The organism is Vallitalea sediminicola, assembly GCF_054408565.1.
In genome coordinates this window covers 57672-115342 of record NZ_BTPT01000031.1, presented here as the reverse complement: position 1 = coordinate 115342, position 57671 = coordinate 57672, and the positions used below count along the sequence as shown (strand labels likewise).

The following is a 57671-nucleotide window of genomic DNA, read 5'->3' as shown; positions in this document are numbered from 1 at the left end:
ATTCCATATAACATCAAAATTAACTGATGCGTTAGGAACCCCTTTCATTATTTCCATAAAATCATTAAAAAGTCTTGTTGTAGCCTTTCCCATTATTTTGGGTGCAAGAATAGTGAATATAGTACTGAAAATAGCCATTATGACTACGAAAATAAGACTTACTCTTCTAGGTTTCAGATACCCTAAAAGCCTTTTTAATGTTCCTTTAAAATCTTTTGCTTTCTCTACAGGCATACTCATGGCATGCCCCCTACCCGGTCCTCTTCCTACTTTACCTTTACTCATGCTAATTCCTCCTCTGAAAGCTGTGAAGATACAATCTGTCTATATACATCACTTGAGCTTAGCAATTCTTTATGTGTTCCCATTCCTACAATACGTCCTTCGTCTAGAACGATTATTCTATCTGCATTCATTACAGTAGTCACACGCTGTGCAACAATTATTACAGTATCATTTAATGTTTCTTTCTTTAGAGCTTGACGCAATTTTGCATCAGTCTTAAAATCCAAAGCAGAAAAACTATCATCAAAAATATATATTTCAGGTTTTCTAACTAATGCTCTTGCAATTGATAGACGCTGTTTTTGTCCACCTGATATATTAGTACCACCTTGAGAAATTTCAGAATCATATCCCTCTTTCATATCATTTATAAATTCAACCGCTTGAGCTGTCTCACAAGCATGAATTATATCTTCTTTACTTGCATCTTCTTTTCCAAATCTAATATTTTGGGTTATTGTTCCACTAAATAATACTGCTTTTTGAGGAACTAAACCAATTTTGCTACGTAAATATTCTTGTGACATTTTTCTAATATCAACATCATCAATTAATATGCTACCACCACTTACATCATAAAATCTTGATATCAAATTAACTAATGTGGATTTTCCTGAACCTGTTCCCCCTATAATAGCAGTAACTTCTCCAGGTTTTGCTTTAAATGTTATGTTTTCCAATGCTTCACCTTCAGCATTAGTATATCTAAAAGATACGTTTTCAAATTCAATATATCCTCTTTTTTCTGTACTTTCTACAGGAGCATTAGGATCATTTATTTCAGGCTCTACATTTAATACCTCGTTAATTCTTATAGCAGATGCTGATGCACGTGGTATCAAGATAAATATCATAGTTAACATAATTAATGAGAACATAATCTGAGATACATATTGGATAAATGCCATTAGGTCTCCAACCTGCATAGCGCCATTATTAATCTTAAAAGAACCGAACCATATAATGAATATAGTTGTAAAGTTAAATAATAGCATTAGTATTGGTGTTAAACATGACATTAATTTATTAACTTTTATAGCTGTATTAGTTAAATCTTTATTAGCATCATTAAATCTCTTTTTCTCATGATTAATCTTATTAAAGGCTCTTATGACCCTTATACCAGTTAATCTTTCTCTTAGTACTAGATTAAGTTTATCTATCTTTACTTGCATTGATTTGAACATAGGTATACTTTTACTAGCCACTAAACCTATGATAATTCCTAGTATAACAACAACTACTATAATAATTAACGAAAGATTAGGGTTTTTGTTAATAGCCATGATTATACCACCTACAGCCATTAGTGGAGCTCTAATAAACATCCTCAATAACATAATCACTAGATTCTGAATCTGAGTAATATCATTGGTAGTTCTAGTTATTAATGAAGCAGTACCTTTTTCATCAAATTCCTTCAAAGAATAATTTTCAATCTTATCAAAAACTTTAGCTCTTAGATTCCTAGCGAATGCACTCCCAGTCTTTGCGGATAACATACTTGTTAATATAGAACATAGCCCGCCTAAAGCAGCAATAAGCAACATAAAAGCTCCTATTTTTGCTATGTATCCTATATCTTGATTAACAATACCAATATCAACTATATCTGACATTAATGTTGGCAAAAACAACTCCGTTAATGTTCTTAAAAATGTAAATATAAGTATAATAATAATTGATAGACTAAAAGGTTTTAAACCTTTAAGTAATTTAACCATATTAAATCTCTCCCTTCATGTTGTCATCTTTTATAGCTTATCTAATATTGTTTCCATCTCTTCAAAACTTGCAATAAGCTTTTGGATGTCTTCATCATCTAGCTTTTCTAATTTTATCTTTAGATTTTCTTTCATCACTTTTTTATGTTTTTCTACAGCCTCTTTTCCTTTTTCAGTTATATATAAATTAATGATGCGTCTATCTTTTTCATCTGTTTTTCTTTCTATTAGTCCTTCTTCAATCAGCCTATTAGCTACCTTTGTCAAATTTGACTTTGGAATCATTAATTTTTCACAAAAGTATTTCATTGGTTTTCCATTCTCATGCTCTACCATTCCAATCAATCTCATTTGATGTATGGAATTCTTGTACTTTATATCTTTAAATAGTTTTTTATTAATAAGAGGGAAAAATTTTAATATACATTGTATTAATCTTTCTCTTTGAGTCATAAATAACTTCCTTTCAATAATTTTATAACCTTCATAGTATTATACAAACAAATTTTAGTAACATGATTATTATACTTGATAAAATAGTTATATAGTTCAATAGTTGTATAGTATAATAGTTATAACGTATAACTATTTTATATTAAATGAATATAAATGTCAATGCTTTTTATGTAAAGATAAAGTTATTTTTATTATGGGATTTAATAGAATTTAGAAAAAAATATCTATCCTATAAAATTATAACCAATATTTTATAAGATAGACCTTTATTATTTCTACTGTTCTAGACAGTTATCTTTAATTATGTTTTCAATAATCTTTAATTGTTTTTTGTTAATTGTTAATTTTATATACTGTTCTCCTGTATTAGCTTCGAATTGAACTTTCCCATTATTTAAATATATTAATTGATATTTTTTAATATCTGAGAAATTCAATACTCCTTGTATCGTTAGTATTTTGTTATGGAATATGTAACATCTCAGCCCATAAAAACCAAGCAATATTATTATAAGAAGCATTAGTACTATTATTATAATAAGTAACACATAAATCATATAAGAAGAAGATTTCTTAAAATAAGCTTCTGCTATACCTGACGTAAATGTAACTGAAAATGCTATAACTATTAAATAAACAATTAACCCATTATTTCTTTGGTTAAAATCTATATTCACACATGAAAACTTTATTTTATTATTTTCAAGCAGACAAATATTCTTATCTAGGTTTCTATTTAATTGTTTCATACCAAATATACTTATTAAACTCAATATCCCAAAGCAAATACTCTCGAAGCAAGGAATAATAATAGTTAATATCACTATTAGAGCAAAAAAACAAATACTCAATATATTTAAAATCAATCTTTTTTTAGCTATATTACCATAATTATTTACTTGAAACACCTATTCACACCCTCTCAGCAATAATACCTGAAACCATTTTATATTGATTTTTACTCACTTTTATTTTCCTAGTTATAGGAAATCCTGAGTTATCTAATAACTGAAATATATAATTAGTTTCATTTTTATAATAAGAATTTAACCATCTTACTTTATCTATAGCTGTCCATGAAATAAATTTCCCAAGAACAATCAACCCTTCATTAGTAATCATGTATTTCGGTATTCTAAGTTTATTAACTAAAAAAGCTAATACAATAGCAGCTGTGAATATTACTATTAATAATATTAATTTCCATAAAGTGTTATCTTCAATAGCTCCAAGTACCAATCCAGTACAAAATAAAATTAGTATAGGTGAAAAGATAATCCCACTAATTATATATTCTAGATATATATGTTTTTTTACAGGCCATATAATGAGTATTGGTATATCTTCACTATTGATTAAATACTTAGAATTTGTATGAGATGTAATAGAAGAGAAACCAACTATATTCAATATATTGATACTGTATATTATTGAACCTAAACTTTCTGTAGAATATTCTGTGAACACAAAAAGTATGCAGCACCCTAAAATAAGTAAGCCTATACTTATTATTCTAAACATCATAATAAGCTTATTCCTTCTTTTAATTACATCTCTATTAGTAAAAGAATATCCTATTTCATTAGGGTCACCCATCTGCATAAGAGCTTTTGATATAGCTTTATCACTACTATAACCCATATCTATGAATTCACTGATTAAACAGTCTATATGATCTACCAATTCATCTTTTATTCTTAATGCTTCTTCTTCTGTATTGATTTGATTACCAACTTTATCTAAAAAATCTTTTATTCTTTTATCCAATCCCTGACCCTCACTATTCATAACTTAAAACATCATTGATAGCTTGTTGAAACATTTCCCATTCATTACTTCTTTCTCCCAAAGTATTTATGCCGTCCTTAGTAATTCTATAATATTTTCTCTTTCTTTCTCCTGGATTTTGATTCCAAAATGACTCAATAAGTCCTTTTTTTTCTAAGCTGTGTAATATTGGATATAGGGTTCCTTCTTTGAACTTGAAAGTACCTTTTGATAAGATTGCAAAGTCCTTAATCATTCCATATCCATACATAGGTTCTTTTTTTAACAGATTCAATATCATGATATCTGTAGTTCCTTTTAATAACTCTTTGTTCATATGTAACACCACCTATTTTTTTTCATATTACATTACATCAAAATACCTAGTATAACAATGCCTTGTTATGCTAGGTATTTTACCATTAAATATATTTTTTGTCAAATTATCTCAATACCATTTAGCTATTACTGCCTTGATCGCATTATAACTGATGTTTTCAGGTAGTGCATCTTTAATGGGTCTTAACTTATCTAGTCCAATATTATCAATAGCATTTCTGATTGTATCTTCTTCACCATCTGGTATGAATCTTTCAATATCCACATCAACTCCATTAGTAAATGCTTCAAATATATGATTTTCTATGGTTCTTACTGTAAGTCCTCTTTCCTTAGCTACTTCTTTAATATCGTTTAATTCATTAAATAATTTTGCTGATATTACATATGATGGTTCATCATTTTTTTTCTTAGCCTTTTTAGCAATAGGTTCAGTATAATTAATGGTGTCTACTTGTATATTATTATCTTCTACGTATTGTCTTATAATTCCCATAAATATTTCACCATATTGCTCGTACTTTTTCTCACCAACACCTTTAATGTTCAGCATTGCGTATTTACTTGTAGGATACTTTGTACTTAATTCTTTTAGAGTATCATCACTGAAAATTATATAAGGTGGTAGATTCTCTTCACTAGCAATTTTACGCCTTAGCGCTCTTAAATTGTCAAATAGCTCTTGCTTAACTTGTAATTTTTCCGTTTTCATAATATTTCTAAATACTTTTTCATTATCTTTCAGCACTGGAACTGCTTTTTTATCTATCTTAACTACAGGATATTCATCCGTTGTCATTCTTAGGTAACCTTCTGCAATTAGTAGATTAATCATATCTTTTATGCTATCAATGGTGTATTCTGACAGAATTCCATACGTTGACAGATTGTTAAATCCAAGACTAAGAACTCTCTTGTTTTTCGAGCCCCTTAGTACTTCTGCAATTATCTTAGTTCCGAATCGCTCTTTCATCCTTATAACACATGATAGAATCTTCTGGGCTTCTATAGTCATATCTTCTTTTATGATATCTTCATTACAGTTGCTACAATTATCACATGTATCCTTAATGTCTTCTTCTCCAAAATACTCTAATATGTATTTTCTAAGACATGTAGTAACATGACAATACCTAGTCATCATTTGAAGTTTTTCATACCTGTATCTTTTTCTAGTATCATCTAATTCATCTGATTTATCAATTAAAAATCTTCTAAGTTGTACATCTCCAGCACTAAAGAGTAGTATACATTGTGAATTAAGTGAATCCCTGCCTGCACGTCCTGCTTCTTGATAATAAGCCTCTATGTTTTCTGGCATATTATAATGGATTACATATCTAACATTAGACTTATCTATACCCATTCCAAATGCATTAGTGGCTACCATAACATCAATATCATCAAAAAGAAATTCATCTTGATTTTCTTTTCTTTCTTGTGCATTCATACCGCCATGATACATACCAGCGTTTATGCCATGTTTTATTAATGATCTACATATATTCTCTGTATCTTTTCTTGTTCCAGCATATATAATTCCCGCTTCACCTTTATGTTTTGTAGTATAATCAAGAATAAAATTATTCTTATTAGCACCTTTTAATACAGTAAATGTAAGATTTTCTCTATCATATCCAGTCTTGAATACATTAGTGTCATTTAATCCCAATCTACCGATTATATCCTCTTCAACTTTTTTGGTTGCAGTAGCTGTTAGTGCTGCGATTATTGGTCTTTCTTCAAGACCATCTATGAATTTATTAATTGACATATAACTAGGTCTGAAATCATGTCCCCATTGTGATATACAATGAGCTTCATCCACAGCAATAAATGATATTTTATTTCTTCTTGTTATCCTATATATATTTTCAGTTTGCAATCTTTCTGGAGCAATATAGACAATCTTATATTTTCCATCTTCTATAGCTTGTAATCTATATTCAATATCTTGGTAAGAAAGTGTACTATTAATATAAGTAGATTCAATTCCTGTTGCCTTCAAACTATCTACTTGGTCTTTCATTAAAGATATAAGAGGAGATATTACTATTGTTATACCCTCAAATATAAGTGCAGGTATTTGATAACAAATAGATTTACCACCACCTGTCGGCATAATTATTACCGTATCGTTATTATTAAGTATACTATTTATGGCTTGTTCTTGCCCTTTTTTGTACTCATCATAACCATATAACTTTTTCAATATTTCTTTTGCTTTTACGTTCATATTCATAATATATTCATTCCTTTTGTACATTCTTCAAGTAATATTTTTAGATTATCTTCCTATACCCTAAAATCATTTCTTTTTCATTCATTACATTCATTAGTTCTTCTTCTATTATAATCCTTTGACGATGTAGTTCACTATTAATATTAATTACGTCCCATTTAGTTTCTGCAACCCTAGTTAATATCCCTAGAAACTTCTTGTTTCCCATCATATCTTCAAACATACCATTCAACCAATAATTAACATATTTTAATGATTTATTGGTTTTTATATCATCAGAAAACTCCATATTAATATTATCGAGTTCTCTATAATATTTTCTTAAGCAACACTGTATCTTATATAAATAATCTAGTGTCTGATCTATATCCATCTTAGCCTTGTCGTCCAATAATCCACCATTTCTAATCTGTACTACATCTAGACCATCTGCTTTTTCAAGTATTTTTTCAGTTTTCTTAAGAGTGAATCTAAGATTTTCTCCTGCTACATAAGCTTTCTTGATTTTACTATTATTTTCTTTTAATTCTTCTATTTTCTCATTTACACTGATTAATAGATTTGACTTTTTGTTACCCTGAGAAATTATAAGTTTTTCTTTTGTATTAACTACTTCCAGATATTCTTTAGTTATTAACTCATATTTATCCAGTTCATTTCGCATTGATTCTATTTTAATATTAATATCTTCTATAGCTTTTACATACTCATTATATTTTAATCTAGCAACTATAGCCTCTTTTTCTTCTTTAATCAGTTTTCTTTCTTTACTAAAAGATATGGTATGAACAAAATTTTTGAAAGTAAAACCATTCAATCTTTTTACATCATTTATTTCCATCTCTAATATTGTCTTTTGTCTATCACATTCATTAATTAATTTATGTCGTTCATCAAGAATAGAATTATAATGTTTATTTAACTCCTGTTGTTCTAGAACCTTATTCTCTAAATCCTGTATTTTTTTTTGTAAAAATTTCATAATTTCCCCCGCCTATTAATAGTTGCTTATCAATTATATCATATAACAATAAAACCATCTATTGTAATTTTCTAAAAAAATCTACAATTTCATCTATTTAATTATCATATTTATTCTTTGCTTTACTTATTGAAGGAATATAATCTGATATATCATCAAGTAAATCCACATTTCTAATTAGTTCTGCCTGGTCTTTAATAACTACTTTTGAACTTACACACATAGTTAGTTGTCTTTCATTAATACTCAATATCTTATTAATTAGATTAATGGGAGTATTAAAGTCCTTGTTTACAGTTATAGTAATCTTTTTCTTTAATATGGTATTAGTTACCTTTGTATGGATATTGATATTATCGTCTTTCAATATAAGATGCCTTTCTATTTGATTCGTAATATATTTCTTAACATTTTGACCTAAGCTATTATCATCAGTCAACCTCCAATATAATCCTCTATTCAATCTACCATCATTAGATAATGCTTTTCCTGTATCAAAATCTATTTTATTAGAATAAGCTAATTCATAACGATTAGCAGTTTCATTGACTATTGCTTTCATGCATGTAACATCATGAAGATAGATACCTATGTATATTAAACATAATACCGCAAAAAATACTATAGGAAATACTAAAGAGGCTTCTACAGTTAAACTTCCCTTGAGCTTATTATTCATAATTATATATCACCTTATTTCAAAAGATTATTTAATAGATTTCATCATAGAATGATTATTATCAAAAAAGCACATAGCATAAAAGGCACCATAGGCAGCTTGGTTTTTCTATTCACCCTACCAAATGCCATCAATCCTAACCCTATCAATCCACTAAACACTAATGAATATAACAAAACCGCTACTGCCATTTTATATCCTAGTATTAGACCAATAGTTCCAATTACAAGAGCATCCCCCATACCTATAGCTCCTTTTGTAATAACAGAAATTAGAGCTATTATTCCACCTATCCCAAAAAATCCTATAAGAGAATGAATCCATATTACATTAGGATTAAATAACATTGAAATCATTCCTAATATAAGTGTTATCATTACAACATCCATAGGTATCTGTTTATCTTTGCAATCACTTATGGTAGTGATTATCAAAAACCAAGTTATCAATTCCATTGCAATAAAATAATTGGTTAGTTGATAATAGTTGTATAATAGATAGGTTATCATAGTTACTGCCATAATCAGCAACAATTCTTTGATCCTATTTTCATTATTTTTCGAAAACATATTTCTTAGATTAGTATCAAAAGAATAGCTAGAAGTTAGTATCCCTACTGCTAAACCTAATAGAATAATTACCATACTCATTTCGAATCAATCCTTTTCTTTTTCTTTATACAGTTATTACACATTCTTCTACCCATATCTTTAGCTTGTTGTAAGGTCAACTCCATTATATTATCTGAATGTATCTGTGAACATAACGAATCTACATGATATACTTCCCCTTGTGAAGTGTAGTATACAATCTTAATATCATTCTTATCTATATCCTTAGCACATGTTTCACATAATTTTTCCCCATGCTTATTGGGGTCATATGTTTCCGGCATGGTTATATTGTTCAGACAAGTAATATATGTGTGGTATACTTCACTATTTTTTACACAATACACTATAATATCATCTTCGTCAGCCTCATATGCTTCAATATTATCTTCTTTTAAGCAAGAATTAAATCCATTACCATTACCTGTCCATCCCCTGACCTTAACTCTTTGTGTCATAGATATGTCTTTTATCCCTGGAAAAGGTATAGGAATTTCCAAGTTATATTTAACAATCAGGTCAATATCTTCATCCTCCAACATGAACTTGGAATGTTTGAAGTCCATTCCTTCTTTACCATTGACTATATACCACTTCTTATATTGTTCATCATCAATATAATCGTCAAAAATTCTTTCAGCCATCTTAGTACCAATAAAATTATTAGTAACAGCTAGACCATCATATAAACATTCACTAACCATTGTTCCCTTGATACTATGTAATATTGTATCTATAGAGTTAATTATATTATTAAGACTTCCATAAGCTGCATGGGCATCGCCAATAACTTGCTCTTTAATCTTAGCTATTGTATCTACGAAACCATCTATGTACTGGTTTAAATTACCGCTCCCATACATATCCACATAAGTAGAATCTACATTTGTATCACTACTATCTATATATGAATTACCACCCTCAATTATATTGAATAGATTTCCAAGATTATTATTAATGTTTCCTGCATTTTCATTGACAACTTCTACGTTCTCACTAGCTGTTTCGTAGATTTCTTGCTGTGCATCCAAGATTTCCGTCTTATCCATTATATATGAATAGGCAGCTAATTCATTTGCTGTTTCTGATAGACTATATTGAACACTTTCATGTATAAACATAATTTTGATTATATAAACAATTGATAGTATGGCCATTAAAAAAATAGGTAACACCATAGCCGCTTCTACTGTTAATGAACCTTTTAGTTTTTTCATGTTATACATGCCTCTTTTCCTTAATTAGTACCCCATGGAGGTATTAATCTTAAAGTTATATCCTTTATCTGCTAGATCTTTTGCTTCATCTGGCATAAAAGGTAAATCAAAAAACAAGAAATTAACTGATACCTCTGCTGTAACATCTAAACCGCATACATAATTCTTCAGCTTAAAATCACTTTCATTCCTACTTTTTTGCAAGTTGAATTGCATTAAATCTAATACTCTATATAACTTCACTTCATCGTTCACCCCTACCAATAACATTAATCGAAGATAATCATTATACGAGAAGGCTGGCATAAGAGATGTTATCTTAGAACCTTTCCCTTTACTCTTCAGCTTATCATCTATAGCAACATTCACCTTTTGTACTGTTGACTTTCTAACTTTTTCAGCAATGTTATTAATATGTTTTTTAGTGATATCTTTATACTTACATGATGTTTTTTTAACTACTTCATTTATTTCAGATTCAAATTCATTAGTAATCTGTCCTATTTCACTAAGAACTCCATTAATAATCTTTTGTTTAGCTTTTTCTATCTTTTCTCTAAACTTTTGTAATATCTCTTTTTTGATTGAAATAACCTCTGAATAAGACGCGTTAACTATCCGTTCAACATATTCATCATATATAGTATTGATGATTTCATTCACCAAATCATTACAGCCAATATTATTATAATCTTTTAGTAAGGGACGATTATTAACTCCTTCTCTTAAGTTATTAAAAGAATCATTTATAATAGTATCAATGGCATTATCAACTTCATCAATAGTATAGTTCAAGGATCTCTCTGCCTCACCAAGTACTTCTCCTAATTTATCCTCAGCGAATTTGGAAACGTCGCCCTCTAACCTATTTGTTATAAAAGATATATTATTTTGAACAGTTTTTGTAGCTGCATCAATTATAAGTATAGATTTATTAGTAACATATTCAGTCGCTTCGTCAATAATGCCATTAGCTAACCCTTCTAGACTCGTATACCAATCACCACTTGTTTTAATAAAAGCAACTTTTTTCCCTTGTAATAAATATCTTACATCAACACATGATTCAGCATAACTCCACGCAGCCATGATAAGTGCTGCCACAATATATGTGCCTAATCCAAATGTCCACCAACCTGCTATAGATGTCGCTATACCCATTACTAAAGTCCTCTTATTGGCATTCGTTAAAACATGAATATAATTCATAACAAACCTTATACCTAATATGGTATTAGATACATGTTTCAAGTTAATATTCTCATCCAAACTTCCTCTTAGAATATATTCAACTTCATTATTGAGATAATGGTCATTTTTTGAATAATTGCTTAGGGTTACTGGTAAAGCGTTTGGTAAATTATCTGTAGCTGATTTAAAATCTCCTAATATATATTCCCCTATATAGATTTCATCTCTAAGATTGTAAGTAATATTTTTTAATTTGTTACCTATATCTCCAAAAATATCAAGGGATTTATTAGTATAGCTATCATCTTTCTCATTTTCAAAATCCACATCTTCTTCAGTAATCAAGTTTATATAATCACTATTGGAACTAAGAATAGAAGGCATATTATCCTTATTTATCTCGTTATCAACATTTTGGTCTTTCTGGTTGAACTGAACACCTTTGGTAGCATCTTTCACTTCATCCCTAGGATCCATTTTGTCTTTCTCTTTATCCGATAAAGATTTCATATCTCCATAATTAAATACCATATTCTTTGTCGAATAATTATTATGTAAACCATTCTCCAATTGACTTAATGATTTCTTGAAATCACCTATATAATTATTATCATTGTAGTTGCTCATATAACTGTTTTGATTCGCAAACAAATTACTCGTTGTTTTTACTTCATTCATGAAGGCATGTAATATATCTCTTTCCGTATTAGTGTTGAATTCTCCACATATCATATGATTTATTAGATTATTCTTCATACTGCTTAGATTATCTACATAAGACAGATTATTTGACAACACTTCAATATTATTTTTTAATTCATCTTTTATTGCAAACAAATTATTTATCAGAGTATATGTTTTATCTTTATCGTCCTCTATAGCTAATTTGCCTTTTAAGCCTTTCAGTTCATCTTTTATAGCATTAGAAGCCTGTTCTATTATATCGTCTCTATTATTTATATCATTTTCTAGTTCATTGATGGACCCTTTTATTTTGTTACCTTCTATTTCTATTTTCTCAACCACTTCAATAGCTGACTTATTTTTTTCTAGATATATTGGGAGATTTGAAAGATTAGAAATATACCTTTCAATGTTTTCCTTATAACATTGAACAGTATCTAACTGATTATTAAAGGAACTATTAAGTTCATTTCTTCTTTCCATGCATTTTGATAGATAATCATATTCATCTTGGCTTTCAAACCCACTATCAGTTAAATCACTTATTTCCTGTCTTATGTAATATAGTTCTTTATATGTATCTATCATAGAAGTTTTACAGCTGTTAAAATGATCTATATCAGCTCTTATGTTATTAATCTCATCATAAATGTCAAATATAGTTCCTTGTAACCTACCTCTTATATTATCATTGGGTATCTCACTGAAACACCTGTCTCTAGATATGCCTTTTTTAGAAATTATTCCTTTTACATAATAGTCTTCATATCTAATATTACCCTTCTTACTAATATCAAGACCATCTATCAGCCTTTCAAGTTCCCTGTATTCATCATCTATTCGGGAAACTTTATTAGTTATCTGCATCTTCTTTTTCACATAATCCGTAGTTTTTGAAGACTTTGTTATTAGTTTGATTTTCTCTAGAATAGGTTCAATCACTAGCAAAGGAGCTCGATATTTCATATATTCCAAGATCTCCAATTTTACATAATCCGTGTCAGATTTTATTATATTATCGGTAGGCATAACACTAGTTACCTTAAGATTATAGTCATATAGATTAAAATTTTTTTTATTATCATCAGTATATAATTTTTTATATATACGATTTATTTCTGGGAGATTTTCATTAGGTTCAAGAGATGCATTAGCATATTCTTCAATTTTACTGATATAGTCTTCTTTTTCTAGCATGAACATTCCATATTCATCTGATATCTGGGAATCATAGCTGGCTAGAATTGAATTCGTAGCATTTCTAAGAGCTCTTAAGGATTGTAACCTAGCTACCCTAATTCTAGTAGAATCAATAACAGTACATGTAAATACAATTATTATCAATAATATACAGCTAAGAAAGACCGTTACTGCACCATCTGTTTTCTTATTCATAAAATTCACCCCATTTTCAATAAGTTCAATATATTTTCCTTAATTTTATAAGTTGAATCCTTATAAAAAAACAACACAAAAAATAAGCCTTTGCAAGCTTATCTATAATACATAACTTATATTAACAATAGCAAAAATAGCATTACAAAAAAATTACATATCCCCCCTAATATGCAGAAAACATAGCTTCATAATTAATTAATTATATTATAACAAAATATATTTTCTTTATACCTAGCATTATTATAAATTAAATTCAACTATTTGTCTACAATATTTTATATTTTTTGTAATAATATAAAATAAATAGGCGATTTATGTTGAATGTAAATATTTTAATTAGGGTTATAATTATTTCAAATTCATTATTATTTACCAAATATTCCATAAGCATTAGTAGTTAAATCCTTAAACAGATCAGTTCTTATGGGATAAAAAGTGAAGACAAAGAAAGGAATAATAAATAATATCACTAAAGATATATAAACTCGTTCATATTCTGAATGATTAACTTCAGATATTAATATTCTATAGCTGATAATTTGAGCAGTCAAAAAACCTGTAATTCCTGCAATAATATCTACTACATAAAAAGGCAAATTGATATTTGATAATACGTAAAATACTAAAAGTGTTGTTATAATTACCGTTAACAGACCTATCATCTTTCCATACCAAAAATTCTTACAATATCTAGAAATAAAAAATGTTTCTAAAACATATAATGCAAAAAGAGAAAAAAATGCTATTTTTACATGCTCCCATATACTTCCATTAACAGCTGAAAATAATGTTAAACTCATTATTCCTGTATCCCTATAAGAATTGTGGAGAACAGACCATAATATTAATACACCGATTAAACCTACAAACTCCCAAAGAAATATTTTCCTACTCATTATAGCACCTCGTTTCAAGTAATCATATTTTCTTTTATTATTTGTATTTATACTAATAACATACATAATATATGAAAAATATTTTATCTTTTTTGTGATTTTTTTTAGATGATTTTACTTATTTGTAATTTTTATATAGTATTTTGGTATCCTATTGACTTTTTATTATAATGGATTTACAATCAGACTTGAACGTTATGAAACCCTATTAATATTTATGGCAAATATAAAGGACGTATATTATGATTTTTAATAAGTCTAAAAACCAAAGTATTACAGATTATAACATAAAAGTCAATATATATAATGGTATTGCATTCTCTATGTCCATTAACCTAGTTAAACCGTATTTTGCAAAGTTCGCAGAAAGATTAGGCGGTAATGATTATCATTTTGCATTACTCAATTCTTTACCTGCATTATTAAGCGTTTTCGCTTTTCTACCTGGTGCTCTTATGATAGAATCAGCTAAAAGCAAAACAAAGATAACCAGCAAATTTTTATTGGCACAAAAATTTATATACTTGTTAATAGCTACTGTTCCTTTTCTGGGTAGTGTTAACAAGCCTTTTTTATTCGTTTTATTAATAGGTCTAATGAATTTCCCGGGTTCAATCGCAATCATGGGGTATCAATCTTCCATGGGAGATATTTTTATCCCTCGCAATAGAGGAAGGGCTATGAGCCTTCGAAATAGATATTCAGATTTTTCAAGGCTGATTATATCTTTCATATCAGGTCAAGCTCTAACACTAATACCTAAGACGCCTCAGCAAACCATTGTTCTATACCAGATTTTCTTTTTTATTGCCTTCGTTTTTGGTGTTATTGAATTTATTATGTTACTTAGATTTAAGAATCGACAGGACAAAGAAGTTGTTGTGAAGGAAAAATATTTCAACTTGTTCCTACAGACTTTCAAAGATATTCCAAAACAGAGGAAATTAATCTCTTTCATTATATGCTCACTCATGTTCCATTTTGGATGGCAAATGGGATGGCCCTTATTCAGTATATATTCAATCAAGATTTTAGGGGCTAACGAGTCATGGTTGAGTATAATGACAATTGTTAGTGGTGGTTGTTCAATTATTGCCTCTACGAGATGGGCAAAATTTGCAGATAAAAAAGGTAATAGCCTAGCATTAGCATTAGCAACTATGGGAATGTCAATTACTCCTATACTTTATGTGCTATCAAAAAGCCTTATGCAATTAGTTATATTCAATGTTATAGTAGGAATATCGACTGCAGGAACTATACTGATATTATTTAACCTGTTGTTAGAAGTTACACCCGATAAGAATAGAACGGTTTACATAGCTATTTATAGTATTATCATTAACATATCAGCTACAATAGCTCCACTATTTTCTGTATGGCTAAAAGATATGACCTCAATATATTTTACTTTGATACTTGTTGGAATACTAAGGCTAACAGGAAGTATAGCATTTTTTATAAGGAATATAAAACTTAATAAATGTAGTACATAATATATACTCTATTTTACATATAAATTAATATTCAATAAAATAAAAACTTATGGATATGAATTTTTATTAGTACAATAAAAAAGCTATCAATCCATAAGGTAATTTAGCAGTTTACCTTTCTAAATTGATAGCTATATTATATTTATCTTAACTTAACTTATTATTTTCATATATTGTCCACTGGAACTTAAGTCCTTCATGTTCTTTCATTTCACTTTTCCACGTTATGTTCCAGTTATCAAGTTCATCCACGTCAGTGATGTACTTATCAGCAGGTAGTTCACCATATATCTTAGTAATATATGCTTTCTTACAATTATCCAAAAATAAATTGTAGATTTCGGCACCGCCAATAATAAATACTTCATCAGATTCAAATTGTTTTATATATTCTAAAACTTCATCTTTACTATAGCAAGTTATTGCATTTTCGCAATTAAAAGCTTTATCTCTAGTTAAAATTATATTTTTTCTTCCTTTTAGAGGTTTTCCTTTTGGTAAAGACTCTAAGGTCTTTCTTCCCATAACAACAACTTTGTTCGTTGTCTTTTCTTTGAAATAAGGTAAATCCCCTGGTAAATAAGTAAGTAATCCACCGTTATACCCTACTGCCCAATTGTTATCCACAGCGACTATTAAGTTCATCCACAAATCACCCTTTTACTTTATATGTTATCCACATATAATAAATTTTTATTAACATCTTACACAGCTACTGGTATACCTTTAATCTGTTCACCTTTTTGATAATTCTCTAATACAAAGTCATTAACTGTAAAATCATAAAAATTCTTTATTTCTGGATTAATAATAAGTTTTGGAGCCTCATAGCTTTTACGAGTAATCAACTCTTCAACTAGAGGTATATGTCTATCATAAATATGAGCATCAGCAATAACATGTACCAACTCACCAACTTCTAGACCTGATACTCTTGCAAACATATGCACTAGAGCAGCATATTGGACTACATTCCAATTATTGGCTACTAATATATCATTAGAACGCTGATTAAGTATGGCATTAAGCTTGTTTCCTGTCACATTAAAAGTAACGCTATATGCACAAGGGTATAAGTTCATCTCATGTAGATCCTTATGATTATATATATTTGTCATAATTCTCCTACTGCTGGGATTATGTTTAAGATCATATAATACACGGTCTACTTGGTCAAATTCGCCTTCTGAGTATTTATGCTTTACCCCTAATTGATAACCATAAGCTTTTCCTATTGAACCTGTTTCATCAGCCCAACTATCCCATATTTTACTTTTTAAATCTTTAATATTATTTGATTTCCTTTGCCATATCCATAGAATTTCATCAATTGCTGATTTTAGGTATGTAGGTCTTAAAGTGAGAATTGGGAATTCTTCAGCTAAATTATAGCGGTTGACAACACCAAACTTCTTAATTGTATGTGCCGATGTTCCATCTTTCCATCTAGGTCGGACCTCTTGTCCCTCTGAACTATAACCATTATCAATAATATCTCTACACATATCAATAAATATCTTATCTGCTCTATTCATCTTAACTCACATTCCTTTCTCTATGGTAGCACTCAATTTAACCTTGTATTATATTACAGTATAAATGAAAACTTGTCTATAAAAACTTATATTAAGTCGTGTAATTTTTTTTGATTTGTATTGTAAGTAAGTCAGAAATATTGTTTTGTTCTGACTTGGTTATTGCAAAATAGTATATGTATATGTTTCGCCAGCTACTTGCTCGTCCTGAGCTCAACAAATAGTAATGGACATCGAGTCCATTATTATTTCTGACAGTCCAGTAGGGCTATCAGATTAAAAGCTGGGTTCGGCGTCCTGCCTCACTACTTCACATATACATATACTATTTTGCTCTGACTAATCTTCAATGTAATCACAAAACACTTTTTCTTCTATTTACCATAACTATTGGCTATTACCATCGTCACATTTTTTTTACTGGCTCAAGAGTGGTAAATATAGAAATAACCATATATAGTGATAATAACGATTTTTACGGCTTGTTGCCATACCTTAAAAACAGATAGAAGCAACAAACGTAACGAGAGTATTATCACTATATATGGTTTCAATATACGACCGTTGTCTGTTCTAATTTAATACTTTGTCGACAGTCTGTCTATAAGTTCAAAGAACCTATATTATTTTAGTTTATCTAGATTAAGCCTCTAATTTTTCACTTTCAGCATATTTCTTAATATCAGAAAGTCCCATGTATATATTAACATTTTTATCATCAATAACTATAAGTGTTGGTGCTGTTCTTATTTTGTATTTTGTTGCTAATTCAGCATGTTCTTCAGCATCAATTATTTTAACACTCTTATTTTCAAGATATTGTTTTGCTATATGACAGTTAGGACATGTCTTTGTAGTGAATAATAATTTTTCAGCATTATTTGCAGCTTCGGATGTTGCTGCAATTTCTTCTTCTACTTTGAAATTCGTATGTACTGATTTTAGTGTTGATTTATCAGGTTTATATTCTTTTCTATGTTTGAACTCTTGAGTCTTACCATCATTCCAATGTTGTACCGGTCTATAGTATCCAGTAATTCTACTGTAAACTTCTGTAGTTGCTCCACACTCAGGACATGAATATTCTTCTCCTGGTATATAACCATGCTTCTTACATATAGAGTAAGTAGGTGAAATTGTATAGTAAGGTAATGTGTAATTATCAGCAATCGTTTTAACTAAATTAGCAGCCGCTTTCCAATCAGGTAACTTCTCTCCAAGGAAAGCATGGAATACTGTTCCAGATGTATATTTGTTCTGGAATTCGTCTTGCATATCAAGTGCATCAAATATATCAGTTGTATGATTAACAGGTAAATGTGTACTATTAGTGTAATAAGGTGTTTCTCCCTCTTCACTTGCTGATAATATATCACCATACTGTTTTTTATCATGTTTCGCTAATCTATAACTAGTAGATTCTGCTGGTGTAGCTTCTAAGTTATATAGATCTCCATATTCCTCTTGGTAATCAGAGAGTCTATTTCTCATATGGTCAAGAACGTCAAGAGCAAATTTTCTTGCACCTTCTTCTGTAATATCTGCTTTAATCCACTTAGCATTCATAGTAGCTTCATTCATACCAACTAATCCAATAGTTGAAAAATGGCTATCAAAATTACCCAAGTATTTTTTTGTATATGGATATAATCCTTCTTGCAATAGTTTAGTTATTACTTGCCTTTTTATCTTAAGTGAACGTGCTGATATATCCATCATTTTATCTAATCTTTGATAGAATTCTTGTTCGTTATTAGATAAATACGCTATTCTTGGCATATTAATTGTAACAACACCAACTGATCCTGTACTTTCTCCAGAACCAAAGTAACCACCTTGTTTCTTTCTAAGTTCTCTTAAATCAAGACGTAACCTACAACACATGCTTCTTATATCGCTAGGTTCCATATCGCTGTTAACATAATTACTAAAATATGGAGTTCCGTATTTTGCAGTCATTTCAAATAATAATTTATTATTTTCTGTTTCATCCCAATTAAAATCTTTTGTTATAGAATATGTTGGAATTGGATATTGGAAACCTCTACCGTTGGCGTCTCCTTCAATCATAATTTCAATATATGCCTTATTAATCATATCCATTTCTTTTTGGCAATCACCATATGTAAAATCCTGTTCTTTACCTGAAACAATAGCAGGTAAACTTCCAAGGTCATTAGGAACCATCCAATCAAGTGTAATGTTGGAGAATGGAGATTGTGTCCCCCATCTACTTGGTGTATTAACACCAAATATGAAAGATTGAATACATTGTTTTGTTTCTTTATATGAAAGATTATCAACTTTAACAAAAGGTGCTAAATATGTATCAAAAGAAGAGAATGCTTGTGCACCTGCCCATTCATTTTGCATTATTCCAAGGAAATTAACCATTTGATTACAAAGAGTAGATAAATGGCTCGCTGGTGATGATGTTATCTTACCTGGCACACCACCAAGACCTTCTTCTATCACTTGCTTCAATGACCATCCAGCACAATATCCTGTTAACATTGAAAGATCATGAATATGTATATCCCCACTTCTATGAGATTTAGCGACTTCCTCATCATATATTTCTGATAGCCAGTAGTTCGCAGTTATAGCTCCTGAATTATGTAAAATAAGTCCACCTACTGAATATGTGACTGTAGAGTTTTCTTTAACTCTCCAATCTTCTTCCTTTACATAACTATTGACTATTTCTTTATAGTCAAGTATAGTGGATTTCATATTTCTTATTTTTTCTCTTTGTTTTCTATATAGAATATATGCTTTTGCTACATCCGTATAACCTGTTTGCTCTAAAACTTTTTCTACACTATCCTGTACATCTTCAACAGTGATTTTACCATCTTTAATTTTTTCTTGAAAATCAGATGTAACTCTTAGCACTAAAATATCTAGTATCTCCTCAGTATAATTCTTATCTGTCGCAATAAATGCTTTTGTAATTGCTTCCTTGATCTTTACAAAATCAAATTTGCTTATTTTCCCATCTCTTTTAACAACGTCAAACATTGATAGTCTCCTCTCTCACAACGAATTAATAATAATATACCATATATGCCCATACTAGTCAACATAAAAAAACACTATATAATGTATCTTTTTCCCGCACGCACACTATATATGGTATATGTGGAATAGGCTATTAATACTAGAATATATGTTGTTTTATGTTTTATTTTTAGGTATTAGATATTATATTCGAAGTCCCTTTTGCCAATTAAAACCACCAATATTGTGAATTTAATTATATATTGTCACAATATTTGGTGGTTATTTTTGTATGCTAAATTTTAAATTAGTACTTTAGTCTTTATTTTATTTAGTTCTCCATAAATCTTATCATCTACATAAGCTTCTATATAAGTACCTTCATTTTTATACTCTTCTTTTATGATCTGTCCATTTATACGAATCTGATTCAGTAGATTACCATTGTCATAAGAAATAACTTCTTTTATTAATCTTTTATCTTGTTGAATCTTTTTCTCTATTATATCCAATAACTCTTGTAATCCTGTTCCTTCTTTAATTGAAACTAGTAAAGTTTTGTATGCATTATAATCCTCAAGATGTTTATTGCTTCCTTCTTTGTCGATTTTATTGAAAATCGTTATTACAGTTTTACCTGTTGCACCTAGTTCTTCTAAAGTTTCATACACAACTCTTATATGGCTATCGGCTTGTTCATTAGCACTATCTACAACATGAATTAAAATATCTGCTACAACTGCTTCTTCAAGTGTAGATTGAAATGCTTTTATAAGATGATGTGGTAGCTTTCTAATGAATCCAACTGTATCTGTTAAGAAAACTTCTGTACCATTAGGTAATATCAACTGTCTAGTAGTTGGATCCAATGTTGCAAATAATTTATCTTCTTCAAGTACATCTGCATCTGTTAATCTATTCAGCAACGTTGATTTTCCTGCATTAGTATAACCAACTATAGCTATTTTTTCCTTACCTTGTTTTTTTCTTCTTTCTCTGATCAGATCTCTATGACCTTTAACATCTAATAGCTCTTTCCTTAGTTGTGATATCCTACTTCTTATATATCTTCTATCAGTCTCCAGTTTCTTTTCACCAGGTCCTCTTGTACCGATACCACCACCTAGTCTAGATAATGATGTTCCTATACCAGCCAATCTTGATAACCTATATTGTAGCTGTGCTAATTCAACTTGGATTATACCTTCTCTAGTATTAGCTCTTTTAGCAAAGATATCTAGAATTAACATTGTCCTATCCATTATCTTACATTCCAATATATCTTCTAGATTCTTAAGTTGAGCTGGTGATAATTCATCATCGCATATTATACCTGTAGCATCTAGTTCATATATCAAATCTTTTATTTCAATAATTTTACCTTTTCCCAAGTAAGTTCCCGGATGAACACTTTCTCTATTTTGTATAACTTTCTCTAATGTAATAGCACCTGCTGTTGTAGCTAACTCTTTTAATTCATTTAGCGATTCTATAATATAAGAATCATTTTCCCTAGTAGCCACTCCAACTAGTATAACTCTATCAACATAATCTTTCTCTATTTCAAAGTGTTTTTCTGGCATATAATTTCCTCCTATAGAAACTAAGGGATAAGTTTACACTCTATCTTTTTAGTTTCTCATCAATAAATTTAATCTCATTTTTAGCATCTACCTGATTTTCGTTAATTTCTAATACTTTATTGAACATTTTAAGCGCCTCCTCATAATTTTCTTGATATTCTAAAGATAATCCTTTCTTGAAATAACTATTATATATGTCAGGATTTATCTTTATAGCTTGATCATAATATTCTATTGATTTATCGTATTCTTCCAATTGTTGGTATAAATCGCCTATCTCTATTGTTATATCATAATTACCTGGAACAGCTTCTAAATATTCTTCAAAAGCTTTTATTGCTTCTTCATTCTGTTCTAAATATTCATGTAGATATCCTTTTTGTGCCAAAGCATCTATATTACCATAATCAGCAGCAACCGAATAATTAATTAATGCTTCTCCATATTCTTTTTTCTTCAAATATTCATTACCTCTACCAATATATGCATCAGCATAATTATCCCATTTATCTATAATAAAATCATAGATTTCAATTGCCCTATCAGTTTCATTTTTTTCGCTGTATATAAGTGCCTTAGTGTTATAGACCTGTGGTATTATAGGATTAATATCTATAGCCGTATTTACATCAGCTAAAGCCTTATCATATTCTTTTGTAATGAAAAAAACAAATGCTCTATTGGCATATGCATAAGCATATGACTGGTCTATTGATAATGCTTTGTTATAACTTTCCAAGGCCTCATCGTACTTACCCCAATCTTTATAGAGTATACCCCTCGCATTATATATAGTCTTATCATTTTTATTTATTTTCAGTGCTTTATTGAATGACTCGATACCTTTTTCATATTCACCTACTAACCCATAAGCTGTACCTCTAGTAGTATAAGTAATTCCTAATGATTCTTTTTCTTGAAAATAATTTCTTAGCTCGATTGCTTTATCTAGGTCATCTATAGCCTTTTGAACTTTGCCTAGTGCAAGATTCATATAACCTCTATTACTATAAGCTACTGCATCTTTTCCATTTAAGCCAATAGCTTTATCAACATCCTTTAATGCTTCATCATAACTCCCAATTTCAAAATATATCATACCTCTATTAGCATATGAAGTAGAAAATTCTGGATATTCTTCTATAGCTTTATTATATTGTTCAAGTGCTTCTTGATATTTTCCTTCTGAAAAAAGTTTGAAACCTTCCTCATTTATCTTGATAACCTCTTTATCAGAACTACATCCTACAACAAATATTGTCATTATAATTAACACGCTCAATAATCTTTTCATTGGTATTACTCCATTCTAGTAATCTTTAAAATCTTTTATACGAACTACATTATCATAATAGCATCATTTCATATTATACCATATTAAATGTAAAATATTAACCTTTGATTCATTTCATTGGAATTTTTTATTTACTTCCTCTTATAGCTTGAAAAGCACCAAGTAAATCTAGTTCTCCATATCCCCATTCACTATTAGGATATTTAATGGATCTTTTTCTCTTGGCTCCTCTAATCAAGTAATTTCTCACTTTTCCTGTATCCATTGTAGGGTCATTACCTTTTATTATTCCCCATTCTAATAATAATGCTGCTGCTCCACCAGTTATAGATGCACTTATGCTTGTTCCTGTCATCGGTCCATAGGTATCGTCTGGTAATGGACCTACTACACCAACTCCGGGGGCTACTAAATCTGGTTTTAACACTTCATCCCTTGTTAGTCCCCTACCTGAAGATAAATACAGGCTTCCTGATCTATGATTATATGCCCCTACCGAAAGGAGCCCAATACTTGATGATGGATCAGTAATTGTTGTATATGGGTCGGGTAATAAGAATTGAGTCTCGTCTTTTACCCAATCTTTTCTAGGTAACCAAACATCAATCCTACCATTCACGATTAAGTCACCATATACAGTAATGGTCCAAATACCTTCAGTAGGTTCTTCCAATCTAACGAAAATGACTTGATCTCCTGTTCTAGCTTCAGATAATTGATATTCTATATAGATAGTTGTCTTTTCTAATAAAAATTTTATTTCTTCTTTTTTTGCTAATGTAGCTGGTATTCTATCAATGAATTCTCCTGTAGGAGATGTAATAGATATTGATATCTTATCTGGTGCATTACTCCAAATGTTAAATGTGAATCCTGGTTCGTTAGGTGGTACTTTTATTTCAACATTCTTGAATTCATCATCTTCATCAAATTGCCCCCTAAAATGATGTGCTAGATTACTTTCATTTCCAACAGCTACTGTCACTGTATTTCCTATCCTTCTAGCAATTGACTGTAAATAACTCTCTGTGATAGAACTACCATCATGAGCCCCTTGATTGCTGCCTAACCCTATAATCATAGAAAGGGGCATTTGTAATTTAGTGGATAATTCTCGTATATATTTAGCTGCAAATATTACATCTGTATTTTGATAAACACTTTCTATGTCATCTTGTATCAAGTAAAAATCTCTTAAACATTTTTTAGCTTTTTTCACCTTCACAACAACTATTGAAGCATCAGGTGCAGCACCAACAAAATTATTAGCCCTATCTTCACGTCCAGCTGACATTCCAGCCAAAAAAGTCCCATGCCCTGTTTTATCAAAAGACGGAACAATGGTTAAAGGATCTTCTACTTGTAATGCTTGATTAATCTGTTCTTCAGTAAATTCTGTTCCAAATATAAATCCCTCTGGAGGTAAACCTTCTATGGTCTGATCCCATATAGCTTTAATCTTGGTAGTATTATCCTCATATCTAAATATTGAATCAGTGTAATCAATTCCTGAATCTATTATCCCTATTAGAACCCCCCCACCTCTAAGAGGTACATATGGCTGATTATGAAATGTCAATATACCAGCGTCTTCTAAAGCGCTAATTGCGTATGGACCAAAGCAGTGGGGAATATCACTTAAATCAACTCTATTAATGATACCTTTACAATCATTACCAATAAATATATGTACCACTGCAAATTGATCATCCAATATCTGTATACACTCTGGATTATATCTTTCATATATATCATCTATACTCTCATACTCAATAAGCAAGTCAAAATACTCCTCAGATATTACTGCTTGTTTACATATTTCAGGATCACTCCCTTCCCGAATACGTTTTCTAATAGCTTCTACATCATCATTAAATTCAGTTATTTCAACTCCACCTAATCCTCTAAAAGCATTAGCTAAACAAAGTGTTCCATATCCCCATAAATTATTGGGATACTCAAATAGAGTCTCATTCCTATTGGCAGATCTTTGTAAATATGACTTTACCTTCTCACCATATAGATAAGGATCATTGCCTTTTACAATACCCCATTCCATTAATAATGCTGCAGCACCAGTCACAAATGGAGTTGACATACTGGTACCACTAAGTGAATCATACCCCCCACCTGGATATGCAGCAACAATATTAACTCCTGGTGCTACTAAATCTGGTTTTACGGTTATTGTATTGGACTTTCTTGTATATCCCCTACCCGAAAAAGTGGCTAGACTTCCTGTTGATGAATCATATGCTCCAACTGTTATTACTTTTGTTGCTGTTGATGGCACAGTCAAGGTTGTATCTATGGTAGGTCTCAAAAATTTTGTCTCCTTACCTACTGAACCAGGTAGCCACATATCGTAATTGCCAGAGACTATAGTATTCGCTTGTAAAGTTATCTTCCAAATTCCCTCAGTTACATAATTACCTGATTGTGGAATTAACTCAATATATATTTGTTGATCTAAATTATATGGGGACGGTTCCCCATAATATAATAAAACTTTGGTTCCATTTAAATTAAATTGCTGTTTACCTAGCGTTGGCGTTATAAAACCAGATGATATACCATTTGGTGCTTGGATTGAAACGTTTATGGTATCCGAATAGGCTTTCCACAGTTGTATAGTTATATTAGGCTCTCCAGTAAAAATTGCTATTTCAACTATTTCTTCGTCACCCTCCACTAGTATTCCGCTAGTATGAAGTGAAGTACTACCTTCATTACCCGAACCAACCGATATAACATTTTTCCATTCACTTGCTATATTGTCTATAAAATTTTCAAATAAGGATTTACCATCATGTGAACCATAATTATTACCGAAACTTAGATTGATAGATATTGGTCTTCCTAATTCTTCTGCTTTTCTTGTTACGTAAACTAATGCTCTCATAATCTCGGTTGTACTTGGAAAAGATTCTTGACCTCTTCTGCCTAACTTCACAATTATGTATTCTGCTTCAGGTGCTACTCCTATAAACTGTCCATCACTAGCTCTACCATTTCCCCCTGCGATACCTGCTACATGAGTTCCATGACCTAAAAAATCATCTGATGGAACCACATCAAGCATTTCAAATTTATTGTTTTTACTCAAAGCTTCATTTATCTGTTCTGCGGTATACTCAGAGCCTTCACTAAAACTTTCAGGTGGATTACCTTGTATGGATTGGTCCCACAAAGTAACTATACGAGTAGTTCCATCCTCATTTCTAAAATCAGGGTGTGAATAATCTATACCTGAATCAATTATCCCCAATAAGACTCCTTCTCCTTTTAAACGCGGAAACACATTTTGAACAGATGTAATACATGCATCTCTAAGACTCGTATCTAGATTAAAATATAAACTACTTGGTTTTTCTACATACTCTATTTCTGGAAATGAAGCGAATTCATCAATATTTTCTTGTTTTATTGTGACAATAGCATAATCCATTGTTAGTTGCTCAATATCTTCTGTAAGTGCTACTATTTCAGGAATTTCGGCAATTTCTCCATTGTATTTTACAATTAATTCCCAAGTGTTGGATTCTTCATTATAACCCACATTTAGATTAGTAGTATACTCTCTATCTTCACTGGACAAATCAACAGCTAGATTTAACCTATCATCTACTTTTTGATTGTTTTTCATTATACTCCCCCCTAATAAAACTCTCTTATTCTAATTTATGAAAGTTACATAGATTTATTGTATAAATTTTTATGTTTCAAACATTTTTTGCATTCCTATATTATTTGACATACTAAATTATTTCAAATATACTAATCCATATAGAAATGTGGAGGTTAGAGGTGAACATATGACTAAACTAAAAAGGATACTTATTTTTGCAGTTATAATTATTTTATTAGGATTTTATGGTATCGCTATATATTATGCATTTAGCCAGGGAGAAAATAGTGGAGAAATAATAGTAGTTTGTATTGCTTCTACTTGTGTGTTATCAGTTTTTGTTGGAATCATATTGAGAATTATGAAAAACAGGTAACAACAATTCCTATTTTTCTTTGTTGGATTATTTAGAAAGGGCTGTATCATGTTATGAACAGCCCTTTTAGAGAAATGCTTAATTATATTTTAAGAACTACTTCTTTTCCTTTATTATGATTAACATTTTTATCCAAGAACATATCAAATGAGTTTTCTACTACTTCAACTATTTCCATTAACTCTTCTACTCCGTAATAATTAAAATAATCTTCTACATTACATTCTTCCATGCTTTTGCTTAATTCTTCATCCATATAATGCTCTTTCAACTCATTTGCTAACTTAAGACTTTCCAAAGTTATAATTGAACTTATTGTAATAAGTTTCAGATATGCTTTGTTAGTAGAATAGTGAAATGCTAATTGTATAAAACTAAGTCTATCCAAAGACTTATTTATAGTATTTATACAAAATTCTGATAATAATTTCAGTGCTTTATCTTTTTCTACTTCATTCACCAAAAGATATTTATAAACCGAGTTAATAGCTACAATAAAATCTAGATATACCTTATAGATTCTTGGCTCAAATCTATAGGTTTCTCTCTTTAATCCTTCATATAGTTTTAATATTTCTCCTACGTAATCTCTAGTTAAATTATCATTTAGTGTTTCTTCAAATAGTGGGTATTCTAGACGTAAAACATTTTCAAATCTACTATCTGACATCTTGCATATATCCTTTCTTATATACATATAAATATTAATTATAATTTTCTATCAATTATAAATTAATTGATAGCTTATCTTATATAACTATATTGCCACAATAAATATATATATGCAAGTACATATTAAAATATTACTTAATTATTACTTTTTTATCAGTTAAAATGGGATGATTTATTAATTCTACATCAATAGAATAAACATCTTTAATGGATTCCTTGGTTATTACCTCCTCTGGATTTCCATATCTATATACCTGACCATTTTTCAACATCAATATTTTATCACTATATCTCATAGCTATATTTAAATCATGAACAATATTTATAACTGTAATGCCTTTTTTCTTACATAAATTATGAACCAACTCGCTTATCTCGTATTGATATCCGATATCCAAATGAGATATGGGTTCATCCAATAACATAATATCAGTCTCTTGTGCTATAGCTCGCGCAAGAATAACTCTTTGTAATTCTCCCCCACTAAGTTGAGTAATTTTTTTCTCTTTTAACTCTATGACTCCCGTTTCATTCATAGCGTCATCTACTATTTTTATATCTTCTTCAGTGTTTTTTTGAAATCTAGCAGTATAAGGAGATCTACCCATCATAACAATATCATAAACAGAAAATTCATATTGCATATCAGTTATTTGAGGCACAACTGATAATCTCTTAGCAATTTCTTTCTGCTTAATAGTATGAATATCATCATTTTTAATATAAATTGTCTTTTTATTAGAAGGTAAAATACCTGCCAATAATTTCAACAAGGTAGTTTTTCCAGAACCATTAGGACCAATAATACTATAGAACAAACCTTTTTCTATATCAATTGACAAATCTTTCAATATAGATTTTTCACCATAGTTGAAATTCAATTTTTTAGTACTAACTATACTATTCATATTGTTCATTCCTTTTATAGTAGTTGATTACATAACTCTTTTTTTGTTTTGATTCAGTAAAAATAAGAAAAATGGAACACCGAAAATTGAAGTTATAATACCTACTGACAATTCAGCAGGTGTTATGATAGTTCTAGCAATAGTATCACAGATTATCATAAAAATGGCTCCTACAAGCATTGCAAGTGGTATTAATTTTTTATGATCCGGACCATTAATTATTCTTATTATATGCGGTATAATAAGACCTACAAATCCTATGATTCCACTAGCTGAAACAACAACAGCTACCATGATGGATGATATTCCTAGTATAATTTTCTTGGTCTTATTAACATCAATACCAAGACTTCCTGCTGTCTCATCCCCTAATAGCATAAGATTCAATTCTTTTGAGAATACCATTAAAATTATTGAACAAATAATGACACAAGGTGCTATTATCACTACTTCTTTCCAACTTGATGCACTAAAGCTTCCTAATGTCCATAAATATATTCTTTCTAATTTATCTCTATTCAATAACATCAACAAAGACATAAGTGCTGATAATAAGTAATTTATTGATATACCTGCTAACAGTAATGTTGTAGTAGGAAGTTTTTTACCAATTGCTGATATTTTTAATACTACTAAAACTGTAAGAATAGCACCAACAAATGCAAACATACTCACTCCAGTAAAGCCAAAAAAAGATTTATTAAAGTTGAATATAAGACCAATTGTCGCACCAAGTGCTGCACCTGAGGATATACCTAGTACAAAAGGGTCTGCCATTGGATTCTTGAAAACTCCTTGAAAAGAGCAGCCAACAACAGCTAGTGCTCCTCCAGTAAATAATGCAAGTATTATTCTAGGCAACCTTAGGTCAGCTATTATTTTTATATGTGATTCCTTAATACCATCAAGTGAAATTAAATCATTGATAAATGGAATTTTACTTAATAATATTTTACTGCTAGTTGTAAAATCAATACTAACCGAACCAAATCCACATGCAATTATAACTACTGCTATAAGTACTAATAAACTTATTATAATATTACTTTTTCTAAATATCTTCATATTATTAAACCTGCTTTACTTAGTATGTCCTTTTCTATTTATACACAGTAAGCCTATGCTAATATTTCGCATAGACTTACTTAAAGTATACTAGAATTCTAATCTCTTTACATTATTTAATAGCATCTGGATGAATTATTTTGACTAAATTAATTAATCCATCAATTATTCTTGGTCCTTGTCTAAAAAATAGATTTTCATCTGTTTCGTATAATTTTCCTTCTTTGACAGCAGTTAAATCTTTATATCCTTCTAATGATTTTAGCTTAGTTTTAACATCATTCTTATCTGAACATATAACAATCTGAGGGTCATTATCAACTATTTGTTCAATACTGTACGCCCAACCTGTAGCATCTTTCGCTATATTATCAGCTCCAGCCATATCCATTACTTCACCTAAAAAAGTATCTCCAGTAGCTGTAAAGTCTCCACCTTCTCCATACCCTACCACAAAATATGTTGTTGGTCTTTCTTCTTTTTCTATAGCTTTTTTAATTTCGGTCACTTTATCTTTCATACTAGTTACTACTTCATCTGCTTCTTCTTTTTTATTAAGAACTTCACCAAGTGTATTGATATAACCATATACACCTTCAAAACTTTCATTCCAAGAAAGTGATAAAACAGTGATACCTTGTTCTTGCAACTTAGCTACAGCATCATCTTTTACATGAGCAGATGTAACTACAACATCAGGGTTAAGATCTACTACTTTCTCAATATTAAATTCTTCTAGACCACCAATTGATTCTATATTCGCTACTTCACTAGGATAGTCACAAAAATCTGTTCTACCTATGATTTTGTCTCCTGCTCCTAGAGCAAATATTGTTTCTGTAAATTCTGGTGAAATTGAAACTACAGTTTTTGGTTCTTTTTCAATTGTTATTTCCTTACCATATTTATCTGTTATAGTTAATGGATATATATCTGATTCGCTACTAGTATCTTCTTCCTTACCAGTATTTCCATCTTCCTTATCATTACTATCCTTATCTTCATCAGTACCTTTGTCTTCGTCAGTTTTTGATGTTTCATCTTTATCTACTTGATTATCTTGTTTGTATGTATCTTCCTTTGGTGTCTTCTTACCACCACAAGCAGCCAAACTAAAAACAAGTACTGAGATTAACATTGTTGTCAGTAACAGCTTTAATATTTTTTTCATTTCTATAACCTCCATAATATCTCTTTAATAAGAAAAGTGATTAACACTCGGTATACTCATGTAGCATTTTCTATTTATAAGCAACAAAAAACTGTGCTCAGGCACAGTCAGATTACAAATAAATATGTGAATCTACACTCTCCCACCGAAAGCTGAAAACATTGTAAAAAGGCAGGTCTCCTGGCTTATGGCTTAACTTACTCTCTAGTCTTCTCAGTTTCCCAATGACATTTTAGATTTCACACCATTTACAGTAGCGGGGGCTGCAGTGGCATCTAACCACTTTCCCTTTTAACTCAACGAGTACCTTTTTATCTATTAAATTTTAGTATCTTATGTTATATATACGTAATAACAAAGATAATTTTATTATATACTTTAATATTAATATGTCAATATAAAACTAGCTATTTGAGTTTTCCATTTTTTATCTTTATATAATAATATTATTATAAACTCTGTAACAGCCAATAGTTAGATACTTTAGAAGAAAAGTGGTTTGTGATTATATTATAGATACTAGGAAGCAAAATAGTATATGTATATGTGAAGTAGTGAGGCAGGACGCCGAACCCATCTTTTTGCTCAGGACGAGCAATTAGCTGGCGTAACATATACATATACTATTTTGCAAAAACCAAGTTAGAACAAAACACTTTTCTGACTTACTTGCATTTTTTATTTTTTTATCTTGTTGAAATGCTCTACAATTTTCTTCTCATATCCTTGTTCAGTAGGATTATAATATATCTCATCAACAAGTTCATCTGGTAAATATTGCTGTTTTACATAATGATTTTCATAGTCATGAGCATATTTATACCCTGTTCCGTGACCAAGTTTTTTTGCACCACTATAATGACTATCTTTCAGATATGATGGAATTGCAGTAATCTGTATTTTCTTAACATCATCTAAAGCCTTATCAATAGCTAAGTAAGCAGCATTACTTTTGGGAGCACAAGCAACATATGTTGCTGCCTGGGATAATATTATCCTACCTTCTGGCATACCTATAAAATTAACTGCATCAGCAGCAGCCATTGCAACCTGTATTGCCATAGGATCTGCATTTCCTACATCTTCAGCAGCACAAATAACAATCCTTCTCGCTATGAATTTTGGATCTTCTCCTGCATAAATCATTCTTGCAAGATAATAGACAGCTGCATTTGGATCTGAACCTCTCATACTTTTTATGAAAGCTGATATAGTATCATAATGATTATCACCGTTTTTGTCATAGTTGATAACTCTTTTTTGTATACATTCTGATGCTACATCTATATCTATTTCAATTATACCTTCTTCATCTGGCTCAGTAGTAAGAACCCCTAGTTCAATGGCATTAAGAGCTGCTCTTGCATCTCCATTAGCTCTGTCAGACAAGAACTCTATAGCTTCTTCATTAATTCTGGCATTAAAATCTCCTAATCCTTTTTCTTTATCAGTAATAGCTCTTATTATTAATTTACGAATATCTTTGTTACCCAAAGGTTTTAATTCAAATACTCTGGACCTAGATACTAGAGCACTGTTTACTTCAAAATAAGGATTCTCTGTAGTAGCACCAATGAGTGTTACAGTACCATCTTCAACGTATGGTAAAAGAGCATCCTGCTGTGCTTTGTTGAATCTATGGATTTCATCAATAAATAGAATAGTCTTTCCTAGAGTCATTCCTAGCCTGTTTTTAGCTTCATTTACTACTTTTTCAATGTCTTTCTTTCCTGATATAGTTGCATTTAATTGAACAAATTCAGATTTTGTGGTATTTGCTATCACTTTTGCAAGAGTAGTTTTCCCTGTTCCAGGCGGTCCATAAAAAATAAGCGAACCTAATTTGTCTGCCTTTATAGCTCTATATAATAATTTACCTTCTCCTACTATGTGTTCTTGTCCAACTACTTCTTCAATAGATGTTGGTCGTAATCTAGCTGCTAATGGGGATTCAGTTTCTAGAGTTTTTTCTCTCATCATATCAAATAAATCCATATCTATCTCCTCTATCATCTATGTTAATTCTAAGTTTCTAATAATCTTATTTTTACTAACTAATTATATCATACATAGCTATCGTTAGGCTATTGTTCACTTCAAGTATCCTAGTTTTTTATCTTACCCTAAACGATCATATAATATAATTCAGTTATATAAATATTAATTACACCTGCATTATATCCTTAAATAAAGGTAACCAGTATCATATTCTTAAAATATATTTAACATCGTATAAATTAATTAAATATTCAATTTGTTAATTGACTTTTAAATATATTGTAATATAATATACCTTATCAGAAAAGGAGGAATATTCATGAAAAAGAAGTATTTTAAAAACTTAGTAACTTTTATTGTTTGTTTTATTTTTATGCTTAATATTACTGATTTTAGTATTTTGGCTCAAACACCTAATGCACAATTATATTCTGCCAAAATAGGAACAGGTCAACATTATGATCATGGTCGTGCTGTTTACACATATTATACAACTGGGTATATATATGTTAATAATTTAAATAGCAACAAAAATGTATCAGTACACTATACCTATGATGGCATTAACTGGTTAGAGCAACCTGCTACTTATTTTAAAACATTGACAAATGGGTCTGAAGTATGGGTCTATAGAACCCCTGACCACCCTTACCAAGTTATAAGAGATTGTACATATAATTGTCGATTTGTTATTAACTATGAGGTTAATGGCGATACATATTGGGATAATAATAATGGAAACGATTATTTCCTTCAATATAGTAATAACCGTTACAATGCTCCTTATATATTATCTAAAAGTGTTGTTATGTTAAATTATCCTCTAAATGCTTATCATCCTAGCTGTAGTAATTACATTTACTTAAAAGATCTAGGGCTTAATAAGTCAGTAAAGGTACGATATACATCCGATAATTGGTTAACCTATAATGAAATCAAAGCTTCTCATTATCAAAGCTTTGATAATGATGTAGAAGAATGGCATTTCGATTTAGATGACAAATATGAGTTTGCTATTGGTTATACCGTTAATGGTGTTACTTATTGGGACAATAATTTTGAAGAAAATTATAAATAAAAATTGTATATTGTAATAATAAATTATAATTCAAAACATATTAACCAAAATATTAGGAGGAATTTTTATGAAAAGAAAGTATTTTAGAAATTTGACAGCTTTTATGATTTGTTTTACTTTAGCGCTTAACATTAGTGGTATCAGTATCTCAGCTCAAACCATTAGTGATAATGTACAATTGTACTCAGCAAAATTAGAAACCACTTGTGTTAGTGGTGATATGATGATTGGTAATGTTTATTACTCAACTGGAATCATTCATATTAAGGATTTAGGTACAAGCAAAAATGTTACAGTACACTATACTTATAACGGTAATGATTGGTTTGATCAACCAGCTGTATATGTTGAAACTTTGTCTGATGGTTCCCAAGTATGGAGATACAGAACACCTAATCAAAGTTTTATGGGTTGCAGATATACAAAATGCAATTGCAGATTCGCTATAAAGTATGAAGTCAACGGTAATACATATTGGGATAATAATAATGGAAACGATTATTTTCTTGAAAGAGGTAAAGACAGTAACTATTCTCCAATCGTGTTATCCAAAAGTGACATCACTTTAGATGATATATTGAGTTGTGGAGAAAATAAATACTCACTGAATATATGTTTAAAGAATCTAGGCTATGATAAAACCGTAAAAGTACGTTATACTACTGATAATTGGCAAACTTATAATGAAAGTGAAGCTTCATATAATAATACAAATGCTAATGGTATTGAAAATTGGGCAACAATAATTGATGTAAAAAGAGATTTTGAATTCTTTATTGGTTACACTGTCAATGGTGCTACTTATTGGGACAATAACTTTGAATTAAATTATAGACTATATAATATGGATTAATTCCCAATATATTATCTTATATAACTATAAATTATTTATTGAAATTAAATAATTTATAGGCTACTTTTATTAAATCATATGTATATTTATACTAGTAGTGAATGAATTGTCAACTCAATGACATATAATTTATTCACTACTTTTATTAATATTAAAATATTTTATTATTAATAAATATTCAGTTTATTTTTTGACATATTTTGATAAAAGTATTATAATATATTTTGCAAAAAAAATATATTAGGAGGAATCTTTATGAAAAGAAAGAATTTTAGAAATTTAGTAACTTTTATGATTTGTTTTGTTGTGGCACTTAACATTAGTTGTTTTAGTATTTCAGCTCAAACAACGTTAGCTGAGACAACAAATGTACAACTGTATTCTGCAAAAATATTACCAACCTACGGTAATATAGGTAACATGGTAGGTTATTACGCAACTGGTAATATCTATATTAAGGATCTTGGCAGTAACAAAAATGTGACAGTACACTATACTTATGATGGTACCAACTGGTTGGATCAACCTGCTTCTTATCAAAAAACATTAGAAAACGGATCTGAAGTATGGACTTTCAATACACCTGAACAATCTTATATACCTGAACATCAAGTTGAATTTAATTGTAGATATGCTATAAAATATGAAGTTGATGGTAATACATATTGGGATAATAATAATGGGGAGAATTATTTTCTTCAAAGTACCACTATGATTTACAATGCTCCTTATAACTTATCCAAAAGTGTTGTTATGTTAGACAGGGAAATATGCGATTCACATTCTTTATGGGGCTTCATCATCTTGAAAGATTTGGCTTATGATAAAAAGGTTATAGTACGTTATACTACAGATAACTGGCAGACTTATCACGATCTTAATGCCCATTATAACTGGAAATATGATAATGATATAGAATTATGGTCATTTGATACTAAGCATGATGAGATTCCTTTCCCTGTAAATTCTAGTGGAGAGTATTCTATTGGATATACTGTTAATGGAGTAACTTATTGGGATAATAACTTTGGTGATAATTACAGTTTTTCACCAATATCATATGCAAATTAAAGCATTAGAATATTAATGTTCATAATTATTTTTAACATTATTTAATAACTTCTTATATTGCTACATATATTAATCTGAAAGAGAAATTATATGTTTTTAAAAAATAGGAGGAATTATTAATGAAGAAAAAATTTTTTAGGAATCTATTATCTTTTATTTTTTGTTTTATGTTAATTCTCAATATCAATGGTTCTAGTATTCTAGCTCAAACTCCAAATGTAGAACTTTATTCTGCAAAATTGGAAACGACATATGCTAATACTGGTCAAATGACAGGTTACTACGCAAGTGGATACATATATGTCAAAAACTTGAACGTTAATAAAAATGTTATAGTACACTATACATATGATGGCTATAATTGGTATGATCAATCTGCATCCTATTATAAGACATTATCCGATGGATCAGAGGTATGGTCTTTTACTACACCATATCAATCATACACACCAGCTCATCAATACACATACAATTGTAGATTTGCCATAAAATACGAAGTTAATGGTGATACCTACTGGGATAACAATGATGGTAATGATTATTTTCTTCAATGCAGCAGCACAAGTTTTAATTCACCATATGCACTATCCAAGAGTGTTATTATGTTAGATAGAACAGGTCGTTCTTATAATTCTATCTATGGATCGATTTTTTTGAAAAACCTGGCTTATGATAAGGTAGTAAAAGTACGTTATACTACGGATAATTGGCAATCTTATCATGATGTTGATGCTTCATATAATTCTAATCTAGGTAATAATGTAGAAGTATGGTTATTTAATACAATCAATGACGGAAGTACCATTCCTTGGAGCTGTGGTGGGGAATATGCTGTTAGTTATACTATAAATGGCATAACTTATTGGGATAATAATTTTGGTGATAATTACATTTTTTCACCTACACAGGACCCTAATCTTCCCTAATGATCATCATTAGCTAGTACTCACAAGCAATACGTTCATTTATGCAAAAAATCTTAATATCTAAAGTATACATTAAGGGGCAGTCTCCTAATATATTTTTTTACAATCTGGTTTAACGATAAACTATTGTTGCAGACCTATGATTATGTTAATAAAAAATATATTAGTAGGCTGTCCCTTAGTTATATTTAAAAATCTACCTTTATAACAATTCGTAATAATTCTTTCTAATTTATATTAACATATTTTTAAATTGACTAATAATTTAGTTTATTTTTAATTGTTATTTATAATATCTTACAATATTATTTCTAAAAACCATACTTCTCACTTTGTTATTTGATATTGTATACAATATATTTTATATATAAATTAAAATTTCGTTATATTCTAACAATATTTTAAACAAAATAAATATTCTGTTTATTATTTGACATTTATAAATTATCGTAATATAATGTATTTTATAAAAATAAAGGAGGAATTTAAATGAAGAAAAAGTATTTTAGAAACTCGGTAACTTTAATTATTTGTTTTATTTTGACCCTCAATGTCAATAGCTTTAGTATTTTAGCACAGACGCCTAATGTAGAGTTATATTCTGCGAAAGTAATGCAGAAAGGATTCAATAGTGATTATACTGCAAAAGGATATATACATGTTAAAAACTTGGACTATGATAAAACCGTTACTGTAAATTACACAATTGACGGTACTAACTGGCTTGAACAGAAAGCAGAATATTTTAAGAATTTATCTGCTGAAGATGAAGTGTGGTCTTTCAATATAAACATACCTAAGGATCAATCAAATAATTGTACATTTGCTATAAAGTACGAAGTTGCTGGTAATACATATTGGGACAATAATAATGGTGATAATTATTATGTTGAATTCAGTTACTCAGACAGTAATACTCCTTATGCATTATCAAAAAGTGTTGTTATGTTAGACACTGGTAAACATAATTATCGTTATGGAACACAAGGATTCATGTTCTTGAAAGATCTGGATTATGCCAAAGACGTAAAAGTTCATTATACTAAGGATAATTGGACAACTGAAAAATCAGTTGACGCTAAATACAGAAAAGATGTTGGCAATAATATAGAATCATGGGAATTCTTCATACCATGTTATTACTATGAAGAAGGAGAATATGCTATCAGTTATACTGTAAATGGTGAAACATATTGGGATAACAATTTTGGTGATAATTATAGCCTCACAGAATACTATGAATAAAATTACTGTTAATATTTAAACTCAGGAGGAATTAGAATGAAAAAGAAATGTTTTAGAAATTTAGTAACTTTTGTAATTTGTTTTGTATTAATGCTCAATATTAGTGGATTAAGTATCTCTGCACAGACAACTCCTAATATACAATTGTATTCAGCAAAATTGGTAACAACTTATCCTAGTCAATATGGCATCCACGAAGTATATTATTCTGCAACTGGATATATTAATGTCAAAAACTTAAGTGCTGATAAAAATATTACAGTACATTATACTTATGACGGTTCCAACTGGTTAGACCAATCTGCATCTTATCTCAAAACATTAGAAGACGGCTCTGAAGTATGGACTTTCAAAACACCTGAACAAACTTATCCAACATATCCAATAAATCATCAAGTTGAATATAATTGTAAATTTGCTGTAAAATATGAAGTTGATGGTAATACATATTGGGATAATAACAATGGAGACAATTATCTACTTCAACATACTACAATGATCTATAATGCACCTTGCACTTTATCAAAAAGTGCTGTTATGTTAAATGATTCTCGTTATAATGATTATAATAAATCCATAATAGGTTCCATTTACGTAAAAAATCTAGCCTATGACAAAAACGTAAAAGTACGATATACTCTAGATAATTGGCAAACTTATAATGAAGTTGATGCTAACTATACTCGTACTTACGATAATAATACAGAATTATGGTCATTCGATATTTACGGACTTGATGACTATCAGTGGAATAATTATCATTTTGCAATAAGCTATACTGTTAATGGTGTAACTTATTGGGATAATAATTTTGGAGATAATTACAACTTTACGAAGTAAAATGACTAATGATAAAATAAATATTAGTCTCACTAATTTAACATCCAAATTTTACAGTATATACGGTTAATTTATGTATTTTTTATTTATATATTATTTTATGAAACTAAGAGTTTTGTTTATCAGCAAAACCCTTAGTTTTTTTCTTGACATTTATAAGTACATGCTTTATAGTAGTTCTATAAAGGAATACTATTGAGGTGAGAATATGAATTTGATTAATGCCTTAAAGAGCATTGGCTTCACTCAGCAAGAATCTATTATATACATTACCTTGTGTAAACATGGAGAATTATCTGGCTATGAAGCAGCAAAAATATCTGGTATTTCACGTTCTAATGCCTACGCCGCACTATCAAGTCTAGTTGACAAAGGTAGCGCACATATAATAGAAGGTACATCTGCAAAATATATTGCTATCTCTAAGAACGAACTTATCATGAATGCAACAAGAGATTTCAATGAAAATATACAAATTATTAAAGACGATTTAGAATTCAACTCGATTACTAATAATCCATATATTACTATTGTAGATACTAAAAATGTGATTAACAAAATTAAAAATATGATCCAACAATCTAAGTTCAGATTATATTTTTGTGCTGATAAAAAAATTCTAGATATATTTTCAAATGAAATAATAGAAGCTCATGATAATGATAAGAAAATAGTTATCTTATCACCAGAAGCCCCTGAGTTTGGTCATAACAAATTCTATAAATCATTTAATTATGAGTCTTTTAAGCTTATAATAGATACTGAAGAAGTTATTACAGGAACATTGAATCAAGCTCTCTACTCTCGTAATACTACTTTGGTCAGACTTATAAGAGAAGCAATCATTAATGAAATCCATTTAATAGATATTAAAAATAATATATCTGATTAAATAATATTTTACTAGTTTATTACAATTTATTTCTTAGAAAGGAGCAACAGAGTATGCTATCAACATATAACAAAGTATCTGACGAAACTAATTTTTTTGGTAACACTACCCCAATGGAATTGATAAAAGAATATGGTAGTCCACTATATGTCTATAACGAAAATATAATGAGAGAAAGATGTAGAGAACTGAAGAACCTTATAACATACCCTAATTTCTCTGTTAATTTTTCAGTGAAAGCTAATGGTAATCTTAGCTTATTACAAATCGCTCGTGAAGAAGGTCTTAATGCTGACGCAATGTCTCCAGGTGAAATTTTTGTTGAATTAAAGGCGGGATTCAAACCTGAACAGATACTCTACATCAGTAATAATGTATCAAAAGAAGAAATGCAGTTTGCAACAGATAGAAATATTCTAGTAAGTGTAGATTCAGTTTCACAACTAGAATCATATGGTCAAATCAATGAAGGCGGTAAAGTATGTATTAGATTTAATTCTGGAGTTGGTGCTGGTCATCATGAGAAAGTTATTACAGGCGGTAAAAAAACCAAATTTGGGGTTGACCCTAACTTTATACCACAAGTAAGAGAGATTCTTTCAAAATACAAACTTAACCTAGTAGGTATTAATCAACATATAGGTTCCTTATTTATGGAAGGTGATAAATATGTTGAAGGTGTTAAATCTGTTTTAGCCATAGCTGAAAAATTTGATAATCTTGAATTTGTGGATATGGGCGGTGGATTTGGTATCCCTTACCAAAAACTTGATGGTGAAAAAAGATTGGATCTACAAGACTTAGGTAAAAAGTTAGACAAAGTGTTTTTTGACTTCGCCGCTAAGTATGGTAAACAATTAACTTTCAAAGTAGAACCTGGACGTTATATCGCAGCTGAATGTGGTAATCTATTAGGTACAGTTCATTCTATTAAGGACAATTATGGAATGAAATATGTAGGAACAGATCTAGGCTTTAATGTACTTAAGCGACCAGTTATGTATGATTCACATCATGACATAGAGATATTCAGAGAATCCAATGTGGCATCAACCAAATCTGAAACCGTAAATATTGTTGGTAATATCTGTGAAAGCGGAGATATCATAGCAAAACAACGTGAACTACCAGAGATTTTTGAAGGCGATATAATTAATGTTTTAGATGCAGGTGCTTATGGATATTGCATGGCATCTAATTATAACAATAGACTTCGTCCTGCTGAATTACTGATAACTTCTGATGGTAATGTAAAGCTTATCCGTCGCAGAGATACTTTTGAAGATTTAGTTAGAAATTTTGAGTAAGTTCTATTTAGGAATAATAATACAAATCATAATTCAACTATATAAAAAAAGCTGTAAACTCCATATAAAATGGATTTACAGCTTTTTTATTATAATGTTTCCCCTTTTTTAATTTCATGTTCCACAATGATTGATTGAATATTACAATCTGAATCTTGAAGCTGATTTACTAATAGTTCTAAACTTTTTTGTCCAATACTATAACCTGGCTGATTGATAGTAGTAATCTTAGGTGTTATGATCTCTGAAACAAATGTACCATCAAAACAAATTAATTTTACTTCTTGTCCAATTTTAATATTTTTCTCTTTTAAATAACGTATTACCCCTGCTGCTTTTAAATCCGAATTAACTAAGATTCCATCAAGTTTCATATTACTTTCATGAATTTTTTTCATAGAATCATACCCTGATTCTATAGAATTAGGACCATATAATACATGCTTTGATGAACTAGCAATAGCATATTCATCTAAACACTTTTGAAAACCCATTTTCCTTTTTTCACTTGAAATTGATTTTTTGCGTCCTGCAAAATAACATAGATTCTTACACCCTGAATCAATAAGTCTTTTCGTAGCTTCATATGAAGCTAATAGATTATTTATACACACATAGGAAATATCCATTCCTTCAACATATTCATTACATAGCACAATATTTTTTTTATTTTTAATTTTAAGCAACTCAGCTTTATCAATACTTGATGAAACAAATATAGCACCATCTATTTGATTGGTTTTAAGTAAATCCAAGAAAATTTCCATTGAATTGCGTTTATGTTCTACCGTTCCTATAATAACTTCATACTTAGTGTTATATACTTTTTCATTTATTCCACGAATAATCTCAGCAAAATATGGATTTTCTACAGTAGGAATCAATACTAAAAGAGTGTAACTCTTTTTAGTTCTTAAGTTTTTAGCTAACCTATCTGGTTTGAATTCATATTTATTAACAATTTCTAAAACATGTTGTCTAGTAGAATCTTTAACATTAGGATTGTTATTTATCACTCTCGAAATTGTTGCGGTCGATACACCAGCAAGTTTTGCAATTTCTTTGACATTTTTCTTTTCCATAAATCACCAAAACCTTTTATTTTCATTTATATAATTAGTATACCATTTCCCACTATTTTTAACAATTCTCTCTTGAGTATCTCTATCGACATAGACGATACCATATTTTCCAATATATCCATTTTCCCACTCAAAATTATCAAATAATGTCCATAAATAATATCCTTTTATATTAAATCCATCATGAATTAATTCTTTTATTATTTTAAAATGACATTCCAAGAATTTTATACGTTTTTCATCATTTAGTATATCTTCAACATTGTCACCTCTATAATCCGCACCATTTTCAGTAATATATATATCTATATTAGGTTCATATTGCTTCACGAATGTTAAAGCTTCTTTTAATCCATTAGGATATATCTCACGCAAATCATCTGTTGAGTTACTATGCTTATCAATATATTCAATGTTAAGCAAACATTTTTCATTATATTCAACAATTTTTCTTGTGTAGTAATTAACTCCAATAAAATCTATTTTTTCTGATATAACTTGCATATCCTTTTTTTGTATGAAATCATTAAAATCAATATTATATTCTCTTTCAAGATATGTCCTAGACATTCTTGGATAATTCCCCTTAAAAATAGCGTCTAAAAACCATTTATTTCTGAATTCATCCTCTAATTGCCTTGCATATTCATCTTCTTCTGTTAGACAATGGACTGGCATTAAATTTAAGATAATACCTATTTTACCCTCAATATTCAACTCCCTGAATTTACGTACAGTCTTACCATGTGCAAGCAAAACATTATGTATTACTTTAAATGCAGATGGTATATCTTGTTTTCCTGGTGCTCTTTTTCCGGTAACATATCCACCATATGCAATTGAATAAGGTTGATTAAATGTAGCCCAATGTTTGACATACTTACCAAAACGATTAAATATGGTTTCAGCATATTTTTCAAAGGCTTCTACACATTCTCTATTCAACCATCCACCTTGCTCGTATAGATAATAAGGCAAGTCCCAATGGTGTAGACATACCATAGGTTCTATACCTTTTTGAATCATATACTTAATTAAATTATTATAAAATTCTATACCTTTTTCATTTATTTCATACGAATTTTCAGGAAATATTCTTGTCCATGCAATACTGAATCTATAATATTTTATACCTAAATCAGCTATTAGATCAATATCATCTTTATACAATTCATAATGATTACATGCAACTTTTCCATCACTTCTATCAATAATATTATTTTTATTTTCTGTAAAAACGTCCCAAATAGATTGACCTTTACCATCTTCCTGGTATCCTCCTTCTATTTGGTAAGCAGACGTTGATATTCCCCACTTAAAATCATCTGTTAATTCATCTAACATTATAATCACCTCAATTTTTTTAATGATTCTAACCTTTTACTGCGCCCCCAGTTAAACTCTTAACAAATTTATCTTGTAAGACAAGAAAGATTACAATAACTGGAATAGAAGCAGTGAAAATTGCCGCTAGCAAAGCTGGTACATTAACCGAAAATTCTCCGTAAAACTGTTGTAATCCTAAAGGAATCGTATATTTCTTTTCATCATTCAACAATACTAATGAAAAGATAAATTCATTCCATATTTTTACTCCAGTATAGATAACAATCGTTGATATTGCCGGTTTTAAAAGTGGGAAAAATATTCCCCAAAATGTTTGATACTCACTAGCACCATCCATTTTAGCTGCCTCTACTAGTTCATGAGGAATATCTCTCATAAACTGACTAACAATAAATATTGAAATTGGCAACGAAAAAGCCACTAAAGGCAAAGCAACCCCTATTAATTTATTATATATATAAATGTTTTTCTCCAAATTAAAAATCGGAATTAATGTTGCATGAACCGGTATCATCATACCCGCTATAAACAAAAGGCTTAAGATCTTATTGAATTTGAAATCCATCTTAACTAATGCATAACTAGCCATAGTTGCTAATAATACAGTAATTATCACACTAAAAAAAGTAATCATTAAGCTATTCTTAAAAAAAACATGGAAACCCATATCAATTACGTACTTATAATTTTCAAAACTTATTGAACTAAAAAGTTTTACAGGTTCTGTAAAATACTCATTCAGTGGTTTTAAGGAAGTACTAATTACATACAAAAGAGGATAACCCATAATTACCGCTAGTAAGAAGGCTATACTATTATTGAATATTTTACTAATAGTTTTCATACTACGCTTGCCCCTTTCTTTTATTAAACGTTTTAACAAATATACTTACTAATAAAGTAATTAAAAACATTACAAATGCTATTGAACTGGCATAACCCATTTTATAATTTACAAATGCTTGTTTATACATATAAGTTCCAACTAATTCTGTAGATGTACCCGGTCCACCATTTGTCATAATATAAAAAATATCAAACGATTTCAATGACCCTACAATTGATAATATAGATGAAGTTACCAATGTTGGCTTTATAGTAGGCAATGTGATTTTGAAGAATTGTTGGCTTTTTGAAGCACCATCAATTTCAGCAGCTTCATAAAGAGATTTTGATACTCCTACTAATGCAGCCCTTAAAATAACCATATAAAAAGGTGCATAAAACCATATAACAACAATCAAAACTGCGACTAATGCTGTCTTTGGATCAGCAAGCCAAGTTACTTGCCATTTTTCAACACCAATACTTTTTAAAGCATTATTTATTACACCAAAGTATGGGTCATAGAACAAAGTCCATACTAATCCTACAGCCATTGTTGATAATAGATATGGCAAGAAATATATTATACTTAATAACTTATTTCTAAAATTATTTTTAACTATGACTAATGCAAGTAATAAGCCTAAGGGAATTTGAAATAGTACTGATGCTATAATTACATATAAGTTATTCACAAGAGTTGCTTTAAATGAAGAGTCTTGAAATAAATCTATATAATTAGTTAATCCAATAAATGTTTTTTGGTCACTTAATCCTGACCAATCAAAAAAACTATTTATGAATGTAGAAAATATTGGATATAATATAAAAGTTGAAAATACTAAACATGTTGGCAGCAAAAAAACAATAAACAAAATTATTTTACTATTTTTAAATTTTTTCATATGATCTCCTTTCAATTATTATGGTCGAGGATTTCCCCGACCATTTTTTTTTAGATTTAACTCATTATAATTATTATCTCTAGTCTAATAATTTTTTCGCTAATTCCTCAACTTCATCTGCTGCTTCCTCAGGAGTTTTCATAAACCCAAATACTTCTTGTGTTGTTTCCAAATGTTTTTGTGCTAATTCTGGCATTAGAGTCTGATCATATACCATTTGTAAATTATTTGCCTTAGTCAACATATCCATTAATTGTTGAACAATAGGATCCTCTGTTTTTATGTCTTTGATTGCAGTCTGTGATCCTGTTCTATTAGAATACTCTGTTGCAGTTTCGATACTTGTTAACTCATTTATTAGTTCTAACGCTAGATCTGGATGCTCACTACCTGAAGAAATTGACCAAACTGGTGCTGCAATACCTACAAGATTACTATTATCTCCTTCTCCATCTGATATAGCTGGGAATGGGAACATTCCTACTTTTGACTCATAATCAGGTGCTTCTTTTCTGACTAAGTTAATAAATGTATTTGAAATTAACATCATAGCAGCTCTATCAGTATAAAGTAATTGTCTAGCTGTACCAGCATCATATGGTAATCCATTAAATCCATCATTGAAAGCTTTTAAATCAACTAATTCTTGGATATATTCCCCTGCGCCAACAAATGCTTCGCTATTGAAACTACCTCCATCACGTTTGAAAGCTTTTTGAAAAGCTTCTTCTCCACCTAAACGATCAGCTAAATACATGAACCAAAAAGAGCCTGGCCATTTTGGTTGATTAGCAAGTACAAATGGAATAGTTTCATTATTTCTCAACGTACTCATAACTTCTTTTAATTCTTCATAAGTATTAGGTACTTCTAAATTATTTTTCTTGAAGATTTCTTTGTTGTAGAATACAACACCAATATCAATTCCTAATGGTGCTCCATACACTTTCTCATCATTAATACAATTTACCATAGCTAATTCTTTGAAACGAGTTGTGTCAAGTTTATCTGTAATTTCTAAAACATGACCTTCTTCAGCAAATCTGTTCAGCCATCCGCCTCCCCAAGTAAAGAATACATCAGGTGCATCGTTACCAGATAATGCTATAGGTAATTTTTGCTTATATGCAGAACTTCTTGCTTGGAAAGTATTTACTTTTACATTTGGATATTTACTTTCAAAACGTTCAACTGCTTCTTTATAGATTTCTTCTTTTACTCCAACATCCTTATACCAAAAAGATAATGTAATTTCTTCTTCTTTATTATTAGATTCAACTTGTTCATTTACTTTATTATCAGATTCATTTTGTTCATCTTTCTTATTATCAGTCTTGCCACATCCTACTAATCCTGAAACAAAAAGAGTTACAATTAATAATGCTATTAAAGATTTTTTCATTTTAAAACCCTCCTAGATTATGTGTTTTATTATTATGTCCTTGTAATCGATTACAAAATCAAACATAAATTAAATTTTAGAAATAAATATACTTTGCATATCTTTTGTAATCGATTACAAGTTTTTTGGTATATAATGAATACCTAATTTCATTATAATCGGCATTTAAAATTTTGTCAATTGTTTTTTTAATTATCAAAATTAATTTCAATAATACTCTAATTAATTACACATGTTAATGTCCCAAGTTATCTTCTTCTATAATATAATTATTACTTTTTCCATACATAAAAATATTTACTTTTTTTAGATATTATGTGATATATTATTTATATATATTTCATTAGAAAGCAGTCGTTTATAGTAATGTATTTTTTAGTAAAATAGAATGTGCTGTTGATAAAAATGTTTTTTGAAAAGGATGATTCCATTATGCTCTTATTAGAAGAAACCATCAAGATTGATAAATTATATACCTTTTTTTATTTTGAATTTGCTAAGAATTATGTTTTTAGAGGAGAAAAACATGACTTCTGGGAAGCTGTCTATGTAGATAAAGGTGTTTTAGAAGTAATGGCAGACACAAGACATTATGTCCTAGACAATGGTCAAATGATTTTTCATAAACCTAATGAATTTCATTCTCTGTGGGCTAATGGTGAGATAGCTCCTAATGTTATTGTTTTCTCATTTGGTTGTGATTCTGTTGCTATGAAGTTTTTTAAAAATAAAATTATCAAGTTGAACATTGATCAAAAAAATATATTGCAAAATTTTATTAGAGAAGCGAGAGAATGTCTACTAGATAATCAATTAAAATCTAATTCTCAATTTGGTTCTAATCAACTACTAAAATTATATCTAGAACAGTTTTTCATTCAATGCATTCGGAATCAGAATGTACAGAAATTAAAAGAATCCATTGTTACGAAAAAAAGAATGGAGAAAGATATTGCCGAAACCATTGAAGACTTCCTTCAAGCAAAAGTTAACGATAATATATGTCTAAAAGATATTGTTGCACATATGAGCTTGAGTGCAACTTATCTAAAAAACTTATTCAAGGATAATTACTCTGTTTCCATTATGAAATATTATCGTTTGTTAAGAATAGAAAACGCAAAAAAACTTATAAGAGAATCTTCATTAACCTTTACTGAAATTGCAGAAACCATGAATTACACTTCTATCCATTATTTTTCTAAACAGTTTAAAGATAGTGTAGGTATGACACCAACCGAATATGCCAAATCATTAATGCATTTTTAGATTACAACTATTATCAGATATCCAAAAGGGTATCTTTTTTATTATCCTACTATATGGACTATAGCTTTCTCCGTCTAAATTGATAAAATTTATGTCTAAATTAATAAAGACTGAAAGCAAACTTAAGATTATAATACAAATTAAGAAACGTGATAAATCTATTGCTAAACATAGAACCTATCATAAGTTTGATTATTATTGATTGAAAAGGAGAGGGTACTAATGAAACCAATAACAGCTATTCTAGTAGGAGCAGGTGACAGGGGTAAAGACGCTCTTGCTTCATATGCTCTTAAACATCCAGAAGAAATAAAATTTGTTGCAGTAGCAGAACCTGATGAGAAGAAACGCAATCAATTTATAAAAGCACATGATATACCAGAGGAAATAGCCTTTACTACTTGGGAAGATCTTCTTGAAAAACCTAAGTTAGCTGACGCAGCATTGATCTGTACACTAGATAACATTCACTATGAACCTGCAAAATTAGCACTTGAAAAAGATTATCATATCCTGCTGGAGAAACCATTATCAAACAATGTGAAAGAATGTGTTTTATTAGGAGAGCTTGCAAAAAAATATTCCCATAAAGTTTTCTCAGTATGCCATGTTCTACGCTATACAAAATTTTTCTCCAAGCTTAAAGAATTACTTGACTCAAAAATCATTGGTGATGTTGTAACTATTAATCATAATGAATATGTAGGACGTGTTCACCAATCCCATAGTTTTGTTAGAGGCAATTGGGGAAATTCAAAACGTGAAAGTCCAATGATCCTTCAAAAATGTTGCCACGATATGGATATCCTATTATGGCTAGTGGGTAATAATTGCAAAAAAATATCTTCTTTTGGATCTCTTGATTATTTCAAAGAACAAAGTGCGCCCGAAGGTTCTCCTGACCGTTGTATAGAAGGATGCCCCGCAGAAGATACATGCCCTTACAATGCAGTAAAGATATATCTCGGTGATAATGTAGAATGGCCAACCTCAGTTATAAGTGCTGATACTAGCTATGAAGCCCGTAAAAGAGCTTTACAAGAAGGACCTTACGGACGCTGCGTATTCAAGTGTGATAATGATGTAGTAGATCATCAAGTAGTTAATATGGTATTTGACAATAATGTAACTGCTCATTTAACTATGACCGCTTTTTGTAAAGATGGTGGACGTCATATAAAAATCATGGGTACTCATGGTGAAATAACAGGTGATTTTGATTATGATAAAATAACGATTAGACATTTTCCATCAGAAGAAGTTGAAACCATCAACATAGAAAAAGAAACTGGGGGTCACGGTGGTGGCGATCTAGGTGTTATGGAAGATTTTGTAAAACTTGTTAAAGCAGATGGTAGATTAAAAGGTAAAACTGAAGCAAGCATATCTGTTCAAAGTCATGTAATGGCTTTTGCAGCAGAAAAGTCAAGACTTACCGATAAAATTATCACTATAGCTGACTTCACTCAACAAGTTCTAGATTCCTAATAACTCTTTATAGGATAGAATAAAATTAAAAAGCTGTAAATCCATCTGGTTAAAATGGACTTACAGCTTTTATAAAAATCATTAATTGATTGGCACTATTAATTTATAGTTCAAGAACTAGCATGTTTTCATACATAACATCACTTTTTTCTTCTACATCTATAGTATCCAATGGGCTTAATTTCCCATGATTGATAATAGTTACTCCACTTAGAACTGAAGAATCAGCTTTCAATAATCCTTTGTTAGTGATACTTTTAATCTTATCTTTAGCTATTTCCAACGTTACTGAATCATCAAACACTAATTTTCCATTATTATCTATGGCTACTTTACCTTCTAAACCTAATAAATAGTCTTTATTAATAACCAGTTTACCATTATTGTGTATATCATTATTATTCATAATTTTAATATTGTCATTAATACATAATTCTTTAACTATCCCAAATAATTCTTCATCACAGAATACCCTGTCTGAGTAAATTGATGTTATATGTTTGCTAAGTTCATCTGAAGTAATATCTTTTATAATTAGTTTACCTTCTACTACTAATGATTCTCCACTGTAGAATTTTATAGTACCTGAATTAATCTCAACAGTCCCCTCTTTAAAGACACTATTTCCTGGTACAATCGTAAGTTCTGCCTCTTCAAAATTATCAATGATATTTCTTAATATCTTCATATTTTCTCTAGTCACAACTACTTCATCAAGAATTTCAATGTGAGTAATCTTGTCATTTAATTTTTCTTCATCTATCTTATCTATCGCCACTAGTTTTTCTATTGTCAACTTAGCATCTTTAACTTGTTTTTCTAAAAATGTTTCATTAAGAAGAATTGTATCATCTATATAACGATATCCTTCTTTTAGAGCTATTGTCACTCCGTTTATCTTTGACCTTATGCTTACAACAGATTTCAATGATTCTGGACAAACAACCAAACCATTTACCGTCATAGAATGAACCTTTTCCTTAAAAAGCTCCTTAGGCATTTCATTAATATAACAAACCCCATTGACTAATATGAAAAGTTTATTATCTATCTCTTCTAGCAGAGACTTATCAATAACAGCTTCACCATTTTCTGTCATAATTTCTATAATCTCATCCTCTTTGATCTTAACCATGCTACCTACATTAGTTTTTTTAATCTTACCAAGTAATGAAGCTGTTGAATCACTATATATAATACTTCCTACATTCGTTAATTCTGTAATATTACTAAGTGTGTCCTCAGTTGCCTTTCTTACATCTAATAAACAAATATTTACGACTTTACCCATTTAGATAACCTCCATCTCTTAATTTGTTAATAGCTAAACTTAACCTATTACGTATTGTTGAAGGTGATACCTTCTGCATTTCACCGATTTGTCTGCTATTTAAACCATCAACATATTTTAACTTTATTAATACTTTCAGATCCTCAGGTAATATGTCAACCATATCATTAAAGAATATATCTGTTTCCATATTTGTCTCCCTAGTCATGATACTCTCATCTTCACAAAAAACTATTTTCTTGTTTTTCCTGAAATTATCTATAAAAGTATTTTTTATAACTCTGAAGAACCATCCTTTTATCTCATAATCATTCATTGTATCAAACATTTCTTCTCGTTCAAGCGCTTTAACATAAGCATCTTGAACAATATCAAAAGCGTCTTCTTTTCTTTTGACAAGACTCTTTGCATACCTAATGAATTCCTTATGATATTGTTCATATACAGTATAAATCATATAATTCAACTCCTGAGTAAATCTATGTTAATTGTGTGCTAGCACCTCTTACATCTATACAACGTATAACTTGATTGAAGTGTCCTTATTTATTTATATTTTTCCAAAATTAATTTTGTATTATTAATAATGTATGTTATTTTATTATACCATTCATAATAATATGGTATATAATATAAATTGTAATTTATGGAATAATTATCGGACACTTTTTTATCTATTTACGTTATATATATGTAAGTCAATAAATAGAAAAGGTGATTTTATGCTATTAAAAAAAGATAGTATCTTCAGAAATAAGAATTTTGTATTATTATGGTTAGGACAATTAGTTTCCGTATTAGGAAGTAATTTCCATTCACTGGCAGTTATGTGGTATGTACTAGATTTAACTGGCTCTCCTGGAAAAGCAGGTATTACAATGGTATTTACTGTAGCACCAAAAGTATTATTAAGCCCATTCACAGGTCCATTAGCGGATAGAGCTGACAGGAAAAAAATAATTGTCATATCCGATTTAATCAATGGATTACTTGTAGGAATAATTGCCATACTATGCTACTCTGGTAATCTGCAATTATGGACATTATATATGATATCTGCATTTATGTCAGCCACCAGTGCATTCTTTTCACCTGCTATAGGAGCATCTATTCCATCTATTGTTAAAAAAGAACACTTGGTCAAGGCTAATTCTCTATCACAAATATTAAGATATAGTTCTTCCATACTTGGTCCTGCTTTAGGCGGTGTATTAGTTATTCTCATAGGAATTCCTGGATTATTTCTACTTAATAGTATTTCGTTTCTATTATCTAGTTTTTCTGAGAGTTTTATAAAAATCCCTCGCCTGGATAGGTCAGAAGTACAAGAATCAACATTATTAAGCGATTTCCAAGAAGGCATAAGCTACACAATAAAAAATAAAGACCTACTCCATGTAATTATCGTTGGTGGTGTAATCATAAACTTTTTATTTGCACCTTTGTCATTGATTATCGCTGTAGTTGCAAAAAAAGATCTTAATTCTGGTAGTGAAGTCTATGGTACACTTCTAGCTGCTATGTCAGTTGGTGGGCTAATGATGTCTTTCATAATACCCAAGATAAGTAAGAAGATAGGTAACTATAAACTAATGTTCATAGGTTTGACATTTGAAGGATTATTGTTAATACCATTTGCATTTATCAGTAATATATATACTGGTGTAATATCTCTACTGTTGTTAGGATGTTCTTTTGGAATTGTTAATGTTTCATTAGGTACAGTGGTTCAGACTTTAGTTCCTAATCATATTCTTGGTAGAGTTTCAAGTGTAATGGGAATATTATGTTCGGTTACCGTCCCCTTAGGATACTATCTGGGTGGTATAGCATTGGAACACTATAAAACAGGTCATATTTGTATTGTCATAGGTATTATAACCGCAATATCAGGGCTCAGTACAATTCGTATAATAAAAAACGATACGATGAATAATGAAGATGCTGATTGTAAAATCTGTGAAGCAAGTTAAAGGGGTCTGACTAGATAGCCAACCCCTTCTTTACATAACATCATACACAGTAACTTATATTTGGTCAGGTATATAACCTTTAAATTGAGCTTCATATAATTTTTCATATATACCTTTACCACTAAGTAATTGTTCATGAGTACCTTTTTCCTTGATACCTTCTTCGTTAATGACTACAATCTCATCAGCATTTTTAATAGTAGATAATCTATGTGCAATAACAAGGGATGTTCTGCCTTTTGATAGTTTTTCAAGTGCACGTTGGATTTTTATTTCTGTCTCATTATCTAGAGCTGACGTTGCTTCATCCAATATTAAGATAGGTGGATTTTTGAGAAATACTCTAGCTATGCTTATTCTCTGTTTTTGCCCTCCAGATAATCTGATACCTCTCTCTCCTACATTAGTATCATAACCATCAGGAAGACCCATAATAAACTCATGTATTTCAGCATTCTTAGCCGCTTCAATAAGACTTTCCTCCGAAGCACTTATATCTCCATACATTATATTATCTTTGATAGTTCCTGCAAACAGAAATACATCTTGAGATACTAAACCTATATTACTTCTTAATGACTTGACCTTAATATCTTTTATATTCTTACCATCAATAGTAATCTTTCCTTCATCTACTTCATAGAATCGAGGAATCAAGTGACATAACGTTGTCTTACCCCCACCCGAAGGACCTACTAAGGCTAATGTTTTCCCAGCCTTTATATTAAGATTAATATTATTCAATACTTTTTCATGGTCATTATATGAAAAAATTACATTTTGAAAATCTATATTTCCTTTTACATTCGCTAAATCTATAGCACCCGACCTGTCTTTTATTAAAGGTTCAATTTCCATTAATTCAGTGAATCTTTCAAATCCAGTCATACCAGATTCGAACTGTTGGACAAAGTTGGATAATCTTCTAATAGGCTGTAAAAATGCATTAACATACATTATGAATGCTAATAAATCCATTATGGTCATAGTTTTCTTTAGAATGAGAAAACCTCCGAATCCTATAACTACTAGATTAAGAATCTTAGTTATGAAGCCCATTCCAACACTGAATATCGCCATATTTTTATAAGCTACATCTTTTGAAGCTCTGAATTCTTCATTTCCGAAAGTGAATTTTTCCATTTCATGTTCTTCATTAGCAAATGATTTCGATACTCTAATTCCTGAAATACTACTTTCTAATTGAGCATTGACATTAGCAATCTTCTTCTTAACATTTTTAAATCCTCTTGACATTCTTGTTCTTTGCTTAATAGCAAACCATACGAGGAAAGGAATAAATATGTATACGGCAAGAGCTAATCTCCATTCCATGAATAACATGGCAAAAAAAGCTCCAATTAACATAATGAGTGATAAGAAAAGGTCTTCTGGTCCATGATGTGCAAGCTCTGTAATCTCGTTCAGATCATTAACCATTCTAGACATGATGTGTCCTGTTCTCGTCTTATCATAGAATCTAAAAGATAGTGATTGTAGATGTTTGAACAAATCTCTTCTCATATCAAATTCCATTCTTACACCCAGAATATGCCCCCAAAAATCCACTATATATTGAAAAACAGATCTTATCAAATAAAGCCCTAATAATAATATTATAAATAAAAAGAAACTGCGAAACTGACTTTTAGGAAGAAGATCGTTTAATGCATATCTAGATAACATTGGGACTGATAAATCTATAGATGCGATTAAAAAAGCACAAATCATGTCAATTATAAATAACTTCTTGTGGGGTTTATAGTAGCTAATAAATCTCTTCAGCATTTTATTGTCTTTTTTCAAATTATCACCTCATACATTAAATTTACATAGCAAGATTCCGCTAGAACTTATGTAGTTTACTATTATAACACATCTATAATTTAGTATCAATTTTAATGAAAATTTTATTAGAGTATTAGCATATTATTGCTTATAGAGTATTATATATTAAATGATTAGGTAACTTTTAAAAACCTGAAAGGGCGTATTTGAATTGAGTATATATTCTATTGTTTTAGTTGCACTGAGTCTTGCTATGGATGCTTTTGCAGTATCTATTACCCTTGGTCTCACAAGTAATAATAATTATAATTCAATTGCTGTAAAAGCAGGTTTGTCCTTTGGATTATTTCAAGGTGGGATGGCAGCACTGGGCTGGGCTCTAGGATGTTCTTTGAAAAGAATCATTGACCCTATAGATCATTGGATAGCGTTTTTACTACTAACTGCAATAGGTATTAATTTCATAAAAGAATCTAAGAATTCTAGTTCTTCATTGAATTCATTATCCATTGATAGTCTGAAAGTTCTACTTACATTATCCTTAGCTACCAGCATTGATGCTCTCGCGACTGGAGTTACTTTTTCATTATTGAATGTGAATGTGTTTGTAGCTGTATGTCTAATCGGTCAAATTACATATTTTGCATCTGTAGTTGGTGTATATGTCGGCAAAGGGCTTAGTAAAAGTACTAAGTTACAATCATGTGTTAATATTTTAGGTGGTATAATTCTCATTATGATAGGATTAAAAATTTTGATTACTCATCTATTAGGTGGCACTTAATCCATATTTATATATCTCATTTATTTTAGCCTTAGAAATATCTATAGACAAAATAATGGACTATATCTTAATACATTCTTCTATAGCTCTTTGCTATTATAAATGCATAATGATATAGTCCCATTTTAATCATTTATTTATATTTTAATTTTCTTCTTTCTACATCTAATCCAAGTGTTCCTCCTGGATTCATAATATTATCTGGGTCAAAATGGTTTTTGAGTGTTCTTATTATATCGTAACAATTTTCCCCGATTGAATGTTCTAACCATGGACCAAATGATTTACCAATACCATGATGATGACTGATGGCAGCTCCGTATTTCACATAATTGTCTAGGATTCCCGCTTGGTACTCTACATATTCATCCAATTCCATTCTCGCTATGAATATGAAATATAAGTTAGCACCTTGTGGATATACATGTGACATATGTGTAAGACAGATAGTCTCTGGTCTTGCTTTACAATATTCTCTAAGTCCTCTATGAACTTCACTCATAGTATCCCATGTTACAGAACACTCCATAGTATCAATTACAATACCAAAATCGCCTAAAGCATCTCGCATATATGGGTCTCTAAATCTTCCTTTTTCCCATTGTTTAGTTGGATAACCTGTTAAATACATGGCACCATATTTTTTACATATCTTATGGAGTTTCTTCTTCATATTTTTACAGAATCCAATTTCTCCATCTGTAAATCCGAGGAAAAGGCAACGTTCCATCTGTTTAAATCCTTTTCTCTTCATGATAGAGTCAATCTTAGTTCCCTCAACATTATATAATTTCAACATCAGACTAGTTTCTTCAGGATCTGATAATCTAAAAACAGAAGGCATTCCAAATTCACCTTGAGTTATATCTCTGGCAGCAGCTTGGGCATTTTCCCAACTTGGGAATATATAACTGAATCTGATTCTGTTTTCAGGCATATATTTAAATACTCTTAATGTTACATGTGTAAGAACACCAAATGTTCCTTCACTTCCTATCATAATCTGATCTATTGAAGGTCCAGTAGCCATAGCTGGATATTCTTCTGTTTTTATTATACCAACTGGTGTTGCATATTCTTGGCAGATTACTATATCTTCTATTTTTCCATAATAACTAGAGTTTTGACCAGCTCCCCTGGTTACAACCCAACCACCTACACCAGAATACTCAAAAGACTGTGGGAAATGTCCACAAGTATAACTTCCCTTAGCTCCTAAGGTATCTTTTGCATTATTAAGTACTCTTTCTAATTCTGGTCCCTGCATTCCTGATTCTACAGTAATAGTTTGATTCTTTTCGTTGAAAGAAATTACCTTGTTGAAATTAACTGCTAAATCAAGACTTACTCCGCCTTTCATAGCTTCCATACCTCTTGTAACTGTTGAACCTCCAGCCTTACAATAGATAGGAATTTTCTCACTTGAACAATAACTGACAATCTCTTCTATCTGTGCCTTATTACTTGGATGCAAAACCACGTCTGGTAGATTTTCTACAATCTTGTTCCTTAGTCTTATAAGGTCAATCATTGTATTACCATAGGAAACCTTTAGTCTAGAATATGAATCTAATTTAACATTATCATTTCCTACAATTTGTCTAAATCTTTCAATTTGTTGTTCTGACAGATTGACAGGAACGTCAATATCAACTTTATCTAATCCTTCACCTTGTTTTGCTTTAAAATAATCATCAGTTAATCCAAAAGTATCTTTAATGACTTTATATAATCTTTCATTAGGGCATTTATATTCAGTAGGATCTCCCCATTTCAGTATAGACCTGAAACTTTTTTCTGGTGGGGCTTCATGTTCCCATTCTGGCATGAATCCTTTATAATTTGACATATAATTCCTCCTTTGGATATTAAGTTTTTAACTGTAATATCTTTTATTCTATTAGGCAATTACATTCTAGTCTAATTCTGCATTTGTTTATATAAGGGCTTTAATTTATTATATACCTTACAATAAATGTTATTATATATTTTACTATATATCTCTACATTCTTAGGATCTGGTAGAAATTCATCTGTTAAATGAACCATATTTTTTACTGCATCGTTAAATGATTTATATTCACCTTTTGACACATAGCCTACAATGG

At 29.9% G+C, this 57671-nt stretch carries 48 protein-coding genes and 1 riboswitch (2 of these 49 cut by a window edge); of the genes, 14 read left to right on the top strand and 34 right to left on the bottom strand.

Translation table 11 applies throughout. The annotated features are described in order from the left end of the window. The 13 genes from ACX6CF_RS14570 to ACX6CF_RS14510 all read right to left on the bottom strand — a co-directional run. Window positions 1-285, bottom strand: partial view of an ABC transporter ATP-binding protein gene (locus tag ACX6CF_RS14570; protein WP_458786072.1) — the 5' portion only. It extends 1566 nt beyond the left edge of the window; the window shows 285 of its 1851 coding nt (coding positions 1-285); its start codon is at window positions 283-285; its stop codon lies beyond the left edge, outside the window. Next, window positions 282-2009 carry an ABC transporter ATP-binding protein gene (locus ACX6CF_RS14565; RefSeq protein ID WP_458786071.1) on the bottom strand — a complete coding sequence of 576 codons (1728 nt, stop codon included), beginning with the start codon at window positions 2007-2009 and terminating at the stop codon, window positions 282-284. The genes ACX6CF_RS14570 and ACX6CF_RS14565 overlap by 4 nt, the downstream gene beginning before the upstream one ends. A 30-nt stretch (window positions 2010-2039) precedes the next feature. Next, complete coding sequence (locus ACX6CF_RS14560) at window positions 2040-2462, bottom strand: MarR family winged helix-turn-helix transcriptional regulator (RefSeq protein WP_458786070.1); 423 nt, start codon at window positions 2460-2462, stop codon at window positions 2040-2042. Between the two features lie 278 nt (window positions 2463-2740). Next, window positions 2741-3373, bottom strand: coding sequence for a hypothetical protein (locus tag ACX6CF_RS14555; protein WP_458786069.1), 633 nt, complete (start codon window positions 3371-3373; stop codon window positions 2741-2743). Window positions 3374-3377: 4 nt separating this feature from the next. Further along, complete coding sequence (locus tag ACX6CF_RS14550) at window positions 3378-4232, bottom strand: permease prefix domain 1-containing protein (RefSeq protein WP_458786068.1); 855 nt, start codon at window positions 4230-4232, stop codon at window positions 3378-3380. Between the two features lie 13 nt (window positions 4233-4245). Beyond that, window positions 4246-4569, bottom strand: a complete 324-nt coding sequence (locus ACX6CF_RS14545; RefSeq protein WP_458786067.1) for a PadR family transcriptional regulator — start codon at window positions 4567-4569, stop codon at window positions 4246-4248. A gap of 111 nt (window positions 4570-4680) precedes the next feature. Further along, complete coding sequence (gene recQ, locus ACX6CF_RS14540; protein ID WP_458786066.1) at window positions 4681-6813, bottom strand: DNA helicase RecQ; 2133 nt, start codon at window positions 6811-6813, stop codon at window positions 4681-4683. A 40-nt stretch (window positions 6814-6853) separates the two neighbouring features. After that, window positions 6854-7795, bottom strand: a complete 942-nt coding sequence (locus tag ACX6CF_RS14535; RefSeq protein ID WP_458786065.1) for a hypothetical protein — start codon at window positions 7793-7795, stop codon at window positions 6854-6856. 97 nt (window positions 7796-7892) lie between these two features. After that, entirely contained in the window at window positions 7893-8474 is a 582-nt protein-coding gene (locus tag ACX6CF_RS14530; protein WP_458786064.1) for a TadE family protein, read from the bottom strand. A gap of 44 nt (window positions 8475-8518) precedes the next feature. Continuing rightward, window positions 8519-9124 (bottom strand): prepilin peptidase, encoded by a 606-nt coding sequence (locus ACX6CF_RS14525; RefSeq protein WP_458786063.1) that lies wholly within the window; start codon window positions 9122-9124, stop codon window positions 8519-8521. Continuing rightward, window positions 9121-10302: a TadE/TadG family type IV pilus assembly protein gene (locus ACX6CF_RS14520; RefSeq protein WP_458786062.1), complete on the bottom strand. Its 1182-nt coding sequence runs from the start codon at window positions 10300-10302 to the stop codon at window positions 9121-9123. Before ACX6CF_RS14520 ends, ACX6CF_RS14525 begins: the two co-directional genes overlap by 4 nt. A 24-nt stretch (window positions 10303-10326) precedes the next feature. Further along, entirely contained in the window at window positions 10327-13572 is a 3246-nt protein-coding gene (locus ACX6CF_RS14515; protein ID WP_458786061.1) for a DUF5702 domain-containing protein, read from the bottom strand. Between the two features lie 368 nt (window positions 13573-13940). Next, window positions 13941-14471: a DUF6512 family protein gene (locus ACX6CF_RS14510; RefSeq protein ID WP_458786060.1), complete on the bottom strand. Its 531-nt coding sequence runs from the start codon at window positions 14469-14471 to the stop codon at window positions 13941-13943. A gap of 242 nt (window positions 14472-14713) precedes the next feature. On the opposite strand from ACX6CF_RS14510, the gene ACX6CF_RS14505 reads away from it, so the two are divergent. Beyond that, window positions 14714-15967, top strand: a complete 1254-nt coding sequence (locus ACX6CF_RS14505; RefSeq protein ID WP_458786059.1) for an MFS transporter — start codon at window positions 14714-14716, stop codon at window positions 15965-15967. Between the two features lie 147 nt (window positions 15968-16114). On the opposite strand, the gene ACX6CF_RS14500 is transcribed toward ACX6CF_RS14505, so the two are convergent. The 6 genes from ACX6CF_RS14500 to ACX6CF_RS14475 all read right to left on the bottom strand — a co-directional run bounded on the left by ACX6CF_RS14500 (window position 16115) and on the right by ACX6CF_RS14475 (window position 27025). Further along, window positions 16115-16612 carry a dihydrofolate reductase gene (locus ACX6CF_RS14500; RefSeq protein WP_458786058.1) on the bottom strand — a complete coding sequence of 166 codons (498 nt, stop codon included), beginning with the start codon at window positions 16610-16612 and terminating at the stop codon, window positions 16115-16117. Between the two features lie 59 nt (window positions 16613-16671). After that, window positions 16672-17502 carry a thymidylate synthase gene (thyA, locus tag ACX6CF_RS14495; protein ID WP_458786057.1) on the bottom strand — a complete coding sequence of 277 codons (831 nt, stop codon included), beginning with the start codon at window positions 17500-17502 and terminating at the stop codon, window positions 16672-16674. Window positions 17503-18144: 642 nt separating this feature from the next. Next, window positions 18145-20523, bottom strand: coding sequence for a ribonucleoside triphosphate reductase (locus ACX6CF_RS14490; RefSeq protein ID WP_458786056.1), 2379 nt, complete (start codon window positions 20521-20523; stop codon window positions 18145-18147). Between the two features lie 281 nt (window positions 20524-20804). Continuing rightward, complete coding sequence (gene hflX, locus ACX6CF_RS14485) at window positions 20805-22085, bottom strand: GTPase HflX (protein ID WP_458786055.1); 1281 nt, start codon at window positions 22083-22085, stop codon at window positions 20805-20807. 40 nt (window positions 22086-22125) lie between these two features. Next, window positions 22126-23379, bottom strand: coding sequence for a tetratricopeptide repeat protein (locus ACX6CF_RS14480; RefSeq protein ID WP_458786054.1), 1254 nt, complete (start codon window positions 23377-23379; stop codon window positions 22126-22128). Window positions 23380-23506: 127 nt separating this feature from the next. Further along, window positions 23507-27025 (bottom strand): S8 family serine peptidase, encoded by a 3519-nt coding sequence (locus ACX6CF_RS14475; RefSeq protein ID WP_458786053.1) that lies wholly within the window; start codon window positions 27023-27025, stop codon window positions 23507-23509. A gap of 169 nt (window positions 27026-27194) precedes the next feature. Between ACX6CF_RS14475 and ACX6CF_RS14470 the strand changes: the two genes are divergently transcribed. After that, window positions 27195-27383, top strand: coding sequence for a hypothetical protein (locus tag ACX6CF_RS14470; protein ID WP_458786052.1), 189 nt, complete (start codon window positions 27195-27197; stop codon window positions 27381-27383). 82 nt (window positions 27384-27465) lie between these two features. On the opposite strand, the gene ACX6CF_RS14465 is transcribed toward ACX6CF_RS14470, so the two are convergent. The 5 genes from ACX6CF_RS14465 to ACX6CF_RS14445 form a co-directional block, all read right to left on the bottom strand. Further along, a complete protein-coding gene (locus ACX6CF_RS14465; protein ID WP_458786051.1) occupies window positions 27466-28053 on the bottom strand; it encodes a hypothetical protein in 588 nt (195 codons plus the stop codon). A 133-nt stretch (window positions 28054-28186) separates the two neighbouring features. Then, window positions 28187-28963, bottom strand: coding sequence for an ABC transporter ATP-binding protein (locus ACX6CF_RS14460; RefSeq protein ID WP_458786050.1), 777 nt, complete (start codon window positions 28961-28963; stop codon window positions 28187-28189). A gap of 27 nt (window positions 28964-28990) precedes the next feature. After that, entirely contained in the window at window positions 28991-30028 is a 1038-nt protein-coding gene (locus ACX6CF_RS14455) for a FecCD family ABC transporter permease (RefSeq protein ID WP_458786049.1), read from the bottom strand. A gap of 112 nt (window positions 30029-30140) precedes the next feature. Beyond that, a complete protein-coding gene (locus ACX6CF_RS14450) occupies window positions 30141-31199 on the bottom strand; it encodes an ABC transporter substrate-binding protein (RefSeq protein WP_458786048.1) in 1059 nt (352 codons plus the stop codon). 153 nt (window positions 31200-31352) lie between these two features. Next, window positions 31353-31525, bottom strand: a riboswitch (cobalamin riboswitch). Between the two features lie 352 nt (window positions 31526-31877). Continuing rightward, the gene (locus ACX6CF_RS14445) at window positions 31878-33194 is read right to left on the bottom strand and encodes a replication-associated recombination protein A (RefSeq protein ID WP_458786047.1); all 1317 of its coding nucleotides are present in this window, start codon (window positions 33192-33194) and stop codon (window positions 31878-31880) included. 322 nt (window positions 33195-33516) lie between these two features. Here ACX6CF_RS14445 and ACX6CF_RS14440 point away from each other — a divergent pair, with 322 nt between their 5' ends. The 8 genes from ACX6CF_RS14440 to lysA all read left to right on the top strand — a co-directional run bounded on the left by ACX6CF_RS14440 (window position 33517) and on the right by lysA (window position 41409). Then, a complete protein-coding gene (locus ACX6CF_RS14440; protein ID WP_458786046.1) occupies window positions 33517-34275 on the top strand; it encodes a hypothetical protein in 759 nt (252 codons plus the stop codon). Between the two features lie 67 nt (window positions 34276-34342). Further along, the gene (locus ACX6CF_RS14435) at window positions 34343-35128 is read left to right on the top strand and encodes a hypothetical protein (RefSeq protein WP_458786045.1); all 786 of its coding nucleotides are present in this window, start codon (window positions 34343-34345) and stop codon (window positions 35126-35128) included. Window positions 35129-35383: 255 nt separating this feature from the next. Beyond that, window positions 35384-36199, top strand: a complete 816-nt coding sequence (locus ACX6CF_RS14430) for a hypothetical protein (protein WP_458786044.1) — start codon at window positions 35384-35386, stop codon at window positions 36197-36199. Between the two features lie 119 nt (window positions 36200-36318). Further along, entirely contained in the window at window positions 36319-37125 is an 807-nt protein-coding gene (locus ACX6CF_RS14425; RefSeq protein WP_458786043.1) for a hypothetical protein, read from the top strand. Between the two features lie 489 nt (window positions 37126-37614). Then, window positions 37615-38370, top strand: a complete 756-nt coding sequence (locus ACX6CF_RS14420) for a hypothetical protein (RefSeq protein WP_458786042.1) — start codon at window positions 37615-37617, stop codon at window positions 38368-38370. 36 nt (window positions 38371-38406) lie between these two features. Further along, on the top strand, window positions 38407-39210 hold the full coding sequence (locus ACX6CF_RS14415; RefSeq protein ID WP_458786041.1) for a hypothetical protein: 804 nt from the start codon (window positions 38407-38409) through the stop codon (window positions 39208-39210). A 208-nt stretch (window positions 39211-39418) separates the two neighbouring features. After that, window positions 39419-40102 carry a TrmB family transcriptional regulator gene (locus ACX6CF_RS14410; RefSeq protein WP_458786040.1) on the top strand — a complete coding sequence of 228 codons (684 nt, stop codon included), beginning with the start codon at window positions 39419-39421 and terminating at the stop codon, window positions 40100-40102. Window positions 40103-40155: 53 nt separating this feature from the next. Then, window positions 40156-41409 (top strand): diaminopimelate decarboxylase, encoded by a 1254-nt coding sequence (gene lysA, locus ACX6CF_RS14405; RefSeq protein WP_458786039.1) that lies wholly within the window; start codon window positions 40156-40158, stop codon window positions 41407-41409. A gap of 89 nt (window positions 41410-41498) precedes the next feature. Here the strand turns inward: lysA and ACX6CF_RS14400 are convergent, their stop codons facing one another. From ACX6CF_RS14400 to ACX6CF_RS14380, 5 genes are all read right to left on the bottom strand, one after another. Continuing rightward, window positions 41499-42491, bottom strand: a complete 993-nt coding sequence (locus ACX6CF_RS14400; protein WP_458786038.1) for a LacI family DNA-binding transcriptional regulator — start codon at window positions 42489-42491, stop codon at window positions 41499-41501. A 3-nt stretch (window positions 42492-42494) separates the two neighbouring features. Beyond that, on the bottom strand, window positions 42495-43835 hold the full coding sequence (locus ACX6CF_RS14395) for a GH1 family beta-glucosidase (RefSeq protein ID WP_458786037.1): 1341 nt from the start codon (window positions 43833-43835) through the stop codon (window positions 42495-42497). Window positions 43836-43863: 28 nt separating this feature from the next. Continuing rightward, window positions 43864-44682, bottom strand: a complete 819-nt coding sequence (locus ACX6CF_RS14390) for a carbohydrate ABC transporter permease (RefSeq protein WP_458786036.1) — start codon at window positions 44680-44682, stop codon at window positions 43864-43866. Window position 44683: 1 nt separating this feature from the next. Then, entirely contained in the window at window positions 44684-45568 is an 885-nt protein-coding gene (locus ACX6CF_RS14385) for a carbohydrate ABC transporter permease (protein WP_458786035.1), read from the bottom strand. 79 nt (window positions 45569-45647) lie between these two features. After that, window positions 45648-46970, bottom strand: a complete 1323-nt coding sequence (locus ACX6CF_RS14380) for an ABC transporter substrate-binding protein (RefSeq protein WP_458786034.1) — start codon at window positions 46968-46970, stop codon at window positions 45648-45650. A 432-nt stretch (window positions 46971-47402) separates the two neighbouring features. Between ACX6CF_RS14380 and ACX6CF_RS14375 the strand changes: the two genes are divergently transcribed. Continuing rightward, window positions 47403-48239 carry a helix-turn-helix domain-containing protein gene (locus ACX6CF_RS14375; RefSeq protein ID WP_458786033.1) on the top strand — a complete coding sequence of 279 codons (837 nt, stop codon included), beginning with the start codon at window positions 47403-47405 and terminating at the stop codon, window positions 48237-48239. A 222-nt stretch (window positions 48240-48461) separates the two neighbouring features. Then, complete coding sequence (locus ACX6CF_RS14370; protein ID WP_458786032.1) at window positions 48462-49727, top strand: Gfo/Idh/MocA family protein; 1266 nt, start codon at window positions 48462-48464, stop codon at window positions 49725-49727. A 103-nt stretch (window positions 49728-49830) separates the two neighbouring features. On the opposite strand, the gene ACX6CF_RS14365 is transcribed toward ACX6CF_RS14370, so the two are convergent. Both ACX6CF_RS14365 and ACX6CF_RS14360 read right to left on the bottom strand, forming a co-directional pair. Further along, a complete protein-coding gene (locus ACX6CF_RS14365) occupies window positions 49831-51018 on the bottom strand; it encodes a hypothetical protein (RefSeq protein ID WP_458786031.1) in 1188 nt (395 codons plus the stop codon). Next, a complete protein-coding gene (locus ACX6CF_RS14360; RefSeq protein ID WP_458786030.1) occupies window positions 51011-51475 on the bottom strand; it encodes an RNA polymerase sigma factor in 465 nt (154 codons plus the stop codon). Before ACX6CF_RS14360 ends, ACX6CF_RS14365 begins: the two co-directional genes overlap by 8 nt. A 265-nt stretch (window positions 51476-51740) precedes the next feature. Between ACX6CF_RS14360 and ACX6CF_RS14355 the strand changes: the two genes are divergently transcribed. Further along, entirely contained in the window at window positions 51741-52991 is a 1251-nt protein-coding gene (locus tag ACX6CF_RS14355; RefSeq protein ID WP_458786029.1) for an MFS transporter, read from the top strand. Between the two features lie 54 nt (window positions 52992-53045). Here the strand turns inward: ACX6CF_RS14355 and ACX6CF_RS14350 are convergent, their stop codons facing one another. After that, a complete protein-coding gene (locus tag ACX6CF_RS14350) occupies window positions 53046-54797 on the bottom strand; it encodes an ABC transporter ATP-binding protein (RefSeq protein WP_458786028.1) in 1752 nt (583 codons plus the stop codon). Between the two features lie 193 nt (window positions 54798-54990). Here ACX6CF_RS14350 and ACX6CF_RS14345 point away from each other — a divergent pair, with 193 nt between their 5' ends. After that, window positions 54991-55563, top strand: coding sequence for a manganese efflux pump MntP (locus tag ACX6CF_RS14345; RefSeq protein WP_458786027.1), 573 nt, complete (start codon window positions 54991-54993; stop codon window positions 55561-55563). 133 nt (window positions 55564-55696) lie between these two features. Here the strand turns inward: ACX6CF_RS14345 and ACX6CF_RS14340 are convergent, their stop codons facing one another. Next, entirely contained in the window at window positions 55697-57412 is a 1716-nt protein-coding gene (locus ACX6CF_RS14340; RefSeq protein WP_458786026.1) for an FAD-binding oxidoreductase, read from the bottom strand. Between the two features lie 71 nt (window positions 57413-57483). Further along, on the bottom strand, window positions 57484-57671 hold the final stretch of the coding sequence (locus tag ACX6CF_RS14335; RefSeq protein WP_458786025.1) for an FGGY-family carbohydrate kinase. It continues 1342 nt past the right edge of the window; the window shows 188 of its 1530 coding nt (coding positions 1343-1530); the start codon falls outside the window, past its right edge — the gene reads right to left on this strand; the stop codon is at window positions 57484-57486.

What these genes read in the sequence shown, in the direction of transcription:
- ACX6CF_RS14455 (WP_458786049.1), bottom strand. Translation starts at nt 30,028, where the DNA reads ATGAAGATATTTAGAAAAAGTAATATTATAATAAGTTTATTAGTACTT.
- ACX6CF_RS14395 (WP_458786037.1), bottom strand. Translation starts at nt 43,835, where the DNA reads ATGTTAGATGAATTAACAGATGATTTTAAGTGGGGAATATCAACGTCT.
- ACX6CF_RS14470 (WP_458786052.1), top strand. Translation starts at nt 27,195, where the DNA reads ATGACTAAACTAAAAAGGATACTTATTTTTGCAGTTATAATTATTTTA.
- thyA (WP_458786057.1), bottom strand. Translation starts at nt 17,502, where the DNA reads ATGAATAGAGCAGATAAGATATTTATTGATATGTGTAGAGATATTATT.
- ACX6CF_RS14520 (WP_458786062.1), bottom strand. Translation starts at nt 10,302, where the DNA reads ATGAAAAAACTAAAAGGTTCATTAACAGTAGAAGCGGCTATGGTGTTA.
- ACX6CF_RS14340 (WP_458786026.1), bottom strand. Translation starts at nt 57,412, where the DNA reads ATGTCAAATTATAAAGGATTCATGCCAGAATGGGAACATGAAGCCCCA.
- ACX6CF_RS14435 (WP_458786045.1), top strand. Translation starts at nt 34,343, where the DNA reads ATGAAAAGAAAGTATTTTAGAAATTTGACAGCTTTTATGATTTGTTTT.
- ACX6CF_RS14510 (WP_458786060.1), bottom strand. Translation starts at nt 14,471, where the DNA reads ATGAGTAGGAAAATATTTCTTTGGGAGTTTGTAGGTTTAATCGGTGTA.
- ACX6CF_RS14475 (WP_458786053.1), bottom strand. Translation starts at nt 27,025, where the DNA reads ATGAAAAACAATCAAAAAGTAGATGATAGGTTAAATCTAGCTGTTGAT.
- ACX6CF_RS14560 (WP_458786070.1), bottom strand. Translation starts at nt 2,462, where the DNA reads ATGACTCAAAGAGAAAGATTAATACAATGTATATTAAAATTTTTCCCT.
- ACX6CF_RS14415 (WP_458786041.1), top strand. Translation starts at nt 38,407, where the DNA reads ATGAAAAAGAAATGTTTTAGAAATTTAGTAACTTTTGTAATTTGTTTT.
- ACX6CF_RS14565 (WP_458786071.1), bottom strand. Translation starts at nt 2,009, where the DNA reads ATGGTTAAATTACTTAAAGGTTTAAAACCTTTTAGTCTATCAATTATT.
- ACX6CF_RS14440 (WP_458786046.1), top strand. Translation starts at nt 33,517, where the DNA reads ATGAAAAAGAAGTATTTTAAAAACTTAGTAACTTTTATTGTTTGTTTT.
- hflX (WP_458786055.1), bottom strand. Translation starts at nt 22,085, where the DNA reads ATGCCAGAAAAACACTTTGAAATAGAGAAAGATTATGTTGATAGAGTT.
- ACX6CF_RS14370 (WP_458786032.1), top strand. Translation starts at nt 48,462, where the DNA reads ATGAAACCAATAACAGCTATTCTAGTAGGAGCAGGTGACAGGGGTAAA.
- ACX6CF_RS14400 (WP_458786038.1), bottom strand. Translation starts at nt 42,491, where the DNA reads ATGGAAAAGAAAAATGTCAAAGAAATTGCAAAACTTGCTGGTGTATCG.
- ACX6CF_RS14505 (WP_458786059.1), top strand. Translation starts at nt 14,714, where the DNA reads ATGATTTTTAATAAGTCTAAAAACCAAAGTATTACAGATTATAACATA.
- ACX6CF_RS14460 (WP_458786050.1), bottom strand. Translation starts at nt 28,963, where the DNA reads ATGAATAGTATAGTTAGTACTAAAAAATTGAATTTCAACTATGGTGAA.
- ACX6CF_RS14515 (WP_458786061.1), bottom strand. Translation starts at nt 13,572, where the DNA reads ATGAATAAGAAAACAGATGGTGCAGTAACGGTCTTTCTTAGCTGTATA.
- ACX6CF_RS14525 (WP_458786063.1), bottom strand. Translation starts at nt 9,124, where the DNA reads ATGAGTATGGTAATTATTCTATTAGGTTTAGCAGTAGGGATACTAACT.
- ACX6CF_RS14530 (WP_458786064.1), bottom strand. Translation starts at nt 8,474, where the DNA reads ATGAATAATAAGCTCAAGGGAAGTTTAACTGTAGAAGCCTCTTTAGTA.
- ACX6CF_RS14465 (WP_458786051.1), bottom strand. Translation starts at nt 28,053, where the DNA reads ATGTCAGATAGTAGATTTGAAAATGTTTTACGTCTAGAATACCCACTA.
- ACX6CF_RS14360 (WP_458786030.1), bottom strand. Translation starts at nt 51,475, where the DNA reads ATGATTTATACTGTATATGAACAATATCATAAGGAATTCATTAGGTAT.
- ACX6CF_RS14545 (WP_458786067.1), bottom strand. Translation starts at nt 4,569, where the DNA reads ATGAACAAAGAGTTATTAAAAGGAACTACAGATATCATGATATTGAAT.
- ACX6CF_RS14355 (WP_458786029.1), top strand. Translation starts at nt 51,741, where the DNA reads ATGCTATTAAAAAAAGATAGTATCTTCAGAAATAAGAATTTTGTATTA.
- ACX6CF_RS14380 (WP_458786034.1), bottom strand. Translation starts at nt 46,970, where the DNA reads ATGAAAAAATCTTTAATAGCATTATTAATTGTAACTCTTTTTGTTTCA.
- ACX6CF_RS14480 (WP_458786054.1), bottom strand. Translation starts at nt 23,379, where the DNA reads ATGAAAAGATTATTGAGCGTGTTAATTATAATGACAATATTTGTTGTA.
- ACX6CF_RS14375 (WP_458786033.1), top strand. Translation starts at nt 47,403, where the DNA reads ATGCTCTTATTAGAAGAAACCATCAAGATTGATAAATTATATACCTTT.
- ACX6CF_RS14365 (WP_458786031.1), bottom strand. Translation starts at nt 51,018, where the DNA reads ATGGGTAAAGTCGTAAATATTTGTTTATTAGATGTAAGAAAGGCAACT.
- ACX6CF_RS14450 (WP_458786048.1), bottom strand. Translation starts at nt 31,199, where the DNA reads ATGAAAAAAATATTAAAGCTGTTACTGACAACAATGTTAATCTCAGTA.
- ACX6CF_RS14420 (WP_458786042.1), top strand. Translation starts at nt 37,615, where the DNA reads ATGAAGAAAAAGTATTTTAGAAACTCGGTAACTTTAATTATTTGTTTT.
- lysA (WP_458786039.1), top strand. Translation starts at nt 40,156, where the DNA reads ATGCTATCAACATATAACAAAGTATCTGACGAAACTAATTTTTTTGGT.
- ACX6CF_RS14490 (WP_458786056.1), bottom strand. Translation starts at nt 20,523, where the DNA reads ATGTTTGACGTTGTTAAAAGAGATGGGAAAATAAGCAAATTTGATTTT.
- ACX6CF_RS14425 (WP_458786043.1), top strand. Translation starts at nt 36,319, where the DNA reads ATGAAGAAAAAATTTTTTAGGAATCTATTATCTTTTATTTTTTGTTTT.
- ACX6CF_RS14385 (WP_458786035.1), bottom strand. Translation starts at nt 45,568, where the DNA reads ATGAAAAAATTTAAAAATAGTAAAATAATTTTGTTTATTGTTTTTTTG.
- ACX6CF_RS14535 (WP_458786065.1), bottom strand. Translation starts at nt 7,795, where the DNA reads ATGAAATTTTTACAAAAAAAAATACAGGATTTAGAGAATAAGGTTCTA.
- ACX6CF_RS14500 (WP_458786058.1), bottom strand. Translation starts at nt 16,612, where the DNA reads ATGAACTTAATAGTCGCTGTGGATAACAATTGGGCAGTAGGGTATAAC.
- ACX6CF_RS14390 (WP_458786036.1), bottom strand. Translation starts at nt 44,682, where the DNA reads ATGAAAACTATTAGTAAAATATTCAATAATAGTATAGCCTTCTTACTA.
- ACX6CF_RS14410 (WP_458786040.1), top strand. Translation starts at nt 39,419, where the DNA reads ATGAATTTGATTAATGCCTTAAAGAGCATTGGCTTCACTCAGCAAGAA.
- ACX6CF_RS14445 (WP_458786047.1), bottom strand. Translation starts at nt 33,194, where the DNA reads ATGGATTTATTTGATATGATGAGAGAAAAAACTCTAGAAACTGAATCC.
- recQ (WP_458786066.1), bottom strand. Translation starts at nt 6,813, where the DNA reads ATGAATATGAACGTAAAAGCAAAAGAAATATTGAAAAAGTTATATGGT.
- ACX6CF_RS14430 (WP_458786044.1), top strand. Translation starts at nt 35,384, where the DNA reads ATGAAAAGAAAGAATTTTAGAAATTTAGTAACTTTTATGATTTGTTTT.